Source organism: Neorhizobium sp. NPDC001467, from assembly GCF_050275975.1.
In the GTDB taxonomy this organism is placed as follows: Bacteria; Pseudomonadota; Alphaproteobacteria; order Rhizobiales; family Rhizobiaceae; genus Neorhizobium.
The window spans coordinates 287,335-345,005 of sequence record NZ_JBNNPS010000002.1 but is presented as its reverse complement, the minus strand read 5'-3'; the positions used below and the strand labels follow the sequence as shown (position 1 = coordinate 345,005).

At 62.4% G+C, this 57,671-nt stretch carries 33 protein-coding genes and 1 pseudogene (2 of these 34 only partly in view); 17 read left to right on the top strand and 17 right to left on the bottom strand.

Features of this window, described 5'->3' with window-relative positions; genetic code table 11:
* Nucleotides 1-22,177, bottom strand: partial view of an Ig-like domain-containing protein gene (locus tag ACQKKX_RS06390; RefSeq protein WP_427569655.1) — the 5' portion only. It extends 6,056 nt beyond the left edge of the window; the window shows 22,177 of its 28,233 coding nt (coding positions 1-22,177); its start codon is at nucleotides 22,175-22,177; its stop codon lies beyond the left edge, outside the window.
* Nucleotides 22,178-22,614: 437 nt separating this feature from the next.
* On the opposite strand from ACQKKX_RS06390, the gene ACQKKX_RS06385 reads away from it, so the two are divergent.
* The 4 genes from ACQKKX_RS06385 to ACQKKX_RS06370 are packed head-to-tail and all read left to right on the top strand — an operon-like array spanning nucleotide 22,615 to nucleotide 28,510.
* Entirely contained in the window at nucleotides 22,615-24,093 is a 1,479-nt protein-coding gene (locus tag ACQKKX_RS06385) for a TolC family protein (RefSeq protein WP_427569654.1), read from the top strand.
* 19 nt (nucleotides 24,094-24,112) lie between these two features.
* On the top strand, nucleotides 24,113-24,907 hold the full coding sequence (locus ACQKKX_RS06380) for an efflux RND transporter periplasmic adaptor subunit (RefSeq protein WP_427569653.1): 795 nt from the start codon (nucleotides 24,113-24,115) through the stop codon (nucleotides 24,905-24,907).
* A 4-nt stretch (nucleotides 24,908-24,911) separates the two neighbouring features.
* Nucleotides 24,912-26,309 (top strand): efflux RND transporter periplasmic adaptor subunit, encoded by a 1,398-nt coding sequence (locus ACQKKX_RS06375; RefSeq protein ID WP_427569651.1) that lies wholly within the window; start codon nucleotides 24,912-24,914, stop codon nucleotides 26,307-26,309.
* On the top strand, nucleotides 26,306-28,510 hold the full coding sequence (locus ACQKKX_RS06370; RefSeq protein ID WP_427569649.1) for a biotin/lipoyl-binding protein: 2,205 nt from the start codon (nucleotides 26,306-26,308) through the stop codon (nucleotides 28,508-28,510). The genes ACQKKX_RS06375 and ACQKKX_RS06370 overlap by 4 nt, the downstream gene beginning before the upstream one ends.
* A 46-nt stretch (nucleotides 28,511-28,556) precedes the next feature.
* Here ACQKKX_RS06370 and ACQKKX_RS06365 read toward each other — a convergent pair whose 3' ends face one another.
* The 3 genes from ACQKKX_RS06365 to ACQKKX_RS06355 form a co-directional block, all read right to left on the bottom strand.
* Nucleotides 28,557-29,246 carry a response regulator transcription factor gene (locus ACQKKX_RS06365; protein WP_427570104.1) on the bottom strand — a complete coding sequence of 230 codons (690 nt, stop codon included), beginning with the start codon at nucleotides 29,244-29,246 and terminating at the stop codon, nucleotides 28,557-28,559.
* Nucleotides 29,246-31,942 carry a DUF4118 domain-containing protein gene (locus tag ACQKKX_RS06360; RefSeq protein WP_427569648.1) on the bottom strand — a complete coding sequence of 899 codons (2,697 nt, stop codon included), beginning with the start codon at nucleotides 31,940-31,942 and terminating at the stop codon, nucleotides 29,246-29,248. Before ACQKKX_RS06360 ends, ACQKKX_RS06365 begins: the two co-directional genes overlap by 1 nt.
* A 146-nt stretch (nucleotides 31,943-32,088) precedes the next feature.
* Complete coding sequence (locus tag ACQKKX_RS06355; protein WP_427569647.1) at nucleotides 32,089-33,249, bottom strand: amidohydrolase; 1,161 nt, start codon at nucleotides 33,247-33,249, stop codon at nucleotides 32,089-32,091.
* A gap of 168 nt (nucleotides 33,250-33,417) precedes the next feature.
* Here ACQKKX_RS06355 and ACQKKX_RS06350 point away from each other — a divergent pair, with 168 nt between their 5' ends.
* The 3 genes from ACQKKX_RS06350 to ACQKKX_RS06340 all read left to right on the top strand — a co-directional run bounded on the left by ACQKKX_RS06350 (nucleotide 33,418) and on the right by ACQKKX_RS06340 (nucleotide 37,038).
* Nucleotides 33,418-34,953: a S10 family peptidase gene (locus ACQKKX_RS06350; protein ID WP_427569646.1), complete on the top strand. Its 1,536-nt coding sequence runs from the start codon at nucleotides 33,418-33,420 to the stop codon at nucleotides 34,951-34,953.
* A gap of 363 nt (nucleotides 34,954-35,316) precedes the next feature.
* Nucleotides 35,317-36,375: an Ldh family oxidoreductase gene (locus tag ACQKKX_RS06345; protein WP_427569644.1), complete on the top strand. Its 1,059-nt coding sequence runs from the start codon at nucleotides 35,317-35,319 to the stop codon at nucleotides 36,373-36,375.
* A gap of 141 nt (nucleotides 36,376-36,516) precedes the next feature.
* Nucleotides 36,517-37,038 carry a 2'-5' RNA ligase family protein gene (locus ACQKKX_RS06340; RefSeq protein ID WP_427569643.1) on the top strand — a complete coding sequence of 174 codons (522 nt, stop codon included), beginning with the start codon at nucleotides 36,517-36,519 and terminating at the stop codon, nucleotides 37,036-37,038.
* Between the two features lie 46 nt (nucleotides 37,039-37,084).
* Here ACQKKX_RS06340 and ACQKKX_RS06335 read toward each other — a convergent pair whose 3' ends face one another.
* Entirely contained in the window at nucleotides 37,085-37,849 is a 765-nt protein-coding gene (locus ACQKKX_RS06335; protein WP_427569642.1) for an EAL domain-containing protein, read from the bottom strand.
* 246 nt (nucleotides 37,850-38,095) lie between these two features.
* Here ACQKKX_RS06335 and ACQKKX_RS06330 point away from each other — a divergent pair, with 246 nt between their 5' ends.
* Together ACQKKX_RS06330 and ACQKKX_RS06325 are read left to right on the top strand one after the other, a co-directional pair.
* Complete coding sequence (locus ACQKKX_RS06330) at nucleotides 38,096-38,563, top strand: pyridoxamine 5'-phosphate oxidase family protein (RefSeq protein WP_427569640.1); 468 nt, start codon at nucleotides 38,096-38,098, stop codon at nucleotides 38,561-38,563.
* Nucleotides 38,560-38,901, top strand: coding sequence for a DUF3140 domain-containing protein (locus ACQKKX_RS06325; protein ID WP_427569638.1), 342 nt, complete (start codon nucleotides 38,560-38,562; stop codon nucleotides 38,899-38,901). The genes ACQKKX_RS06330 and ACQKKX_RS06325 overlap by 4 nt, the downstream gene beginning before the upstream one ends.
* Before the next feature lie 296 nt (nucleotides 38,902-39,197).
* Here the strand turns inward: ACQKKX_RS06325 and xth are convergent, their stop codons facing one another.
* Both xth and ACQKKX_RS06315 read right to left on the bottom strand, forming a co-directional pair.
* Nucleotides 39,198-40,001 (bottom strand): exodeoxyribonuclease III, encoded by an 804-nt coding sequence (gene xth, locus ACQKKX_RS06320; protein ID WP_427569637.1) that lies wholly within the window; start codon nucleotides 39,999-40,001, stop codon nucleotides 39,198-39,200.
* Nucleotides 40,002-40,003: 2 nt separating this feature from the next.
* Nucleotides 40,004-40,165 carry a hypothetical protein gene (locus tag ACQKKX_RS06315; protein ID WP_427570133.1) on the bottom strand — a complete coding sequence of 54 codons (162 nt, stop codon included), beginning with the start codon at nucleotides 40,163-40,165 and terminating at the stop codon, nucleotides 40,004-40,006.
* On the opposite strand from ACQKKX_RS06315, the gene ACQKKX_RS06310 reads away from it, so the two are divergent.
* On the top strand, nucleotides 40,143-40,568 hold the full coding sequence (locus tag ACQKKX_RS06310; RefSeq protein WP_427569636.1) for a hypothetical protein: 426 nt from the start codon (nucleotides 40,143-40,145) through the stop codon (nucleotides 40,566-40,568). The genes ACQKKX_RS06315 and ACQKKX_RS06310 overlap by 23 nt on opposite strands.
* 95 nt (nucleotides 40,569-40,663) lie before the next feature.
* Here the strand turns inward: ACQKKX_RS06310 and ACQKKX_RS06305 are convergent, their stop codons facing one another.
* Together ACQKKX_RS06305 and ACQKKX_RS06300 are read right to left on the bottom strand one after the other, a co-directional pair.
* Nucleotides 40,664-41,827, bottom strand: a complete 1,164-nt coding sequence (locus ACQKKX_RS06305) for a zinc-dependent alcohol dehydrogenase (RefSeq protein ID WP_427569634.1) — start codon at nucleotides 41,825-41,827, stop codon at nucleotides 40,664-40,666.
* A 69-nt stretch (nucleotides 41,828-41,896) separates the two neighbouring features.
* On the bottom strand, nucleotides 41,897-42,040 hold the full coding sequence (locus tag ACQKKX_RS06300; protein WP_427569633.1) for a hypothetical protein: 144 nt from the start codon (nucleotides 42,038-42,040) through the stop codon (nucleotides 41,897-41,899).
* A gap of 229 nt (nucleotides 42,041-42,269) precedes the next feature.
* On the opposite strand from ACQKKX_RS06300, the gene ACQKKX_RS06295 reads away from it, so the two are divergent.
* Nucleotides 42,270-43,127, top strand: a complete 858-nt coding sequence (locus ACQKKX_RS06295; RefSeq protein WP_427569632.1) for a manganese catalase family protein — start codon at nucleotides 42,270-42,272, stop codon at nucleotides 43,125-43,127.
* Nucleotides 43,128-43,415: 288 nt separating this feature from the next.
* The gene (locus ACQKKX_RS06290; protein ID WP_427569631.1) at nucleotides 43,416-46,595 is read left to right on the top strand and encodes a DEAD/DEAH box helicase; all 3,180 of its coding nucleotides are present in this window, start codon (nucleotides 43,416-43,418) and stop codon (nucleotides 46,593-46,595) included.
* Nucleotides 46,596-46,642: 47 nt separating this feature from the next.
* Here the strand turns inward: ACQKKX_RS06290 and ACQKKX_RS06285 are convergent, their stop codons facing one another.
* Both ACQKKX_RS06285 and ACQKKX_RS06280 read right to left on the bottom strand, forming a co-directional pair.
* The gene (locus ACQKKX_RS06285) at nucleotides 46,643-46,780 is read right to left on the bottom strand and encodes a hypothetical protein (protein WP_427569630.1); all 138 of its coding nucleotides are present in this window, start codon (nucleotides 46,778-46,780) and stop codon (nucleotides 46,643-46,645) included.
* A 78-nt stretch (nucleotides 46,781-46,858) separates the two neighbouring features.
* Nucleotides 46,859-47,254 carry a PRC-barrel domain-containing protein gene (locus ACQKKX_RS06280; protein ID WP_427569628.1) on the bottom strand — a complete coding sequence of 132 codons (396 nt, stop codon included), beginning with the start codon at nucleotides 47,252-47,254 and terminating at the stop codon, nucleotides 46,859-46,861.
* Between the two features lie 215 nt (nucleotides 47,255-47,469).
* Here ACQKKX_RS06280 and ACQKKX_RS06275 point away from each other — a divergent pair, with 215 nt between their 5' ends.
* Entirely contained in the window at nucleotides 47,470-47,976 is a 507-nt protein-coding gene (locus ACQKKX_RS06275; protein ID WP_427569626.1) for a ferritin-like domain-containing protein, read from the top strand.
* Between the two features lie 76 nt (nucleotides 47,977-48,052).
* Nucleotides 48,053-48,572 (top strand): annotated as a pseudogene (locus ACQKKX_RS06270) (catalase HPII); the annotation flags it as partial.
* A 95-nt stretch (nucleotides 48,573-48,667) separates the two neighbouring features.
* Here the strand turns inward: ACQKKX_RS06270 and ACQKKX_RS06265 are convergent.
* From ACQKKX_RS06265 to kdpF, 5 genes are all read right to left on the bottom strand, one after another.
* Nucleotides 48,668-49,228, bottom strand: a complete 561-nt coding sequence (locus ACQKKX_RS06265) for a potassium-transporting ATPase subunit C (protein WP_427569624.1) — start codon at nucleotides 49,226-49,228, stop codon at nucleotides 48,668-48,670.
* A gap of 12 nt (nucleotides 49,229-49,240) precedes the next feature.
* On the bottom strand, nucleotides 49,241-50,941 hold the full coding sequence (gene kdpA / locus ACQKKX_RS06260; RefSeq protein WP_427569622.1) for a potassium-transporting ATPase subunit KdpA: 1,701 nt from the start codon (nucleotides 50,939-50,941) through the stop codon (nucleotides 49,241-49,243).
* A 109-nt stretch (nucleotides 50,942-51,050) separates the two neighbouring features.
* Entirely contained in the window at nucleotides 51,051-53,120 is a 2,070-nt protein-coding gene (gene kdpB / locus ACQKKX_RS06255; protein ID WP_427569620.1) for a potassium-transporting ATPase subunit KdpB, read from the bottom strand.
* Nucleotides 53,121-53,157: 37 nt separating this feature from the next.
* A complete protein-coding gene (locus ACQKKX_RS06250) occupies nucleotides 53,158-53,304 on the bottom strand; it encodes a hypothetical protein (RefSeq protein WP_427569619.1) in 147 nt (48 codons plus the stop codon).
* Nucleotides 53,305-53,314: 10 nt separating this feature from the next.
* Nucleotides 53,315-53,404, bottom strand: coding sequence for a K(+)-transporting ATPase subunit F (kdpF, locus tag ACQKKX_RS06245; protein WP_427569618.1), 90 nt, complete (start codon nucleotides 53,402-53,404; stop codon nucleotides 53,315-53,317).
* Between the two features lie 243 nt (nucleotides 53,405-53,647).
* On the opposite strand from kdpF, the gene ACQKKX_RS06240 reads away from it, so the two are divergent.
* Nucleotides 53,648-53,794, top strand: a complete 147-nt coding sequence (locus ACQKKX_RS06240; RefSeq protein WP_427569617.1) for a hypothetical protein — start codon at nucleotides 53,648-53,650, stop codon at nucleotides 53,792-53,794.
* Between the two features lie 146 nt (nucleotides 53,795-53,940).
* On the opposite strand, the gene ACQKKX_RS06235 is transcribed toward ACQKKX_RS06240, so the two are convergent.
* Nucleotides 53,941-54,975 (bottom strand): dipeptidase, encoded by a 1,035-nt coding sequence (locus ACQKKX_RS06235; RefSeq protein WP_427569616.1) that lies wholly within the window; start codon nucleotides 54,973-54,975, stop codon nucleotides 53,941-53,943.
* 204 nt (nucleotides 54,976-55,179) lie between these two features.
* On the opposite strand from ACQKKX_RS06235, the gene ACQKKX_RS06230 reads away from it, so the two are divergent.
* Both ACQKKX_RS06230 and ACQKKX_RS06225 read left to right on the top strand, forming a co-directional pair.
* Nucleotides 55,180-56,778 (top strand): ABC transporter substrate-binding protein, encoded by a 1,599-nt coding sequence (locus ACQKKX_RS06230; protein ID WP_427569615.1) that lies wholly within the window; start codon nucleotides 55,180-55,182, stop codon nucleotides 56,776-56,778.
* Nucleotides 56,775-57,671, top strand: the 5' portion of a protein-coding gene (locus tag ACQKKX_RS06225) for an ABC transporter permease (protein WP_427569614.1). 117 nt of this gene lie beyond the right edge of the window; 897 of the gene's 1,014 nt are visible here — the first part of the coding sequence; it begins with the start codon at nucleotides 56,775-56,777; its stop codon lies beyond the right edge, outside the window. Before ACQKKX_RS06230 ends, ACQKKX_RS06225 begins: the two co-directional genes overlap by 4 nt.

The following is a 57,671-nucleotide window of genomic DNA, read 5'->3' as shown; positions in this document are numbered from 1 at the left end:
CGGCGCCGAAATAGTTCGCAGCCGGCGTGTAAAGGTAATCACCATTGGCGGCGACCGTAACCGTGCCATGCGCGGGACCGCTGCCAAGCGCGTAGGTGATGACAGGATTGTCGCCGTCGGGGTCGAGAGCCGAGGGCAAGGTTCCGGCTCGGGCGGTATCCTCGGCCGTGGTGATCGCCAGATTGCTGGCACGCGGCGCGTCGTTGACGCCAAGGACGTTGACGGTGACCGTATAGGTATTGCTCTCCTCGCCGTCACTGATCGTATAGGTAAAACTGTCCTGCCCGTAGAAATCGGCATCCGGAATGTAGGTGTAGGTGCCGCTCGGCGCGATCGTCACCTGTCCCCGCGCCGGTGCCAGCGCGCCGAGCGCATAGGTAACGGGAGAATTTTCCGCATCCGTGGCGCGGGGCAGCGTGCCGTTGGCCGTCATGTCTTCGGTGACGGAAATTGTCGTATCCGTGCCGACGGGTGCATCATTGATCGGGTCGATGACGATGGCGACCGTGCGGATGACACTCGTCTGGCCGTCGGAAACGCGGTAGGTGAACTGGTCTGCACCGGAGAAATTGCCAACCGGCGTATAGGTGAAGATGCCGTCCACGCCCATGCTGACCGTGCCGTGTGTCGGGCCGGTCGCTATCGAAAAGGTCAGCCTGTCGCCGGCATTGGGGTCGGTTGCCGCAACACGCGCATCAAGGACGGTATCCTCGTCGATCGTGAAACTGTAATCGCCGGCCTGCGGAGGCGCGTTGTCGAAACCGACATCGACGGTGACCGTGCGGGTGATGGTGACCGTGCCGTCGGTGACGGTATAGGTGAACGTGTCGCGTCCGAAGGCTTCCGGATTGGGCGTATAGGTATAGTTGCCGAGCGCATCGACAGTAGCGACGCCGAATGTCGCCTGCGAGCCAAGCGCAAAGAGGAGTGGATCGCTATCGATATCGATGGCTGTCAGCCGGCCACCGACCGGCTGGTTGCGCGGCGTCGTCACATCGAGATCGGCCGCCACCGGTGCGTCGTTGACAGGACGCACGGTCACGGTGACCGTATAGGTCGAACTCGCCTGGCCATCGCTGACGGTGTAGGTGAACGTATCGATCCCGTTGAAATCGGCGCGCGGAGAATAGGCATAGGCGCCGGTCGGGCTGACCGATACGGTGCCGTTGGCCGGCGGACTGCCGAGTTGATAGACGACCGTCGCGCCTTCTCGATCGGTCGCCGCCGGCAGGTTGCCGCTCAGCGTTCCGCCGTCCTCGTCCATGGCAAGCGCGGCATCGGCCGCCGTTGGGGCATCGTTGACCGGTGCGATGGCGACCACGACGGTGACGACGCGCGTACCGCCCTGTCCGTCAGCCACCTCAATGCGGAAACTGTCGTTGCCATTGTAATCGAGCGCCGGCGTATAAACATAACGGCCAGCGGCGTCGATCGTCACCGTTCCGTTACGCGGCGCCGTAACGACGGTGAAGGTCAGAGGGTCGTCATCGGCATCCGATGCAGCGATGGTGCCGGCCACCGGCGTATCCTCAGCGGTAACGATCGACTGGTCATCGGCGACCGGATCGTCGTTCACCGGTGCGACGAAGATCGTCGACACGGAAGTGGCAACCAGCACCTCGCCCGCGCCGCTATTTCCGCCATCGCTTGTGTTCATGGTCAGGCTGACGGCACCGCTGCTGTTGGCGACCGGCCGGAAGATCGGGGCGACGGCACTTGCCAGGTAAGCGTTGATATCGGCCAGTGTTCCCGTCAGCACGATAGCGCCCGTACCGCCGCCCGTGACCGATACGTTGCCACCCGAAAACGCTAGCAGACTGCCGTTGCTAACGCTCAGCGTCACGGTGATCGGACCGTTGCCGGCATCGACATCGGCTACCGACAGGCCCGACAGCACAAGGTCACTGTCCTCCAGCATCGCATAGCTGATGGGCAGCGTATTTACCGGCGCGTCATTGACGGCACGGACGATCCCGGTGACGGTGGCCTGGGCTGTGAGAGCCCCATCGGAGAGCGTGTAGGTAAAGGATGGCGCACCGGAATAATCGGGCGCCGCCGTGAAGGTGATCGTGCCGTTGGCGTTGAGCGACACGGTGCCGCCGGCGACCGCGACCGGACTGCCGATCGCAATCGACTGGCCGTCGATCTGCGTGACCACCAACGCGTCGCGGTCGATATCACTGTCATTGGCAAGCACGTCGATGACGACGGACCCGTCCTCAAGGATATCGAAACCGTCGTTTTGTCCGATGGGCGCATCGTTGACGGGGGTGACGATGACGGTCACCGTTGCTGCGCTCACGCCGCCATTGCCGTCGCTGATCTGGTAGACGAACGTGTCGGTGCCATTGAAGAACGGTACCGGCACATAGGCGAACGTGCCATCGGTGTTGAGCGTAAGCGCCCCATGGGCCGGCGCTGAAACGAGCGAAACGGTCAGTGGATCGCCATCGGGATCGCTGTCGGGACCGTTGCCGCTGCCGGTCAGCACATTGCCGCCGAGAATGCCGCCTTCTGCAACCGCGAAATTGTCGGCAACGGCGACCGGGGCTGGATTGACGATCGTCAGAACGAAGCTTTGCGAGGCCGTCGCCCCGCTGCCGTCGGTGGCGCTGACGATGACCGTGTAATCCTGTCGCCCGGCCGCACCGGAAGCCGACCGATCGATCGTGCCACGGATTTCACCGGTCGCCGGGTCGATCTCGAGACCGGGCGGTTGGCCGGCAATCGAGAAGGTGAGCGGATCCTCGTCCGGATCCGAGAACTGGCCCGCCACGTCATAGGACACCGCCTGGCCGTCGGTCCAGGTCTTATCGGGCAGGGGCGTGCCGACCGGTGCGTCATTGGTTCCAGTAACCGTGACGGTCAGAGTCGCGATCGAGGTCAGTCCGGACGGATCGGAGATCTGATAGGTGACGGCGGTCGCACGGATCTGGCCGGCCGGAAGGTCGTCGAAATCGCCGCCGGGATCGAACGTGTAGGAGCCATTGGCCTGGATGACGAACGTGCCGCCATTCGTGCCCGCCACCGGCACGCCAACCGAGGCGGTGCCGCCGACCGTCATTACGAGGATGGCATCGCCATCGGGATCGCTGTCGCTGCCGACGATGACATTGCCGGCGATGGCGATGTCCTGCGTCGTCGAAGCGGTATCGTTGACCGCAATCGGCGCATCGTTGACCGGATTGACGGTGATCCTGACGGTGGCGATATCGGTAAGACCGCCAGGATCGGTGACGATAACCTGGAAACTGTCGGTGCCGTTGAAATTGCCGGCCGGTGTATAGGTATAGCTGCCGTTCGCATTGACCGTAACGCTTCCGTGCGCAGGCGACGTGTAGGCGGCGTAAACCAGCGTTGCCGGTCCATTGTCGATATCGACGGCGGCGATCTGGCCGGTATAGGCGGTATCTTCGCTGGTCGATACCGAAACGTCCTGCAGAACGGGTGCGTCATTAACGGGCGTGACGGTAATCGTCATGGCGTAGATCACGGTATCGGTGCCATCACTGACGGCGTAGCTGAACCTGTCGGTACCGTTGAAGTCCGGATTGGGCGTGTAGGTATAGGTGCCGTCCTGACGGATGACCACCGCGCCATTGCCGGGAGGCGCCACCACCGCATAGTTCAGCGCATCGCCTTCCGCATCGAAGACCGGCGGCAGCGACGCGAAGAGCACGCCATCCTCTGCAACCGTGCCAGTGCCGCCAGAACCGATCGGCGCATCGTTGCGACCGTTGACGATGACGGTCAATGTCGCCGTCGAGACCCCGCCCTGCCCGTCCGAAAGCGTGTAGGTGACCGACGTGGCCCGGGTTTCGCCGATCCGCAGAGCGTCGAATGCCGTTCCGGGCACGAACTCGTAGTCGCCATTGGCATTTACGCGGAACGTACCGCCGGCCGAACCGGTGACAATCGCACCCACGCCTGCGGCTGTACCGTTGACGGCGGACACGACGAGCGCATCGCCATCCGGATCGATATCGGCGCCGGCACCGTTATCCGCAAGCACTGAGCCGGTGCGGGTTTCGTTCTCGCCGGCATTGACGATGTCGTCATGGGCAACCGGGGCCGGGTTGGCGAGTGCAATCAGGAAGCTTCGGGCAACGCTGTTTCCGGCCGGATCGCGCGCCGTGATCGTCACCGTATAGGGTGCAGCGATCGACGCATTGCTCAAAAGCCTGCCGGTGATCAGCCCTTCGGCGCTCATGGCGAGGCCGGCGGGCAGACCGGCCTGACTGAAGGTGAGCGTATCGCCGTCGGCGTCGGAGAAATAGCCGGCGACGTTCAAAGAGACGGCGTCCCCGTCACTATAGGCCTGGTTCGGAATGAGTGCGGCGATCGGCGCGTCCGGCTCGGCGACGATATCGACATTAACTGTGAAAGTAACCGTCGTGCGGCCGTCACTGACCGTATAGCTGAAACTGTCCGGACCGTTGACATTGGCGGCCGGCGTGTAGGTATACGCACCGTCCGGGCTGACCGTCACAGTGCCGCGGGCGGGTTGGGTGGCAACAGCAAATTCGAGCCGGTCGCCATCGGTATCGAAAGCGGACAGCGTGCCGGTCGCGATCTGGTCCTCGATGACGGTCAGGGCATTGGTGCCGCCGGTCGGCGCATCGTTCTCGCCGCTGACGGTGATGGTAAGTGTCGCGGTGCTTTCGGCGCCATCCGTATCGCGGGTCGTATAGGTGACGGACGTCGTGCGGGTTTCGCCGACTTGCAGGTCATCGAACGAGAGGTCCGGATCGAACGTGTAAGTACCATCGGGATTAAGGACGAACGAACCGCCATTGCTGCCGGCAACCGGCGTTCCGATACCGCCGGCTGCGCCAACGCGGACGATGGCAAAGGACTGGCCCTCGGGATCGCGATCATTGGCAAGCACGGAGGGACCGGTCAGGATGGCGTTTTCCGTGGTCGCGCCGACATCCGCCGTTGCAACAGGCGCGTCGTTGACCGGGATGACATTGATGCGCGTGACGGCGGCTGCCGATACCGCTCCGGCCGCATCCGTCACCGTAAAGGCGAGGGTCCGGATTCCGGGCGTCGGGTTGTCGCTGCGGTTCTCATACTGGATGGCGCGCAGGAGCGCACTCAGATCCGCGTCCGGCACGATGACATTGGGGCCGGCTGCGTTTTCGATATGCAGGCTCGTGCCGCTAAAGCTGAAGCGGAACGTCGTTCCGCCGAAGGCAAGCGTACCGGTCGACGAGGTTCCATAGGAGATGTCCACCACGCCGTTGAGATGGAAGATTTCGAGCGTGCCGCCGCCGGTAAAGCCGCCGAGCGCGATATCCATGGCGACGATGCTGCCTTCCACGTCGAAGACGGAGGCATCGGGGGCCGCCACCGCAACAGACGGTCCGCCCTCGGTATAATCGACTGCGCGATCGGTGCCGGCCGCACTGCCGTTCAAGTCGATGATGGCCGGGTCGTTGACCGCGGTAACGGCGATGGCGATGAGACCGTCGTCGAAGCCGCCATTACCGTCGCTCAGACGGTAAGAGATCGCGACACTGCCGTTGAAATTGGCTGCCGGCGTGAAGGTGAGATTGCCCAGCCCATCCATCGAGATGACGCCGTTGGCGACGGTAACGCTGCCGCCGGCGGCAATCGCCTTTCCGTCGATCGCGACCAGCGTCAGCGGATCGCCATCGGGATCGCTGTCCCTGCCGCCGGCATCGGTCACGGGGTTGAAGGTGATCGGCGTGTCCTCCGTCGTCGTGTAGCTGTCATCGACGGCAACCGGCGGGGGGTTGGTCACGGTAAAGCGGAAGCTGGTGGATGCCGACAGGCCGGGTCCGTCCGGGATTGGCTGCCCGTAGCGGTCGTAGGCGGTGATCGTGACGATATAGGGGCTTGCCGCCGATGCATTCGGCGCCAGTATGCCGCTGATGATGCCGGTCTCGGCATCGTAAGACAGACCAGGTGGCAGATTGGAGACCACATAGCCGAGGTCGTCGCCGTCGATATCGCTGAAATAGCTTGAGACATCCAGGCTGAAGGCTGAACCGTCAGCCTGTGTCTGGTTCGGCACTGGCGAAGCGGTGGGCGCGTCATTGACCGGATTGACGACGATGGTGACGCTCGCCGTGTCGCTGCCGCCATTGCCATCGCTGATCGTGTAGGTGAACGATTCGGTGCCGTTGAAATTCGGGGTTGGCGTGAACCGCAGAACCGCGTCGTCCCGATCGTTGAGAACCAGTTGGACGGAACCGTTGGTGGTGGCAACGGATGGACCACCGACCGTGAGGTTGACACCGTTCACGAATATGACAGTGCGCACGTCGCGGTCGAGATCGACATCATTGTCGAGAATGTCGATCTCGACCGGCGTATCCTCGTTGGTCGTAGCGGTATCGTCGACAGCGTCGGGCGCGACATTGTTGATGATGTAAACGAACTGTATCGTGCTGCTGAGGCCGGCCGGGTCGGTCGCTGTGACCGATACGACATAGCTGCGGCTGCCCATCGGGCCCGAAGCATCGCTGGCGATTCGGCCGGAAATGACCCCCGTCACGGCACTGTAGGTCAGGCCTGGCGGCAGGCCGGTCATTTCATAGGTAAGCGTATCGCCCTCGGGATCGGCGAAATGCGACGACGTGTCGAAGCTCACGAGCTCGTAGTCGTTACGCTGCATGTCGGCGATCGGCGAGGTGATCGGCGCATCATTGCTGGCGTTGACGCTGACCGTCACCAGGCCGGTGGACACGCCACCCTGCCCGTCCGTGACGCGGTAGACGATCGTATCCGTGCCACTGAAGTTTCGGTTCGGCTCGTAGCGCAGCGTGCCGTCGGAATTGATGGAAACGACGCCATTAGCGGCGATCGGCGGAAAACTCGGATCGAGCGAAAGGGTATCCCCGTCGGCATCGTCGTCGTTCAAAAGAACGTCGATACTCTCGATCGCCGTGTCTTCCGCCGTCGCGACGCTGTCATTGATCGCCGTCGGCGCCGGATTGGTGACAGTGAAGGAGAACGTGCGGGAAACGGCGAGCCCGCCAGCCAGACGGTCGGCGGCCGTTACCGTGACAGTGTAGGTCCGCGTGCCCGAGGGCCCGGCCGCGTCGTTGTCGATCTCTCCGGTAATGGTGCCGTCGGCGTTCATCGCCAGCCCCGGCGGCAGGCCGATGGCGGAAAATTGGAGCGTGTCGCCAAGATCGGGATCCGCGAAGAAGGCACCGTAGGCCAGTTGCGTGCCGGACACGGACTGGCCTTCCGCCATAGTGACGGGCGGCAGCGTTACCAGCAGCTCCGGCGCCGTGTTGACACCGGTCACGGTGACGGCGATCGTTGCCGTGCTCGAAGCGCCATCCACATCGGTAATGGTGTAGTGAACCACGGTCGTGCGGGTCTGCCCAGCGCCAAGATCCTCAAAGTCGGTATCGGCGTTGAACGAATAGGTGCCATCGGCATTGACGATGAACCTGCCACCCTGCGATCCGGCAACGGCCACGCCGATATTGCCGAACGAGCCGTTGACCGCGCTCAATCCGAAAACATCGTCGTCGGAATCGTTGTCCAGCCAGGTACCGGAACCCGACCCGCCTTCCGTGACGCCCAGTGCATCGTTGATCGCGTAGGGCGGCTGGTTGAGAACGGTCCAGACGATGGTCTGCGTAGCGGCGCCACCCGCACCGTCGCGCGCCGTAACGGTTACCTCATAGCGGCCGTTCGGAACGTTGGTGGAGGCGCTGCTGTCCAGCGTGCCGAAAATGCGTCCGTCGGTTGAGAATGTCAGGCCTGTCGGCAGACCCGTGACCTCGAAGGTCAGGACGGTTGAATCGATGTCGCTGAAATAGGAGGCGATGTTGAAATCGACGGGCTGGGTGTCGCCGTCCGTGCGCGTGGGAATGGGTGCGGCGACCGGAGCGTCGTTAACGGCGGTGACGGTGACGCGCACGGTTGCGGTTGACAGGCCGCCATTGCCGTCGGAGATGGTGTAAACGATGGTATCGACACCGTTGAAGTTCGCGTTCGGTGCATAGGTGACCGTGACGCCATCGGCAGCGACGGAGACCGCCCCACGTCCCGCCGATACGGCCGTGACCGTCAGCGGATCACCGTCCGGATCGAGATCGATGCCGGCAACGGCATTCAGATCGGTCAGGCCCTCACCGGTGATCGGGTTGAAGCTCACGATCCCGTCTTCCGCCACGGTCACCGCGTCATTGACCGCGGTTGGTCCCGGATTGGTAACCCGCAGGGTAAAAGCCTGGGCAATGCTGTTGCCTGTCCCGTTTGGTCCGTCATAAGCAGTAATGGTGATGACATAGACGCCGCCGTTGATCTGGCTCGCATTTCTGTCGATCGTGCCAAGGATGGTCCCAGTGGCGGCATCGATGGTCAGACCGGCAGGCAATCCGGCGGCCGCGAAATTGAGATCGTCCCCATCCGGGTCGGCAAAGAAATCGCCCGTATCCAGCGCAAGCGCCTGCCCATCGGCCCGCACGATGGAAGGAAGCGGCCGGGTGACGACCGGAGCATCGCCTACGGCTGTGATGTTTATGGTGACCGTGGCGGTGGCCACGCCGCCATTGTCGTCAACGACGGAATAGGTGAAGGTTTCCGTGCCGTTGTAATTGGCATTGGGGGTAAAGCGCAGATAGCGTGTGCCGTCCGGCTGCTGCAGAAGCACCACCGAGCCGTTTGCCGTCGCAAGCGGCGTGTTCAGGGTCAATTCGCGATTGTCGACCCGGACGATCGACAGCGGGTCGCGGTCGGGATCGCGATCGTTGGCCAGCACGAAAATATCGACCGGGGTGTCTTCCGCGGTCGTGACGACGTCGTCGACCGCTACGGGCGGCAGGTTGAGCACCGTATAGCGGAAGCTGACTGGGGTGGCGCCGCCGCGGCCATCACTGGCGGTGACCGTCACAGTGTAGACCGCCTCGCCGGTCGGGCCGGATGCGGCCTTGTCTATGGTGCCGCTGATGACCGAACCGTTGAAGGTAAGCCCCGGCGGCAGGCCGGCGACGGAATAGGTGAGCGTGTCACCATCGGGATCGGTGAAAAAGCCACGCACGTCGAGCGTGTCGGTATCGCCGTCATTGCGGATGCGGTCTGCGATAACGCCCCCGACCGGGGCGTCGTTGACAGGCGTGACCGTGACCGCGACGGTCGCCGTGGCCAAGCCGCCATTGCCGTCCGAGACCGTGTAGACAATCGTATCGGCGCCATTGAAATTTGTGTTTGGCCGATAGGTGATCTGACCGTTCGCACCGATCGTGACCGTGCCGTTGCTGGCGGTCGCGCTAATGACGATGAGCGGATCGCCGTCGGGATCGCTGTCATTGGCGAGAACATTGATCGTAGCAACCGTGTCTTCGGGCGTCGTCAGGCTGTCGCTGACGGCGACCGGGGCCGGGTTGGTGACGGTGTAGGTGAAACTGCGGCTTACCGCGGCGCTGCCGTCGCTGGCAGTCACGGTGACCGCATAGACGCCATCGCCGGTCGGTCCGCCGATGCTTGCCTGCCGGTCAATCGTGCCGGTGATGACGCCGGCGGGCGTGATCGTCAAACCGGCCGGTAGGCCGGTCTGGCTGTAGCTCAAACCGTCGCCATCGGGATCGCTGAAGAAGCCGGAGATATCGATGGTGATGCCGGCGCTGTCGGATGCGGCGCGGTCGGGCAGGGTGCCAGCGGCCGGAGCGTCGTTCACCGGCGCGACATCGACATTGACAGTATATTCGCCGAAGCCCCCCTTGCCGTCGGAGACGATGAAGCTGAACGCATCGCGACCGTTGAAATTGGCCCGCGGCGTGTAGGTATAGGACCCGTCGGCATTGATGAGAACCGCGCCGTTTGCAGGCGCCGTGGCGCCCGCGGCATAGATGACCGTATCGCCGATATCGACATCGGTTGCCGGCGGGAGCCTGCCTGAAAGGACGGTATCCTCGTTGACACCCACCGTGACATCCGAGGAAACCGGCGCGTCGTTGACCGGCGTGACGGTACCGCTGATCGTTCCCGTCGCAGTCAGCAATCCGTCGGAAACGGTATAGGTGAAGGTGACCGGGCCATTGTAATTGGCGCCGGGCGCAAAGCTCAGCCGGCCATCGGCATCGAGCGTCACGCGGCCACCGACTATATCGACCGAACCGTTGATGGCGATCGCCGTGCCGTTGATCGCGGTGATCGTCAGGGTATCGCCGTCGACATCGGTATCGTTGCCGCGCGGATCAATGGTGATTGCCGTATCTTCGGGCGTCGTGAACGCGTCATCAATCACGATCGGTGCGTCATTGACCGGCGTGACCGTACCGGACACGGTGGCGGTCGCCGTGCCGCCATTGCCGTCGGAAACAGTATAGGTGAACGAAACCGCCCCGTTGTAATTCGCGGTCGGCGTGAAGGTCAGCGAGCGGTCCGCATTCAGCCGGACGCTGCCATTGGCAACAGTTACTGACGAGCCCGCCGAGATTGCGATGCCATTGACCTGAGTGACGACAAGTGTATCGCCGTCGATATCGGTGTCATTGGCGACAACCGCGATGGTGGCGGCATTGTCCTCGGTCGTAATGAACGTATCGGCTGCCGCTGTCGGCGTATCATTGACCGGCGTTACCGTGCCGGTAACGGTCGCGGTTGCGGTATTTCCCTGACCGTCGGAGACCGTATAGGTGAAAGACGGGTTGCCAAAATAATTGGCGTTGGGGGAGAAGGTCAGCGTGCCATTGGCGTTGAGCGTGACCCGGCCGCCGGCGACCGTCACGCTATTGCCCGGGGTGATGGGCAGGCCGTCGATCTGAACCACCGTGAGTGGATCGTTATCCGGATCGCTGTCATTGCCGCGCACGTCGAAGGTGACCGCGCTGTCTTCCGTCGTCGTAAATGTATCGGCGACCGCGACCGGCGGATCCTGAACCGGCGTGACCGTGCCGTTGACCGTTGCCGTGGCGTTGTTCCCGTTGCCGTCGGAGAGTGTATAGGTGAAGGACGGGCTGCCGTTGTAATTGGCGGTTGGGGTATAGGTAAGCGTGCCATCGGCATTGAGCGTCACGCGGCCACCGTCGATGGTGACGCTGCCGCCGATCGCGATGGCGCTGCCGTTAATCTGCGTGATGGTCAGCAGATCGCCATCCGGGTCGCTGTCGTTGAGGCGCACATCGAAGGTGACGGCAACGTCCTCGACGGTGGTGAATGTGTCGTTGGCTGCGACAGGCGGGTCCTGGACCGGCAAGATCGTGCCTGCCACCGTGCCGGATGCGAGCCCGCCCTGACCATCCGACAGCGTGTATGTGAAGTTGACCGGACCATTGGCGTTGGCGTTGGGCGTGAAGGTCAGCGTGCCATTGGCATTGAGCGTGATGGTGCCGTTGGCAAGGGCGACACTGTTGCCGCTCGTAATGGCCACGCCGTTGATTTGAGTGACGGAAAGCGCACCGCCATCGACGTCGCTGTCATTGGCCCGGACATCGAAGGTAACCGGTTGATCCTCGTTGGTGGTGAACGCATCGGCGACCGCGACCGGCGCATCGTTGGTGCCGGTGACCGTCACACTCAGCGTAGCCGTTGCGATGCCGCCCTGGCCGTCGGAAATCGCATAGCTGACGGAGGTGACACGGCTCTGGCCGGCAGCCAGATTGTCGAAGGCCGTGCCTGGACTGAAGACGTAGGTGCCATTGGCGCTCAGCGTGAACGTGCCGCCGTTCGAACCGGAGACGGGACTGCCGATGCCCGCCGCCGAGCCGCCGACCGCAGAGACGACGATCGGATCGCCATCCGGGTCGCCGTCGGCGCCTGCGCCGCTTCCGTCGCCGGTGATGACATTGCCGGTGACAGAAGCATTTTCCGTCGTCGTGGCGGCATCGTTTACGGCAACCGGAGCCGGGTTGGCGACCGTCCACACGAAGGTGCGGCTGGTCTGGGCACCGGTGCCATCGGTGGCGGTTATTGTGACCGAATAGGGACTGCCGACGCTGGCGCTGCGGTCGATGGTGCCGGAAATGACCCCGGCCGTGCTGATGGTGAGGCCGGGCGGAAGCCCCGTCTGGCTGAACGTGAGGCTGTCGCCGCTATCGGGATCGGAGAAATTACCGGCGACCGGCAGGGTGACGAACTGCGCATCGATACCCGACTGGTTGGCGATCGGCGTGGAGACCGGCGCATCGTTGACACCTGTCACCGTCACCGTGAAGGTGGCGAAGGATGCGCCGCCATGGCTATCCGAGACCTGGTAGCTGACCGATGACGTGCGGACCTGGCCGGCCGCGAGATCGGTGAAAGCCCCACCTGCATCGAAGACAGCCTGCCCGTTCGCGCCGATGGTGAACGTGCCGCCGCCGCTGCCGGCAACCGCCATGCCGACGCCGCCGGCCGAGCCGTTGACCTGAGATACAGTCAAGGGGTCGCCATCGACATCGGTATCGTTGGCCAGAACGTTGATCGAAGCCGCGCCCGTGGCGAGAATGCCAGCCGCATCATTAGCGGCGACGGGCGCGTCGTTGACAGGAACGATGCCGACGGTAACGGCATATTCAACAGCGACCTTTCCGTCGCTGACGCGGTAGGTAAAGGTATCGGACCCGTTATAATTGGCGGCGGGGGTATAGATGAAGGTACCATTGGCATTGACGACGACCGTGCCGTGAGACGGCGCCGTCGTGCCCAAGGCATAGGTCAGCTCATCGCCATCGACATCGGTCGCAACCGGCAAGGTGCCGTTGAGCACGCTGTCTTCGTTGGTCGAATAGCTGGCGGGCGCGCCGACCGGCGCGTCGTTGACCGAATTGACGGTGATGATGGCTGTATCGGTATCGACAAGCGCGCCTCCGGCTCCGGCATTGCCGCCATCGTTGCTGATCATCGTCAGGATGACGCTGCCGTTGGCATTGGCTGTCGGGGAGAAAAGGGGACGGTTGGCCGAAGCGAGATAGGCATTGATGTCGGCGATCGTGCCCGTCAGCGTCAGGGCAGCCGTGCCGGATCCGGTCACGGTGACGCCGCCGGCCGTGGCCGCCGAGAGGAGGCCGGAATTGACGCTGAGCACGACGGTGATCGTGCCATTGCCGACATCGACATCGGTGAGCGAAATCCCGCTTAGCGCCAGGGATACATCCTCATCGGTGACGAATGTACCCGGCAGAGTGTTGACCGGCGCATCGTTGACGGGTGTGACGTCGAAGGTAATGGTGTTGGGGGTCGGATCGGTATCAATGCCGCCATTTGTAGTGCCGCCATTATCGCGGACCTGGAAGGTGAATGCGGCCAGCGCGGTGCCGTTAGCATTGGCGGCCGGCGCGAAGACGAGATTGCCCAGGCTACCGGCCGGAATGACCTGACCGACCGCCACGGCGACGCCGCCCAATCGCAGCGTGCCGTTGCCGGGCAGCGTCGTGACGACGATTGCCGACAGCGCGTTGGCAGGACTGTCATTCGGGTCGGAAAAGCCGAAATCGGCCGCCGTGAACGTATAGCTCGCGTCCTCGGCAATCGTCACCGTCCTGTCGGTGCCGGAAGGCGCATCGTTGATCGCGGTAATGGTGATGGTGGCCGTAACGATATCCGTCAGGGCCGGACCGCCGGTATTGCCATTGTCGTTGGCGGTCATCGTGAGCGTGACGCTGGCGACCGAATTGGCGACCGGAGTGAAGATCGGGCGGTTCGCGCTGGCAAGATAGGCGTTGATCGCCGACAGCGTGCCGCTCAGCGCAATCGTGCCGGTGGCGCTGCCATCAACGGTGACGCCGTCGCTCGAAAAGCCCGTAAGGATGCCGGAGCCGACGGACAGGGTCACCGTGACGGTTCCCGTTCCGGCGTCGGGATCGGCGACTGACAGGCCAGAGAGTGAAAGCGAGCCGTCTTCCAGCATGGTGAATGTCGGCGGCAGCGTGTTGACCGGCGGCCGGTTGAGCGCTGCGACGGCCACCGTGACAGTCGCTGTTTCCGTCGCGCCGCCCGAGGTCACCGTGTAGGTAAAGCTGGTGACGCCGGCATAGGCGGTGGCCGGCGTGAAGATCAGCTGGCCGCCGGCCGTCAGCTGGACCTGGCCGTTTGCGACCGCAACCGGCGCGCCGCCTGCGTTGATCGCCAGCCCATTGACGGCGGTGATGCTGCGGCCTGGATTTTCAAAACTGTCATTGCCGAGGACGGAAATGGCCACCGCGGTGTCTTCGGCGGTCGAGGCCGTGTCATCCACGATATCGGCGACGCTTGCCACGGAAATGGGGATGCTGGACACGGTTGGCGATGCCACCTTACCGTCGCTGGTCGCGATCGTCACGCGGCCGCCGCTACCATAATAATCGGCGGTCGACGCATAGCTTGCTCCGGCCAGTGCGGCGTTGATCGCCGCCTTGGTGCCGGAAAAGGTCATGGTCCCGTTGGCGGTGCCGGTGCCGCTTGTGAAGGTCAGGCCGGCGGTGCCGGACAGGGTGAAGGTGCCGTTGGCGGCGGTGATCGTGACCGTCAGGTTGGCATCGTCGACATCGCTGACAACGATCGCGTTGTCGCCTCCGGGCGAAAAGACCAGTGTCCCGTCCTCCGCCATGGTCTGGGTGCCCGGGACGGTGTTGACTGGCGCGTCGTTGACCGGCGCGACGTTGATGGTGACCGTCGCCGTCTCGGCAACCCCGCCGGAGGTGACGGTATAGGTGAAAGTCGTCTGGCCGTTGAAATTCGCAGCGGGCGTGTAGGTGATCGTTCCGTCAGCGAAGAAGGTGACGGTGCCCTGCCCTGCCGGCGGCTGCGTCACACCCGTCATCACCGGCGCACCTTCGAAATTGTCGGCCGAGCCCCCGCCCGCGCCGGTGATGACGTTGAAGGTGATCGGCTGGTCTTCCGGGGTCGTCAGCGTATCGGCAACGATATCGGCCACCGGCGACACCGTCACGGAGACCGTGTCGGTGTCGCTGAGCGTGCCGTCTGAAGTGACGACGGTAATGGTGTCGGCGCCGTTGTAATCGGCCCCCGGATTGTAGCGCAGGCTTGCGAGCACGGCATTGACGGCGCTAGCGCTGCCGCTGATCGTCACCGTGCCCGTATTGTTATTGGCGATCGTCGCGCTGCCCGTGGCCGTCACGGAAATCGAGCCGTGGGCGACGCTGACCGTAGTGGTAAGCGCATCGCCGTCGAGATCGGCCACGGATATGCCGCCGACGGCAAGCGGCGTGTCTTCGGCGGTGGTCTGGGCGCTGGGGACGGTGTTGACCGGGGCATCGTTGACGGGCGTAACGGTCACGGACACCGTGCCCGTTTCCGTGACGCCGCCGGAGGTGACCGCATAGGTGAAGCTGATCGGACCGTTGTAATCGGCGGCAGGCGTGAAGGTCAACGTGCCATTGGCGTTGAGACGAACCATGCCATTGGTGACTGCAACCGCGCCATTGACAGCAACCGGCGTGCCGTTGATTGCGGTGATCGTGCGTCCGGAATTGCTGAACGTGTCATTGGCCGTCACGTCGATCGTGACCGCCGCGTCTTCCGCCGAGGTCGCAGTGTCCGCAACGATATCGGTGACCGCATTGACCGTGATCGTCGTGGTATCCACATCCGTCAGGGCGCCGTCGCTGCTGGTCATGGATAACGTGACCGCGCCGTTGTAATCGGCCACCGGAACGTATTGCGGCGCTGCCGCGGACCCCAGGAAAGCGTTGATATTGGCGAGCGTGCCGTTGAGGGTCAGCGCTCCTGTCCCGGAGCCGGAAACGGTTACGCCATTGCCACCCGTTGCCGTGATCCGACCGGCATTGACCGCGAACGTCACGGTCATGGGGCCGGTGCCGATATCCGCGTCGGCGAGTGCGATGCCGGACAGCGTCAGTAGCCCGTCCTCGTCGACGCTAAAGCCTGCCGGCAAGGCGTTGACCGGCGCATCGTTGACCGGCGTCACGGAGACGGTGGTCAACGCGGTGTTGGAAGTCAGCGCGCCGTCGCTGACGGTGATTGCAATGCTGCGCGGCGTCGATCCCGGATCGCTGGAAGTGGAGCGGTAAAGAACCTGCTGCAGCGCCGCCTGATAGTCCGCCTTGCTGGCGGCGCCGCTGAGCGTCAGGCGGAAATTCGCAGGATCGTAGCTGGCGGTCATTGCGCCAGGCAGCGCGCCGGAAACGATCAGGACATCGCCGGCTACCCCATTGGTGATGGTGATCACGGCACCGGCCATGTCCGCACTGTCGATATCCAGGATCGACACATCGGTATCGACCACGGCGATGCCCGCGCCTTTTTCGGTGTAAGCCGTCGCATAACCGGTGCCGGTACCCGATGCATCGAGATCGAGAACCGGCGCGTCATTGACCGGCGTCACCGTGATGATGCTGGTATCGACATCGGTGAGCGTACCGCCGGAACCGGTATTGCCGCCGTCGCTGGTCGTCATGGTGAGCGTGACCGCGCCGTTGAAATCGGCCGCGGGCGTGAAGACCGGGCGCGATGCACCGGCGAGAAAGGCATTGAGGTTGGCGAGCGCCCCCGTCAGCGTCAGCGTCGCCGTAGCCGACCCGACAACCGTCACGCCGCCGCCGGCGGCTGCCGAGAGCGCGCCGGATCCGACATTGAGGACGATCGTCACCGTGCCGCTGGCGGCATCGACATCCGCGACGGAAAGGCCCGCCAGCGCGAGAGGCGTATCTTCCGTGACCGAAAAGGCGGGGGGTAGCGCGTTGACGGGCGCATCGTTGACCGCGGCGATGGTGATGGTGCGGGTATCGGTATCGACCAACGGCCCGCCGGTGCCGGTATTGCCACCATCGCTGGTGGTCATGGTCAGCACGACCGCGCCGTTGACATTGGCGGCCGGCGTGTAAAGCGGCACGGCGCCGGAGGCCAGATAGGCGTTGAGATCGGCAAGCGTGCCTGTCAGCACCAGCGTGCCCGTGCCAGATCCGGAAACAGCGACATTGCCGACCGCATTCGCGGTGATCGTGCCGGAAGGGACCGACAGCGTGATCGTCATGGTGCCAGCGCCGGCATCGATATCCGTGATCGCGAGGCCGCTCAGCGCCACCGCAACGTCTTCGTTGGTATTCCATCCAGCGCCCGGCAGCGTATTCACCGGGGCATCGTTGACCGGCGCGACATTGACGATGACCGTGGCGGTTTCGAAGACGCCGCCCGAATTGACGGTGTAGCTGAAACTCGTCTGGCCATTGAAATTCGCCGTTGGCGAGTAGGTGATCGTGCCGTCGGCGTTGAAGGCGACAGTCCCCTGCCCGACCGGCGGCTGCGTCACCGCGCTGACGAAACGACCCGGATTCGAGAAGGTGTCGGCGGTCGCACCGGCGGTGCCGGTGAGCACGTTGAAGGAGATCGGCGTATCTTCGGTGGCGGCGATCGTGTCACTTGTGGCATCAGCGACCGCGGCCACGGTGATCGCCACGGTATCGCTGTCCGACAATGCACCATCCGAGGTGAGGATCGTCAGCGTATCGGTGCCGTTGAAATCGGCGTTGCCGCGGTAGCGCAGCGAGGCTAGCACGGCATTAACCTGAGACAGCGTGCCGGAGACCGTAACGGTCGTAGTGCCGACACCTGTGATCGTTGCCGGCGCCGTGACGCTCGGTGACAGGATGCCGTTGGCAACCGTCAGCGTAACGGTGACGTTTCCGCTATCGACATCCGTGACCGAAATGCCGGCAATCGGCGTCATCGTGTCCTCGACGACAGACTGCGCGCCGGGCACGGTATTCACGGGAGCGTCATTGACGGCGATAACGTTGACGGAGGCAAGCGCCGTATTGGAATTCAATGCGCCATCGCTGGTGACGACGCTGATCGAGCGGGTGACCGTTAAGGGATTTTCCGAGGTCGACGCGTAGCGGATCTGCCGCAAGGCCGTCTGATAGGCGTCCTTCGTGGCAGAGCCGGACAGGGTAAGGGTCCAGGTCGCAGGATCGTAACTCTGGATGACAATTCCGCTCGGAAGCGTGCCGGCAACGGACAGCACATCGCCTGCCTGGCCATTGACGATGCGCACGGTCAACGACGTCATGTTGGCATTGTCGACATCCGTGATTACCGCATCGGCGGCGGCGATCGCGATACCGCTGCCGTTTTCGGTGTAGCTTGTCGCATAACCCGTGCCGCTGCCGGCGAAGCTGAGATCCAGGGTCGGCGCATCATTAACCGCATTGATGGTGATCGTCGCTGTATCGGTATCAGAAAGCGCGCCGCCGCCGGTATTGCCCGCGTCATCGGTCACCATGGTCAGGACGACGCTGCCACTGGCATCGGCAACCGGCACATAGACCGGCGCGGAGGCGCTGGCTAGGTAGGCGTTGATGTTGGCGAGCGTACCCGTCAGCAGCAGCGTACCGGTACCCGAACCGCTGACGGCGACATTGCCGCCGGCCGTGGCCGTGATCCGACCCGCTGGCACGGACAGGCGTACCGTGATCGTGCCGGATGCCGCATCGAGATCGGCAACGGAGAGACCGGTCAGCGCGACGCTGACATCCTCATTGGTGGTCCATCCCGCGGGTATCGTGTTGACCGGCGCATCGTTGACGGCAGTGACCGCTATCGTGGCAACCGCCGTGTTGGACGAAAGTGCGCCGTCGCTGACGGTCACGTTGATGCTGCGGCTGGCTGCCGTACCGCCGCTCGTCGGGTTGTCGGAGGTGCTGGAATATCGGACCTGCGCCAGATAGTTCTGATAGTTGGCCTTGGTATCCACCCCGTTGAGCGTCAGCGTGTAGGTGGCGGCGTTGTAGCTGACCGCGATTGTCCCCGGCAATGACGAGGCCATCGCCAACACGTCGCCCGCCTGACCGTTGGTGATGACCACGGTGGCCGAGGCGACCGTTGTATTGTCGATGTCGATAACGCTGGTATTGCCGGCAGAGACAATGGCGATGCCCGCGCCGTTTTCCGTATAGGCCGTGCTGAAGCCCGATCCGGCCGCGGCGGTGTCGAGATCCAGAACCGGAGCGTCATTGACCGGATTGACGGTGATGGTGCGGGTATCGGTGTCGCTCCTGGGGCCGCCGATGCCGGAATTGCCGCCGTCATTGCTGACCATGGTCAGCGTGACCGCACCACTGGCATCCGCGAGCGGAACATATACCGGTGCGGAGGCGCCGGCCAGATAGGCGTTGATGGCGGCCAGCGTACCGGTCAGGGTGATGCTGGCGCTTCCCGAACCCGACACACCGACGCCGCCTGCAGCCGTTGCCGTGATCGTACCGCTCGCCACCGAAAGCGTGACCGTCATGACGCCGCTGCCGGCGTCGGGATCAGCGGCCGAAAGGCCGGTCAGCGCGATGCTGGTATCTTCACTGGTCGTCCACCCTCCGGCCGGCAGCGTGTTGACCGGATCGTCGTTGACGGCGACGACACTGATGGACGAAGTCGCCACCGGCGAGGAAAAGACGCCGTCATTGACGGTAACGTTGATGATACGCGTCGTGGTGCCCGGGTTGTCGCCGGAATTGGCGAAGGTGATGTTACGGATCGCCGTAGCATAGGCCGCCTTGCTGGCCGTGCCGGTAAGATTGATGGTGATCTGGCCCGGCACCGACGTGTCGATACTACCGCTAATGCCGGCGGGCAGCGTGCCGAGCGCCAGCAGATCACCGGCCTGCGCATTGGTGAGCACGATCGCCGCCGCCCGCATCGTGGCGCTGTCGAGATCACGCACGCTTGCCGCGGCCGCCGCAATGTTCACGGCCGCGCCGTTTTCGGTATAGGTGGCCGAGTAGCCGACGCCGGAGACGGCATCGACATTGGTCAGGACGCTGACATTGTCGATGAAAATATCGTCGGTGCTGGGTGCAAGACCGAGAAGACCGCCGACAGCGGAATAGCTGAAGACCAGGGATCCCGACGCGGCCACCGTCGAGGGAAGGTTGATGGTGATCGGCGTGCGGGTCCAGGCTGTCGTATTGACGGACGAGGCGGCGACCGTCGCCGGCGAGCCGCTTGCGCCGTTGAGATAGGTGATGGTCGCCGTATTCGGATTACCACCCACGACGCCCGTGGAAATGCGGGCATAGACGACGTTGCCAATGGAAATGTCGAGCGTGGCGGGCGTGCCGTTATCGGTCGTGATGCCGAGCGCGCCGGCATTGTTGCTCCAGCCGAACTCGAAGGTGAGCTGAGCCGCGCCCGATGGGGCCAAACCGTCGTTCCAGCCAGAAATGCCGGTTTGCGTAACGGTGCCGGTCGCGCCCGTATCGACCCAGGCGTAACCGCCCGAGATCGCGCCGCCGCTTCCGGTCACGGTCCAGCCGGTTCCGCCAGGTGCCCCGCCATTGGTGATGAGCTGCGAGGTCGTCGTGCCCGAATTCAGATCAACGATCGGCCCGACGCCGTTATAGCCGAAATCGGCCGTCACCACGCTCGTACCGATCGCACCGACACCGACCGCCTGGCTGGTCGCAACGGTTGCCGGCGCGTTGCCAAGAACGCCGTTGGCGTCGGTGACGCGCACGACATACTGGCCGGGCAGAACGCCCGTGAAGAGATAAGCGCCGTTGATATTGGTCGTGTCGGTCGCCAGAACGCGCTCGCCGGCATCGGCCACGCCATTGTTGTTGAGATCGTCGACGAGCTGGACGGTGACGCCGGATATGCCGCCGTCGATACCGGCATCGAAGGTTCCGTTGCCGTTATTGTCGTCAAAGACGGTATCGCCGATCGCCGATGTCGGCGGCGTCCATGCGGCCGCATCGGCGACGAGGCCAAGCGCCGTCGTGCCGTTGGTGGTAATTGCGATCGCCGAGCCGACTGCAGCGCCGGTGACCGGGTCGAAGCGTTGCAGGACCGGCGCGTTGCCGGTCGTCAACGAACCGATCACATAGGCATTGCCGGCTGCATCGTTGCCGCCCTGCGCCGCACCGGGATTGGCGGTCGTTGCGCCGATGGCGGTGCCGGTCGCCAGACTGTAGCGGGTGATGCCGCCTGCGGTGATGCTGAGCAGGTTGCCATTCGCGGGATCGACGGCAAAATCGCCCCAGTCGGTGCCGCTCAGCGTCGATCCGAACGGGGTGGCCCCGGCGATGACGCGGCCATTGCCCGAGAAGGTCAATCTCCAGATCTGCGAATTGCTGTTGGCGTCTCCGGATTCGACGCCGATAAAGAGCGACCCGTTGTAGAAGGCAGCAGCGCCGCTGCCGACACCGCGACTGCCGACCGTGATACTCAGATTGGCGCCGTTGTCGGTCAGGTCGGAATCGATGACGAGATGGCTGTTGCTGATGAAGTCGTAGGCGAACAGTGCCCTGTTGGCGTTGTTTGTCGCTGAGTCCATGTAGTAGATGAGGCCATTGGCCTGATCCACAGCCAGCGAGTTGATGATGCCCGACATGGTGATGCCGCCGACCGTCGCCGGTACGACGGTGACGGCCGTTGCCTTGCCCGTTTGAAGATCCACGCTGTAGATCGTCCGCTCTGAGGAGACCAGAACGGCGCCGTTGCCAATCGAAGCAGAGACATTGAGCAGTTCGGCATAATGGTCCTGCGCGTCCACCGACACGACGGACCGGGTTGTGACCTCGCCATAGCGATATTCAAGCGTCCAGTCGCCGCCCTTGACCGCAGCTCCCGTCGGATCGGTCGACGCCGCGATATCAGCCCCGGTCTGGTAGGCCATCATGCGCGCGGCGCTATCTCCAAGTTCCCCTTGTGCAAAATCGCAGCCATAGATCAGAATATCGGCATCCGGCGCCAACACCGAGCGCAGGCTCTGAAGTGCCTCGGCATAGTCCTCCGCCATCGACTCGACGGTCAGCGTCGCAGTGCCAAGGTAAAGGCGCCCCTCATCGCCATGGGAAATGATATGGACGGACTGGACGTCGGTCATGCCGCGCAGAGCCTGCGCCAATCGTTCGACACCGTCGCGGCCGTCTTCGAGAACGATCAGATCGAAATCACCGGGGATGCCTTCCAGTAGCGAGCCGTAATCCGGAACCGAACTGTCAACCACGACGACCTGGCGACCCGCTGCAGTCGTGGGTTGCGCGTCTATCGGCGCGGCGTCGCTCGCGGCGGCGAGCGCGCGCGTAAGCGCATCGCTCCGATCGATGTCCGGGGCAGGCCTCTCCTCGCCTGCCAGGGTCGCGGACTGTTCCTTTTCCTGGGAATGGTCGACGGTCGCGGCCAGCGCCGCATCGAAGGCGATACGCTGTTCAAGCTCCATCAGCATGGAGCCGAAGCGATCCTTGCTCCTGGCCTGACCGTCCTTCGCCCTTTTGCGGGAATGCGGTTTTTCCGGACGCGTGAAATGCTCGTTCATCACATACCTTCCCGCGCAAAAACGATCGGACACAATGGCCGGGTTTCGCGCCGGCGGGCCTTGGCAACCCACGCGACATCACCGATCGAATTTAATCGGATCCTAATATTAGGATTCAGTTGTTTACCAAAATACAAACAGCTAATGTTAATTTTAGCAATACATGATGTTTTGATAGGGCCCAAATTCTCAGGGCATCGGATGAAATGACACCGGCCTTGCCTCAGCCTGAACGGGAGGATAACGCACGCCCACACGTTCCATATTTCTAATATGTTAGGCGGATATTAATCATATTCGCAAATCTTAAATCAGCCGTGGGCTTTCTACCTTCCCGATCGCCCCTTCCTGGGTTGACGTGAATGGGCGCGGGAGCCGGGTGTCCGCCAGCGGATTTTGAGAGGCATTTTCATGCGCATGGTGATTGAGGTGAAACGGTGAAATTTCCTTATCTGTGGATTATTCCTGTAAGCGCGATCGCCGTCGGCTGCGCGGTGAAGACGGATCCTCTGAAAGCGGAAGCGAATGTTTCTTTCGCCCAGGATAAACTGGTCAGGGCAACGGCCAATCAGGAACCCATCACCGGCCCGATTGACCTTTACGAAGCCATGGCGCGGGCGCTGAAATACAACCTGGATACGAAAGTCGAAATCATGGAGGCGTCGCTCAAACTGCGCGAAGCCGATCTCGTAAGCTACAGCGCCCTGCCGAAACTGGTGAGCGGCGCGGGCTATTCCGGCCGTGATGAGAGCGACCCCTCGACCCCATCGACCCGCGACCCGAATGTCCGCACGACGGATCTGACCTTTTCATGGAACATCCTCGATTTCGGCCTTTCCTATGTGCGCGCGAGGCAGGCGGCCGATCAGGCCCTTATTCAGGAAGAAATGAAACGCCGCATCGTCAACAAGGTCATCGAGGACGTGCGCACTGCCTATTGGCGCGCGGCCAGCTATCAGCGGCTTGTCGGCCGCATGCGGGCGCTCGAAGGACGGGTGGCGCGCGCTTTGCGGGAAACCCGCGGCCTTTCGGGTAGCGGTGAAGCATCGCCGCTCGTCGCACTGACCTACGAGCGCGAACTGATCGAGGTGAAGCGTGAGGTCGAGCAGCTGGAGGGCGAACTGAAGGTTGCCAGAAGCCAGCTTGCGGCACTGATGAACGTGGCGCCCGGCACCGAATTCACGCTTTCGCTTCCGCGGCGTAGCAATCCGAAACTCAGCGTCCCGAACGACCTTTCGCAGATGTATCGGATCGCTGCCGCCAACCGCCCCGAAATGCGCGAAGTCGCCTATCGCATGCGCATCAATGAGCAGGAGGTCAATGCGGCGCTGCTCGACATCCTGCCCGGCTTCAACGTCTATGCCGGCCGCAACTACGATAGCAACGAATTCATCACCGATCCCAACTGGACGTCCTGGGGTGCGAAGGTCAGCTTCAACGCGATGAAACTTGTGTCCCTGCCTGCCACCAACCGGCGGATCGAGGCGGAAAAGGATGTTCTGGATGCGCGCGCGCTTTCCGTTGCCATGGCGGTGATGACGCAGGTCCATATCAGCCGGGCCCGCTTCACGCATCTCAACAAATCCTATGCGACGGCGGCTGCCCTGTCGAATGTCTCGCACCGCATTCTCAACCAGGTTCGTGCCGAAACGAGCGCGCAAAAGACGAGCGAACAGATCCTCATTCGCGAAGAGATGAACGCGCTGGTGGCCGATGCCAAGCTGGATATAGCCTATGCCGACATGCAGAACGCTTATGCAAATGTCTACGCCTCGCTCGGCGTCGATCCCTTTCCGCGCGGGATGACGACGACGGAAAGCGTGGCGGCCATTTCCGCCCGCATGAAAGCGTTGTGGAACGAGGGAGGCGGCGCGGCCGTCATCCATGTCAATGCCGAAACGGCAGGACTGCAGTAACAGAGTAGCGAGGTCGATCATGACCGATCGAACGCATGAGCCAGTCATCAGATCACGCCGCCGCCGGCTTTCGGCCGCACTTCTCGCCGCCTGCCTTCTTGGATCCTTCCTGCCGGCGAACCGCGTCCCGGCACAGAGGATCAACGAAACCCTGCGCGGCATCGTCAAGCCGGTCGACGAGGCGATGATCGCGTCCGACCTGACCTTCCCCATCCGCTCCCTGCCGTTTCGCGAGGGGCAAAGCTTTTCCAAGGGCGACATCCTCGTCGAATTCGAATGCGGCGATCTCGCCGCCCAGGTGAAATCGGCCGAAGCGATGCTGCGGGCCGAAAAGATCACGCTCGAAAACAACCAGCGTCTGGCAAAATCCCGTGCCGTCGGCAATTTCGAGGTCGAGCTGTCGCATGCCAAGGCGGATCAGGCGGCCGCCGAACTGGAAGGTTTTCGCTCGAAAATGTCGCGATGCGTGATCCGCGCGCCGTATGACGGACGCGTGGCGGTCATGCGCGCGCATGCGCATGAGATCCCTGAACCGAACCAGCCGATGATGCAGATCGTCAACCAGTCGGATCTGGAAATCGAGATCCTGTTGCCATCGGACTGGCTGCGCTGGCTCAGGCCCCGCAGCCGCTTCACCATCCGCATCGATGAGACGGGCAGGAGCCTCGGTGCCGAGATCGTGCGCATCGCAGCCGTCGTCGATCCCGTCAGCCAGACCGTGAAGGTGACCGGCCGCTTCCGGAACGGCGCGGAAGGGGTGCTTCCGGGCATGAGCGGACCGACGACATTCGAAGACCGGCCAGCGGACGATTAGGCCCATGGAGTTCAAGATCACCCCGAAATCCACCCAGGCCGCCGCTGCAAAGCCTTTGCCGCAGCCGACACCCGTCGGCGATGGCGGCGCGAAAGCACTCGACCTGCTGCTGAAGGTGGAGGCGGAGGCGCGGCAGGTGGCAACGGTGGATGAACTGGCCTTCCTGATCGCCAACGAGACGATGCGGCTAACGCGTTGCCGACAGGTTTTCGTGTTGCAGGGTCGCTCCGAGACTTTCACCGTACGGGCGGCGAGCTCGATCGGGACGGTCGACCGCAATTCACCGCGCATTCGCTGGGTCGAGGCGATCATCGCCGATCTCAAGGTGAACAGCGGACTGAAATCTCCCGACGCCTTCACGCTGCCGGCGCATTGCCCGCCCGGCGATACCGAACACACGCGCTTTCCCTACCGTTTCATCAACTGGCAGCCGTACACACTGCGCGACGGCAAGGTGTTCGGCGGCATGCTGCTTGCGCGCGAAACGGCATGGAACGAGGCCGACACACTGATTGCGCGGCGGCTGGCCGATACCTATCAACATGCCTGGGCAGCACTGACGGGCGAGCGCAGGCTGCGGCGGCGGCTGAAGATCCGACCGCTCCTGGCGGCCGCGGCACTCGCCACCGTGGCGCTTGCCTTCGTGCCGGTGCCGATGACGGTGCTTGCGCCCGCAGCCGTCGCGCCCATCGCGCCGGCGGTGATCGCGGCGCCGCTCGACGGCGTGATCGATGCCATTCTCGTCAATCCCGACCAGCGGGTGGTACGCGGCGAGCGGCTTGTGCAGATGTCCGACGTGGTGCTGCGCAACGAACTGGCGGTCGCCGAACAGGATGTGCGGGTGGCCCAAGCCAAACTGATGCAGGTGACGCAAGGAGCGGTCTCCGACCCTCGGCTGCGCGCCGAACTGGCGGTGACACGCAGCGAACTTGCCGTCGCCTCGGCAAAACGCGACTACGCCCGCGACATGCTGGAACGCTCAGACATCCGCGCCCCGATGGACGGCGTGGCGATCTATACCGACAAGCGCGACTGGATCGGCCGACCGGTCACGACCGGCGAGCGCATCATGGAAGTGGCGGATCCCTCGCAGATGCAATTGCGCATAGACGTGCCGGTGGCCGACGCGATTGCGGTCGTACCGGGGGCAAGCGTGCGAGCCTTTCTCGATTCCGATCCTCTGCGACCGGTCAAGGCGACGGTGGTCTCGGCATCGTTCGAAGCGCGCATGGTGGAAGGCGACAAGCTGGCTTACCGAATCTATGCGCAGATGGAGAGACGGCCACAGGGCATGCGCCTCGGCATTCGCGGCACGGCACAGGTCTATGGCGAGCGCGTGTTTCTCGGCTACTACCTGTTTCGCAAGCCGATCGCCCTGATGCGGCAGAAGTTCGGGCTATGACGGGCGCGGCACAAACGCTGGTGCTGCCTGGCGGTACCCGGAAGGCAGCAAGCGACACGGTACTGGCTGGCACCGACGGTCCGAGGGACATCCCCCTGCCCCCGCTTCGCGAGGATCTGCAGATCAGCCGCGGCGGCATCAGCTATTCCGGCGCTCCGACCTGGGTCGTGCTCGATCCGCTGCGCAACAGGTTCTTCCGCATCACCTACGACATGTTCCAGATCCTGTCGCTCTGGAACGCAACACCCACCGCTGGTCGACTGATCGAGGCGGTGGCGGCGCGCTTCGGCAACACGCTGTCCGGCGAGGATATCGTTTCAATCATCCGCATGCTCGAGCACAACATGTTGCTGTCGCAGCCGGCGACCGGCACATGGCGTGCCCTGCATGCGCGCTCCACCCAAAAACATTCGTGGTTCATGCGGCTGATCCACAATTATCTGTTCTTCAAGATCCCGCTGGTGCGGCCCGAGCGGTTCATCCGCGCGACCTGGCCCGCCGTGTCGTTGCTGTTCAGCCGCGGCTTCGGCATGCTGACGCTTGCCGCGGCTTCTATCGGCCTGTATCTGGTTTCCCGACAGTGGGAAGCCTTCGCCGGCACATTCCCCTATGTCTTTTCGTTCGAAGGGGCGGCGGTCTCGCTGGTCTCGGTCATCCTGATCAAGTGCCTGCATGAATTGGGGCATGCCTATGTCGCGCATCGTTACGGCTGTCGGGTGCCGAGCATGGGCATCGCCTTCATGGTCATGGTGCCGCTTCTTTACACCGATGTCAGCGACGCCTGGAAGCTGACTTCGCGGCGGGCCCGGCTGCGCATAGATTCCGCCGGTATAATGGTGGAACTGGCAGTTGCCTCCTATGCCGTGCTGCTGTGGGCTTTTCTACCGGATGGCGTTCTGCGCAGCGCCGTTTTCGTGCTGGCCGCCGCGGGCTGGATCATGAGCCTGATCGTCAATCTCAATCCGTTCATGCGGTTCGACGGCTATTACATGTTCGCCGACCTTCTCGGCATCGAAAACCTGCAGCCCCGCGCCTTTCGCCACATGCGATGGCGGCTGCGCGAAACGCTGTTTCGCCTTGGGGACGATCCGCCCGAGGCTTTTCCGCCGCGGCTCGACGCGATCCTGACGATCTATGCGGTGGCGACCGCCATCTACCGGATCGTGCTCTATCTCGGCATTGCCCTTCTCGTGTACCACTTCGCGGTCAAAATCGTGGGTATCATGCTGTTTGCCGTCGAGATCGGCTTTTTCATCATCCGGCCGGTGTGGATGGAAATGAAGGAATGGTGGTCCATGCGCAAAGACATCCTGGCATCGCGACGAACTTATTGGAGCGCCGGCGTTTTCGTCACGCTGATCGTGCTTGCCTTCCTGCCGCTATCGACCCAGGTCAGTGCGCCGGCCATGGTTCTGCCGCGGGAATTCGTGCGGCTCTATCCGCAAGAACCGGGCAGGCTGCAAAAGATTGTCGTGACCAGAGGGCAGACGGTAAAAGCCGGCGACATTCTGTTCGTGATCGATGCTCCCGCCGTCGAACAGGAAATGCGGATCGTTGCCGAGGAGATAAGGCTCGCACAGCGCCGCCTGGCGCGGGTTGGCGCCAATGCCGAGGATCTCGCCGCCCGCAGTGTTCTGGAAAGCGAACTTGCCGGCCTTTCCGCCCGGGCCAGGGGGCTTGAGGAGCGCGACGGCCAGCTGACGGTGCGCGCGCCATTCGATGGCAGGATCCGCGATCTCAGCCCTGATATTCACGAGGGCCAGTGGCTGTCGCGCGCCGACCAGCTTGCCTTTCTGTCTTCCACGGCAGGCACCGTGGTACGCGGCTATGTGGGTGGCGACGAGGGCCGGCGGCTGGTGCGGAAGGCAGGCGGCTGGTTCGTGCCGGACGATGTAAGCATGCCGCGTCTACCGATCACGCTGACCGCGCTTGCGCAATCGGGCGCCCGCGAGATCGACATTCCGCAACTGACCTCGCATTTCGGCGGTGCCATTGCTGTTCACCCGCCCGGCGGTGGCCGACGCCAGACGCTGGTGCCGGTGACCGCCGAATACGGCGTCACTGCCGATGTCCTCGGGACCGCTGAGCTGCCGGGCCGTTCGCTGCAGGGCGTGATGGTACTCGACGCGACGGGCGAAAGCCTGGCCGCAGCCGCCTGGCGACGGGTCGTGACGGTGGTGCTGCGCGAGGCGGGGCTGTGAACCGGTCGCGCAGCGCGCACAAACTGTTGTGGCCTCGGCAGAAACATCAAAGCCCTTCCTGCAAGCGATAGCCGACGCCGGTTTCGGTCAGGATATAGCGCGGCTGGTCCGGCATGGCCTCGATCTTCTGACGAAGCTGGCGCACATAGACGCGCAGATACTGCACGTCCGTCGGCTCACCCCAGACATGGTCCAGCAGGAAACGATGGGTCAGCACCTTGCCGGCATGCTGCACCAGAACGCGCAGGATATCGTATTCCTTGGGCGACAGCTTGACCTCCCTGCCGCCGACCCTGACGATGCGCTTGACCAGATCGACGACCAGTTCGCCCGTCTGGAAGACCGGCTTTTCCCCCTGCGTCTGAAGCCGGTGGCGCAGCGCCACACGGATGCGCGCGACAAGCTCGTTCATGCCGAACGGCTTGGTGACATAGTCGTCGGCTCCGAGATCCAGCGCCCTGACGATGCCCGCCTCGTCGGTGCGGCTGGACAGGATGACGATCGGCAAATCCATGCCTTCCGCCCGCCATCTTGCCAAAAGATCATGGCCCGACATGTCCGGCAGCCCCAGATCGAGCAGGATCAGGTCGGGCTTGTCGCTTTTCGCAAGCTCGATCGCGACCTTGGCATTCATCGCTTCGCTGATGGCGTAATCCTGCGTGGACAGGCCGACGCGCAGAAGTTTGCGGATCGGCGGTTCGTCATCGACGACGAGGATGCGCACGGCTGGCTGCATCACGGATTCTCCTCGGACATTTTCGGCTGGGCCGCGATCGGCAGACCGATGGTAAAGACTGCGCCGGAGCGATCAGGACGGTTCGAGGCCTTTATCCATCCGCCCATCGCCTCCACGAACCCGCGGCAGATGGAGAGGCCAAGCCCCGTGCCGGCCTGCACGAAATCGCCTTTCTCCACACGGTAGAAACTGTCGAAGATACGCTCGACATCGTCGGCGGGGATGCCCGGCCCTTCGTCGGTGATGGCGAGCCTGATGGCGTTTCCATCCACCCAGCCCCGGATATCGATGCGCGTGCCGGGCGGTGCATATTTGGCGGCATTGTCGAGGAGGTTGAACAGGACCTGTTCGAAAAGGACGGCATCCACCTTCACCATCGGGAGGTCCGGCGAAACGGAAACCTGCACGGTATGGGCGGCGGTGATCTTCGAAGCCCGACCCAGCGCCGTCCCGATGATGTCTCCGACGAAATGAAGCGCGCAGTTCGGCGCCATCGTACCGGAGCCGAGACGGGTCATGTCGAGCAGGTTGGCGATGAAGCGGTTCAGCCGTTCGGATTCGTCGATCACGGTCGACAACAGTTCGAGCCGCGCCGTGTCGTCGAGCTGAGCCTGAAAATCCTTGAGCGTTCCGGCGGCCCCCATGATCGAGGCAAGCGGCGTTTTGAGGTCATGGGAGATGGAGCTTAGCAGCGCGCCGCGCAGACGATCGGTTTCGGCGGCCAGGCGGGCGCGATCGACATCGGAAACAAGCTGCACCCGTTCGATGGCCAGCGCTGCCTGATCGGCAAGCGCATCGAAAAGGCGCTGCTGTTCCGGCGTCAGAAGCGGCCCCTGCCGGTCATTGTCGAGCCCTATGACGCCGACGGCGCCACGGCCCGTGCTTAACGGCAGATAAAGCCGTTTTGCGCCGGGCAGCGTATCGGCGGCACGGCCAGCCGGGCGATCATGTTCCCATGCCCATTTGGCGGCAGCAATATCCGCATCCACCAGCGTATCATCCGGCGGATACCCGGCCTTGACGACGATGTCGCCGGCTTCGGGCAAAAGGATGACCACGCGTACCTTGAGCATGGAAGCGACCTGGAAGGCGGTGGCCCACAGAACGTCGTCAAGCGTGCCGGTGCCGGCCAGCTTGCGCGAGAAGAGATAAAGATCCTCAGTCGTCTTCGCCCTTTGTCGCGCGGCGCGGGCCTGGCGCTGCACGGCGGCAGCAAGGTTGCTGGCCACGAGCGCGACGCCAAGGAAGAAGATCAGCGCGACGACGCTTTCGGGATCGCGAACGGTGAAATCGTAGCGCGGTTCGAGAAAGAAGAAGTTGAAGCTGAGCGCTGCCACAACAGAGGCATAGATGCCGCTTGCCAGGCCGCCACGCACCGCCGCTGCCAGAACGGCCATCAGAAAGACAAGCGCCAGGTTCTGCACCCCGAGCGTCTGGTCGAGCAGCGTCCCGACACCCACCGCCAGCGCCACGAAAGCGGTACTCGTGACATAGGGCAGCGAGCGGAACGGTTTGGGTGGCACGGCAGGGCGCACGCCGTTTGCCGCAAGTTCCGCCTGCCCTCCCGACATCACGTGCAGACTGATCGGCCCGGCGTAGCGGACAAGGTCCTGCGTGACCGAGCCCTGCCACAATTCCATCAGGCGCGACTTGCCCGAACGCCCGGTTACGATATGGGTGAAATTGTTGGCGCCGGCATAGGCGATGATTTCCGCAGCCACGCGCGACCCGGGCAGCGTGACGGTTTCCGCCCCCAGCTGTTCGGCCAAACGCATGGTTGCCGCCAGCCGGCTTTTGTCGGCCTCGCTGCGCAAGGCGTCGCGCGGCGTTTCCAGATGCAACGCAGCCCAGGGTGCGCGCAGTCGGTCGGCCTGCCGGCGGGCATAACGCACCAGGCCGGGACCGTCGCTGCCGTAGTCGAGACACACAAGAACCCGCTCGCCCGCAGCCCAGGGACCGGAAATGGCATGCGCGCGCATGTGGTTCAGCAACTGGTCATCGACGCGCTGGGCGGTACGCCGAAGCGCCAGTTCCCGAAGCGCCGTCAGATTGCCGGGCGAAAAATAGTTCTCCGTCGCCCGTCTTGCGGTCTTGGGCATATAGACCTTGCCGTCCGCCAGACGCTTGATCAGATCGTCGGGGGTGATATCGATCATTTCGATGTCGTCGGCGCGGTCGATGACCGAGTCCGGCACGGTTTCGCGCACGCGGATACGGGTGATCTGCGCCACCACGTCATTCAGGCTTTCGATATGCTGGACGTTGAGCGTGGTATAGACGTCGATACCGCGCGCAAGCAGTTCAAGAACATCGAGATAGCGTTTCGGATGGCGGCTGTCGGGCGCGTTGGTATGGGCCAGTTCATCGACCAGGACCAGCGCCGGACGCCGGGTGAGCACCGCGTCCAGGTCCATCTCGTCCAGCGTCTGGCCGCGATAGGCGATGATCCGGCGCGGCAGGACCTCGAACCCCTCAACCAGGGCCTCGGTTTCCTGCCGACCGTGGGTTTCGACGAGGCCGATGACCACATCAACGCCATCCGCCTGCCGCGCCCGGCCCGACATCAGCATCTCATAGGTCTTGCCCACGCCGGGGGCAGCGCCCAGAAAAATCTTCAGCCGGCCACGGCCCTCCTGTTGGGCGCGTTCGAGAAGCGCTTCCGGGGACGGGCGGCGGTCGCCGTCATCGAATGCCATGGACATCTCCGGCAACGCGGCCGCCATTCGTCGCCGTGTGCAAATGCTGTTTCAACAGGCATAGATGGCTTGCCGCCGATAGGAAAGCGAGACGGTTGGCGCGGCAAAGATATAGGAATTTCATATATGCCGCGTCCGCCTGTCGCTCACCCGAGCAGGGTGCGAATGGTGCGAAGGAAGATACGCGAGCCAATATCGATCAGTTCGTCGGGAAAATCGTAATCCGGGTTGTGCAGGCGGGGATGGTTTTCGCCGGCGCCGAGGAAGAACATCGCCGATTGCGAAACATGACCGAACAGACCAAAATCTTCCGAGCCTTTCATCGGCAGGAAGCCGTCACCATCGTCACGGGCAATGCCTTCCGCGTCAATGGCTGCCTTAAGATGGGTGACGGCGGTTTCATCGTTTTCGCAATGGCGAAAAACGTCATGATAGGTGATGGCAAGGTCCAGACCGGCCGACCGGGCAATGCTCCGCGCCCGGTCTTCGGCCTCATGAACCAGTGCCGCCATGCGATCATCTTGCAGGGTGCGCAAGGTCGCCCAGATCTCCGCGTGGCCAGGCGCGATGCCGAAGGCGGGTTCGCCGATACGGGCATGGGTCAGCGTTACCAGCGAAAAGTCCGGACCGACATGGCTGCCGCGGTCATCGGTCAGGCTCGGCAGTTCGGCAATCAGCCTTGCCGCGGCCGGCGCCGGCGAAAGCCCGTCTTCCGGGCTGGACGCATGTGCCGTCTTGCCGGTGAGTTCGATGCGCATGCCGCGCGAGGCGCAGTTGACAGGACCGGCGATGAGCGCAACATAACCGAGGGGAAGGCCGGGCATATTGTGCAGCGAAAACGAGAAATCCGGTTTCAGTGCCGCGAATTTCTGGTCGGCGATAACGGCGGCGGCCCCAGCGCCGTTTTCCTCGGCAGGCTGGAACATGAGCACGACACGGCCCTTTTGCGGGCGTTGGCGGCCCAGCGCGCGCGCAACCGCGGCAAGCGTTGTCATATGGCCGTCGTGGCCACACAGATGACCTTTGCCATCGATTTCCGATGCATACGGCAGGTCGGTCAGTTCCTTGATCGGCAGCGCATCGAGCTCGCAGCGCAAGAGAACGGTCGGACCGGCATCCCGCCCGACGTAGACGGCGGCGACACCATGACCGCCGATACCCGTGACGATCTCGTCCGGTCCGGTCAGCGACAGCGCCTCGACGATCGTTTCGGCAGTTTCGACTTCCTCGCCAGATAGTTCGGGCCGGCGGTGGAGGCGATGGCGAAACTCCCGTAGATCCTCGAATTTCGCTTGCGTCAGGTCCATTTTCCCGCGTCCCTTTTCGATCCCTTGTGACGAGTATACCGCGATCTTGCCGTGTTCAATGTGCTTTTTGGGGAAGCCGGCTGCGGCGCGATCAAGCCAAGTTGAGTTTTCCTCGCGTGTCAGCGACCTACATTGTGCGGCATCGAGACAAAATGCTGGAGAATACCCGTGCCCATTACGCCTGTCCCCGGTCTGGCCGCCTGCGCCTTTGCCGCGCTCCTCGCCCTTGCCTCGCCGGCGTGGTCGCAGATGCAGTCTCCCGAACCGGATACCAAAACCGGAGGGCAAGAAGAACGGTCATCGGCCGGTATTTTCGGCCTGATCCCGGCCGACAAGACAACCGACCATGCACTGAAACTGGAAGGCGGCGATCTGCCATACACCGCCACTGCCGGCACGCTGGACATGCTCGGTCAGGATGGTACCCGCACCGCAAAGATCTACTATACCGCTTACGTGGCAAAGGACCGAAAGCCCGGTCGGCCGTTGACCTTTGCCTTCAATGGCGGACCGGGTGCGGCGTCAGCCTATCTGCATATGGGCCTCGTCGGGCCGAAAGTGCTCGAGTTCGGGGTGACGGGCGACAACGGAACGACGCCCATGCTCAAGGACAATCCTGACAGCTGGCTCGCCTTTACCGATCTGGTGCTGATCGACCCCGTCGGTACCGGCTGGAGCCGGGCGGCAAGCGACGAGGCGGCCGGCAATTTCTACAAGGTACGTCAGGATGCCGAAAGCCTGGCCAAGGCCATCGCGCTCTATGTCCAGCGCAACGATCGGCTGGAGGCGCCAAAATATCTGCTGGGCGAAAGCTACGGTGGTTTCCGTGCGGCAAAGGTGGCCGCGGCGTTGAAGGACAGTCAGAGCATGCTGGTCTCCGGCATCGTGATGCTCTCGCCGCTGCTGGAGGGGCGTTTTCTCGGCAATGCTTCCGATCCGCTGACGGCCGCACTGCAATTGCCTTCGCTTGCAGCCGCAGAAATGGAACGGCGCGGCACATTCACCCCAGCCGGCATGAACGAGGCGGAACGGTTTGCCATGGGCCCGTATCTGACCTCGCTTGCCGGCCCGGCCCCGGACGACAAGGCAGGCGACGGGCTTTACAGCAGGCTGGCCGGCATGACTGGCCTGCCAAAGGATGCGATCGCCCGCAGCCGCGGGTTTTTGGGCGACATCTATGCCAAGCACATGGCCGGCAGAGGCAGGGTGGTGAGCCCCTATGACGCCGCCTATGCCGTGCCGGACGCCTACCCGGAAGCGCCCTACGGCCAGAACGACGATCCGATTCTCGACGGCTATACGCGCGCCTACGGTTCGGCATTCGCGGCCTATGCCCGCAACACGCTCGGGTTCAGCACCGAGATGACCTATACGCTGCTCAACACCGAGGTGAACCGGCGCTGGGAATGGAATGGCAATCGTGGCGGCGATGCACGCGCGCTTGCCAGCGTATCTGACGATCTGCGTGATCTCTTCTCCGTCATCCCGACCTTCCGGCTGATGATCGCGCATGGCTATAGCGATGCCCTGACACCCTACGGCGTGAGCAGATATGTGATCGATCACATGCCGCCGGATCTGGTTGGCGACCGCGCGTCGCTCAAGGTGTATCGCGGCGGCCACATGTTCTACACACAGCTGCCCTCGCGCCAGGCAATGGCGGCCGACGCCCGCGCTTTCTACACGCCGCAAGCGTCGGAATGACTGTCGGCAAACGGTCTCTCGCCTTGGTGACGGCAGCAGGATATGTCATCAGCGCGCGCGAACTTGGGGCGGCCGCACATGGCCGCCCGCAAAAGCGACCGCCTGAACAGGAGTCCGATCCGGCCTGTGCGGATCTCGGCGCGATCGTTGGCATTCCCGAACCGGCATCAACCGCCGCTCGCCGGTTCGATCGCGAGCCACGGTGACCATGCCTGATCGTTGGAAGACGGTTGAAAGCGCGGCGGTTGACGTTATCCTCGGCGACCGAGAAACAGCACGCCCATACTATTGGATGCCAAGCGGACCAGACCGTGACCAAGTGCGCATCCGACAGTTAGCAGCCGCCAGTCACGAGAAAAACCCATGACCGACACCGCCGCCGCGATCCATCTTTCCTATATCGAACTCGTTGCGCTGCTGGAGCGGATCTTCGTCCGTCACCGCGTCTCGCAGGAAAACGCGGCCATTCTTGCGCAAAACTGCGCGGGCTGCGAACGCGACGGTGCGCTCAGCCACGGCATCTTTCGCATGGCAGGCTATGTATCCTCGCTTGAAAGCGGCTGGGTTGACGGCAAGGCCATCCCGCAGGTCGAGGATGTCGGCCCAGCCTTCGTTCGCGTGGATGCGAAAGGCGGCTTTGCGCAGCCGGCGCTTTCCGCGGCGCGGCCGTTGCTGATCGAGAAAATCAAAGAAAACGGCGTTGCCGTGCTCGCCATCCGTCGCTCCCATCATTTCAGCGCCTTATGGCCGGATGTCGAACCCTTTGCAGAGGCGGGCTATGTGGCCCTGAGCGTCGTCAACAGCATGGCTTGCGTCGTCCCGCATGGGGGCCGAAAGGCGGTCTTCGGGACCAACCCGATGGCCTTTGCTTCCCCGCGCGCGGGCGCTGCCCCCTTCGTCTTCGATCAGGCATCCTCGGCGATCGCGCATGGTGACGTGCAGATTGCCGCACGGGCCGGCCACGAACTGCGGCCCGGCACGGGTGTCGATCGTGACGGTCAGGCGACCACCGACCCGCGCCATGTTCTCGCGGGCGGCGCGCTTTTGCCTTTTGGCGGGCACAAGGGCAATTCGATTGCGCTGATGGTGGAAATCCTGAGCGCGGCGCTCACCGGCGGCTATTTTTCCGGCGAGTTCGACTGGAGCGGTCATAAGGGTGCGCAGACGCCGTTCACCGGTCAGTTTTTCATCGTCATCGATCCGACCCGCGGCGGCAACGCGGTCTTTGCCGAACGTGTGGCCGGGATATGCGATCTGGTACTGGATGCGGGCCAGGAACGGTTGCCGGGCGACCGCCGGCATGCGACACGCGCGCAAAACGAGAAGACCGGCATCCCGCTTTCGGCACAGGATCACGCGAAGCTGCTGGCTCTTGCGGGGGACGAAGATTTCGCGCTCGACCCCGTGTCACACCCTCGATGAACCCATCCGGCGGGATGCGATGACGCCTGGTCCGAGACGCTGGCCAGCTGCGTTGAGCTCGCCAAGGAACATCCCCGAGGATCCGCGGTTGCCCCCTTTCGAAGCTTACGCCTGACGAAGACCGCAAGGACAGCATCCCTCGTGAAGACCGACCAGCCCCTCATTCTGACAGCCTCGATAAGCGATGACGACCTCGAACCATTCGACAGGCTGCGCCGCGAGCATTTCCCGCCGGCACGCAATTTCCTCAAGGCCCATGTGACGATGTTCCATCGGCTCGCGGGCGAACGTCTCGACGAAATCGTCCACGCGCTCGAGGAGGAGGCCGCCGAAAGTTCGGCAATGACGGTAAGGCTCAGCGGCATCCGTCATCTCGGCGCCGGCGTTGCGTTCGCGATCGACAGCGCAGAACTGGAAGACATGCATGCGCGGCTCAAATCACGTTTCCGGCCGTTTCTGGGCGGCCAGGACATGCAGAAGTGGCGGCCGCATATCACCGTCCAGAACAAGGTGACGCGTCAGCAGGCGGATGATCTGTATCAAAGCCTGTCGGACGGCTTTACTCCGACCACGATCGCTGTGGCAGGCATCGACCTGTGGCGGTATCTCGGTGGACCGTGGCAGCACGAAAGATCGACGCCGTTCGAGCGCCCCGCGAGGTAAGCCGAGCATCCGAAACTGCCGTGGACGACCGGGCAAGGGCGGCGAGCTATGCCGCCTGCCCGGTCCGGTGATAAGGTTGCGGACGCGTCATGGCCTCGAAACTGGGCTTTGCCAGATGATAGCCCTGAACCAGCACAACCCCGAGATCCTCAAGAACCGCCAGTTCCTGCGCCGTTTCGACACCCTCGCAAAGCGGCGTCACGCCAAGCTCGTCCAACATGCGCAGCGTGTGTTTGACGATCGTGCGCTTGACCGGATCGACATCGATATGGCGGATAAGGTCCATATCCAGCTTGACCAGATCCGGCTGAAACTTGGCGAGAAGACCGAGGCCGGCATGCCCGGCACCGAAATCGTCGATCGCCGTCTTGAAGCCGATCTCGCGATAGGTTTCGAGAATCCTGAGGACGTGCCGGGTATCGAGCTGTTCGTTTTCAGTGAACTCGAAAATGATCCGGTCGAGCGGCAGACCGACCCGTTCGGCAGTCGCCAGGGTCAAGCGGATGCAGGCTCTCGGCTCGTAAACCGCGTTCGGCATGAAATTGATCGACAGCTTCGCCTCGTCCTCCGGCGTTAACAGCGCGGCTGCCAGTTCGATCGCCTTGACGCGGCATTGCTGGTCGAAGGCATAGCGATTGAGAGGGTCGACCCTTTCCAGGACGGCGCCGGCGCCTTCCCCGTTCACACCCCGAACAAGGGCTTCATGCGCGAAGACCGTATTGTCACGTAGATTGACGATAGGCTGAAAGGCCATCGAAAACGGCAGATCGAACGGCTCCCCGCGCCGACAGCCTTCACAACCAGTACCCATGTTGCCCTCCAAGCTTTTCGCCAGCATGAGAAGGCGGAGCTAACAGACGATGAACGGAGCCGACAAAAAATCACATACCCGCCGACCGTCCACTATCGTACAGACGGGCTTTAGTATTGTGGAGGGATGAATGCGACATCTGATCCTGGCATACGCCACGCTCAAACATCCAGTGGGTGGACCATGAAGTTGGAACCTAGCGCGCTTCAGGCTGTTGTCGAACCATAGCGCCTTCAGGAGAGACCAATGACCACGATGACGATGGAAGAGCTGTCGAAGAAGCTCGCCAAGATAGACTTCTGCATGTTCGACACCCTGGGCGGACCCCAGGGTCTTAAGAGCCGTCCCATGAGCAATAACGGCGATGTCGAATATGACGGCGACAGCTGGTTTTTCTCCTACGAAGACACGCGGAAAGTCAAAGAGATCGATCAAGACAACCGGGTCGGCTTGACTTTCACCGCCCCACCCAGCATTCTCGGCAAGCCCGGCATCTTCATCGCGATCGAAGGCGAAGCAAGCCTGATCCGCGACAAGGCGCAGTTCGAGAAACACTGGGTCAAGGATCTCGATCGGTGGTTCCCGCAGGGCATCGATACGCCCGGCATCCTGCTGATCAAGGTTTCCGCAAAAGCGATCGAATATTGGGATGGCGAGGAAAACAGCCGTATCGACGTTTCGTCCACCAGCGCCGTTGCACGGGGTGCCGTATGACCGCACTCGATCGGGAAAAGGTTTGGGACGAGTTCCGCCAAGCCGTGAACATGACGCCATCGGCGCTGGAAAAGTGGCTGGAGACGGATGACAGCAAGGCCGCCGGCTGGTCCGGCGATGGCGGCGGTGAGACCGTCGGGCATCATTCCGGCCGGCGGATTGTCGAGATCAAGCACAAATCCCAGTCGGATCTGACCGACGACGATTACAGTCACATGAGAAAAGTCGTGGGATATGTCCATCGGCATCTGGCGCAGGGCGGTCCGAAAAATGACGTAGAGCACTCGACCTGGCGGCATTCTCTCATGAACTGGGGACATGACCCCCTGAAAGACTGACCGAACGGCACGCCACAGGCCTGACTGTAAAGACGTCGTCCGCGTTCGCCGGCATTGCCCACTCGCAACGCGGACGTCTGACGTGCGGTCTTCAGCGTAACGCGCCGGGCCAATCGTTTGCCGGCTCGTCGGCAGGCGTCTGAGGGCGCGTGCTGGATGGGACTGGATCGGGCGCGGCGTTACCACGTCGTCCAATCAATGTGGAGAGCTCTGTCAGAACCTCTGCCTGCCCCGCGCCCGATTGAACAGCCCGATCGATCAGGCCGTTCAGCCCGACAGCGATATCTTTGCGCCAATTATCCATTTCCTTTCCTCCTCCTTGACGGCTTGTCCGAGAGTTCGATCCATACCGGCGCATGATCGCTCGTGTGATCCCATCCACGCACATGGCTGTCGACATCGCCACGCTTCAGCCGGGCAGCGACGCCGGGGCTCAAAAGAAAGTGGTCTATCCTCAGCCCCGCATTGCGGGCGTAGGCATTGCGCATGTAATCCCAGAACGTGTAGATGCGCTCCTGCGGGTGAAGAGATCGCAGCGCATCCGTCCATCCTTGCTGCAACAGCCGCTGATAGGCATCCCTGACCTCGACCCGAAACAGCGCGTCGTCCACCCAGCGCTCCGGCTTGTAGACGTCCAGTTCGCTCGGCATGACGTTGAAATCGCCGGCCAGAATGACGGGCACGTCCAGTTCCAGAAGTTCCTCGGCATAGGCGATCAACCGCTCGAACCAGCGCAGCTTGTAATCGAATTTCGGTCCCGGACAGGGATTGCCGTTCGGAAGGTACAGGCAACCGACGACCATACCTTCCACTACCGCTTCGATATACCGGCTGGCAGGATCGTCGCTCTCATCGGGAAGCCCGCGCCGGCTTTCCAGCGGGTCGCTGCCCCTGGCCAGGATGGCGACACCGTTCCACGATTTCTGGCCGTGCCAGATCGCGCCGTAGCCAGCCGCTTCCACGGCCCTCCACGGGAACCGGTCGTCGGACGCTTTCAGCTCCTGCAGACAAACGATCTGCGGAGCAGCCTCCTCCAGCCAGCGGATCAGAACGTCCAGCCGCCCGTTTACGCCGTTGACATTATAGGTGGCGATCCGCACGTCTATTTCTTGTGATCGCCCTTGTCGCCCTCGCCGGGCTTCGCCACGTTTTTGGCGTCATGCCGCTTGTCGGCGGACAGAGACCTGCCGACATCGACCGACTCCTTGAACCTGCCTTCCGCGTCGCGGCGCACATAGCGCTTGTCGCTGCCGGTATCGATCAACTCTCGCTTTGACATCCGATCCTCCTATCTGTTCCTGGTAAAACGCGCCACCGCGCAAAAGGTTACAATGTCGAGAAAGCCACGATCGCATCCCACTACACCCGACGGCCGCTATTTCGTTGTGCGCGGCAAGCTCTGGCGGCTGAGCAACCCGGAGCTGGACGAAGCGACAAGAACCGACCTCGTTGCAGAACTCATGTCGGCCCGGCGCGCGGTCCGGGACGCCAAGGGTGATGCCGACGCAATGAAAAAGGCAAGGCGGCGCGTCGACGATGCCAAGACAAAGCTCGGTGAGCGCGGTCCGGTCTGGTGGGATGACGGCGCACCCGATTTCAATCGCCACATGGCGAAAAATACGCCCTATGCCGGCTGGTTCAGCGCTTTGCTAGATCGCGATTTATAACCGGCGACTGCCGTGTGGCACGTCTATTACTCTAAGCGGGCTCAAGGGGGGACCCGGCATGGCGATAGGCGTCTGCCATGCCGGCGCCAGTGCTGTCAGCCGTTCGGGTAGATGACCACCTTAACGCAACCATCCGCCTTGTCCCGGAAGGTCCTGTAGGCTTCCGGGCCATCCTCCAGCCCGATACGATGGGTGATGAGGAAGGAGGGATCGATCTTTCCTTCGACGATCAGGTCCATCAGCGGCTGAAGATAGCGCTGAACATGGGTCTGCCCGGTTTTAAGCGTCAACGCCTTTCCGACAAATGCCCCGAACGGTGCAGGCACCATCGGCCCGATAAAGACGCCGGGGAGCGAAACCGTACCGCCCGGCCGGCAAGCCAGAATGGCCTGGCTGAGCGCATAGGGCCGCTCGGTCGCGGAAAGCTTGCTTTGCATCGTCTCCATCAGCCCTCCCGCACCGTGGCTTTCCATGCCGACGGCCTCGATGACGGCGTCCGGCCCAAGACCGCCGGTCATATCGACAATCTTCTGCTGTAGTTCGTCATCGGCATAGTCAAGCGTCTCGGCGCCTGCCTGGCGTGCGAGCGCGAGCCGTTCCGGCACGGTATCGATGGCGATCACCCGTTCGGCGCCGAGCAGGAAGGCGGATTTTATCGCGAAGAGACCGACGGGGCCGCAGCCGAAGACAGCGACGGTCTGGCCCGGCTTGATATCGCAGTTTTCGGCGGCCATGTAGCCTGTCGGAAAGATGTCCGAGAGAAAGAGAACCTGCTCGTCGGTCAGTCCGTCTGGCACCTTGATCGGTCCGACATCCGCGAAGGGAACGCGCAAATATTGCGCCTGGCCGCCGGGAAAGCGGCCATACATTTCCGAATATCCGAACAGTCCGGCGGTCGGGTAGCCGATCTGCTTGGCCTGCATCGCGCCATTCGGATTGGAGTTTTCGCACAGCGAGAATTGTCCCCAGCGGCACTGGCGGCATTCACCGCAGGAGATGGTGAACGGAACGACGACGCGATCTCCGACCTTCAGCTTGGTCACCGCGCGCCCGACCTCGACCACCTCGCCCATGGTTTCGTGGCCGAGGACGTCGCCATGGTGCATGCCGGGGACGAACCCGCCATAAAGATGCAGATCGGAGCCGCAGATGGCGCAGCTCGTGACCTTGATGATCGCATCGCGATCGTCCTGAATTCTCGGATCATCGACTTCTTCGCAGCGAATGTCGCCGCTGCCGTGCCACGTCAACGCTTTCATGCTTATCCTCCTTGGAAGCAGCGACCGCCCGATCGCGGTTATGATTTTCGGTGATGCGATCGCTACGCTTCAGATTTCATCCTTTGGCAGCTTGCCGTCGGCATCCTTCAAGCCCTGTTCGGCCTTCTTCTTCAGTTCCTCGCGATCGCGATCCGCTTTCTCGCCGTCGCTGCGCGCCGCATCGCCTTCGGGGCTGGGTGTTGTCTTGTTCATGGTCGTCTCCTTGTCCGTTTGCCGCTTGCGCTTGCAAAGCCCAAGTCAGCCCAACGCGCGGGAGGCGAGGACGATCCATTGTGGGACAGGTTCGTCTGGTGGCGTCCGTTACCGTACCTGAAGTAGTTTCAGGGAACTTTGTGAGTGCGCCTCGGTTTCAGGGTCGGACGAGGTTGAGGCCCGTCCACCAATCACCTCTAATCTTCTCAAGCATTTGGAGAACACTCGAATGTTCAGCTTCGACAAACGCCTGCAGTATCCCGTCAAGGTCAGTTCACCCGACCCGATCTTCGCCCGCATGCTGCAGCAGGCGATCGGCGGCGTGGAGGGTGAAATCCGCGTCTGCATGCAATACTTCTTCCAGGCCTGGGGTGCCCGCGGCCCGACGACTAAATATCGCGACATGCTGCTGCACACGGCAACGGAAGAAATGGGCCACATCGAGATGCTGGCCACCGCGGTTGCTCTCAATCTCGAAAAAGCGCCTGCAAGCCTTGCGGAAGCCGGCGCGGCCGACGGCATTGTCGGCGCGGTGATGGGCGGTGAGAACCCGCGCCATGTGATCGAGGGCATGCTGCATCGACACATCCTCTCGACCGGCATGGCTGCCTTCCCAGCCAATGCGGAGGGCGTGCCCTTCGACATGTCGCATATCTATGCCAGCGGAAACCTCGCCGCCGACATGTATTGCAATGTCGCAGCCGAAAGTACCGGTCGCGTTCTTGCCACGCGGCTCTATAACGCGGCCCATGACGACGGCATGAAGGACATGCTGCATTTCATGATCGCCCGCGACACGATGCACCAGCAGCAATGGCTGGCAGTGATCGAGGAACTTGGCGGCACCGCAGGCGCTCTGCCGATCCCCAACAGCTTCCCGCAGGAAAAGGAAGACCAGAACCACAACTACGACTTCTTCGCGACGGCATCGGATGGCTCGGTTCCCCCTCCGGCGCGCTGGAACGAAGGGCCGTCCATCGACGGCAAGGGACAGTTCACGATCTTCCCGAACGAGCCCCTTGGTGAGGAGCCTGTTCTCGGTCCGGCCCGACCGGATAGCGGGGCGCAGAAAGAACAGATCGCCTGACCGATCAGCGGCCTGCGGAGGACGACGCATCGTCCTCCGCAGGCCGATTGCCGAGAAGACGGTCTCGGCTTCAGTGAGGCGCCACGACATTCGCGCAATCATCGCTCAGTGCGGATGGAACACGTGGAGGCATGCGGCGTTTTCGCAGCCTGGTAAATGCAGAGATTGGCGGTTGAAGTGCGTGTCAGTGAGTCCAGGGCAGAGAAATCCCCACCGCCAACATCGCCCGTCGAACCGGCCCGGCCTGTCAGGTTCCCCGCAGGCTTCGTCGCGACCCGGCTTGCCGCCTTGCTCCGTCAGTCTGAACACCCGCTCTGCTTCATTGCGTCGAGCGAAGGTGCGGCTGAAAAGATCGCGGAGGCCACCGGGGCCCTTTTTCCGGATATCGACATCCTGGTCCTGCCGCCTTGGGATTGCCTGCCCTACGATCGGGTAGCGCCGACGCGCCACTGCATGGGTCTGAGGATGGATGCGCTGCGGCTTTGGAACAGCCCGAGCGAGGCGCCGCGACTGCTGGTGACATCGCTCGACGCGATGCTTCAACGGGTTCCGCCGATCGCTGTCATTACCGAAAGCCGCCTCGACCTTGCTGTCGGCGCGCCCTTCGATCGCGACGCCTTTTTCGCCTTTGCTGCAAGGACAGGCTATGTGCAGGAAGCCGTGGCTGACGATCCGGGTGAAATGGCTGCGCGCGAAGGCGTGATCGATATCTACCCGGGCGGCGCTCCTGGGCCGATGCGGATCGTGCTCTCCGAGAAAGGCAGGGTCCTTGAACTGCGGGGTTTCGACCGGCTGACGCAACGCACGGAGAGCTATCTCGATAGCGTCACTATCGGCCCAGCGTCGGAAGCGATCCTCACCGAAAGCCCGACGAGCGATCAGGCCGTGCCACTGGACACGATGGAGCGCCTGTTGTTGCGCCTTTACGACGACATGCCCTCGGCTTTCGAGTGCCTGGGCGAGGCCGACCTGGTTCTTGCGCCCGGGACTGCCGATAGGGTCGAGCGCAGTCTGGAAATCATCGAGGATGCGCGCAGGGCCCGAGAGGATTTCGGCGATGCGAAGGCGACGACGTCACGTTCATTCTACCTCGATCGCGACGAATGGGACCGATATGCCGGCAAGTTCGCAGGCGACAGGCTTGACCTGACCGAGGGGGGCGACGTTCCAACGGATCCCTCGGATGCCAACGGACGCCGTGCGCTTCTCAACTTCATCGAAGAGCGAAACAGGGAAGGCCTGAAGATTCTCCTGTGTGGAACAGGCAGGCCGGCCGAGACCCTTGCCAGGCGGCTGGCGAAGATTACCGGGCTAGCGCCTGTCGCCATTGACGACTGGCGTGCAGCCCTAAAAGCCGCGCCCGGCACCCTGATGACATCGGCTTGCCAGCTGGCACAGGATTTTTACGACGCTCGGGCCAATATCGTGGTCATCGCCGTTACCGGCGATACCGGCATGGTCCGCGATCCCGGCGCATTTCTGAGTGAGCCGGAGCTGCGGATCGGCGATGTCGTCGTGCATGAAGATCACGGCATCGGGGTCCTCAAGGATTTGGAGGGCATTGCCGTGGAAGGGGTCGATCGCGATGCCGCGCGGCTGCAATATCGCGATGGGTCTTCCATTCTCGTGCCGATGGAAGAGTTTGGCAAGCTGTGGCGCTACGGCTCCGAACCCGAGGCAGTCACGCTCGACCGCCTCCACACCGACGCCTGGCAGAAGAAGCAGGACAAGATAGCGGGGGACATTCAATCGACCGCACGTCATCTCCTGAAAGTTGCCAAACGGAGGCAGACCTCGCAAGCGCCGACTTTCGTGCCGCCGCGCGCCGAATTCCTTGCCTTCATGCGCGGTTTTCCGTTTGCCGAGACGCCCGATCAGGCCGAGGCCATCAGGGCCGTGATGTCAGACCTTGCATCGGGGCGGCCGATGAACCGCCTGATTTGCGGCGATGTCGGCTTCGGCAAAACCGAGATCGCTTTGCGCGCCGCGGCGGCAGTCGCTCTGGCGGGCGGCCAGGTTGCCGTCATCGCCCCGACGACCGTTCTGGCGCGTCAGCACTTTGCCAGTTTTCAGCGGCGTTTTGCAAAAACCGGTATTGCCGTGGGCATGCTGTCGCGCCTGCTCAAGCCGCGTGAGGCAACGCAGGTCAAGATGGCACTGGCGAAGGGCGAGATCGGTGTCATCATTGCGACACAGGCGATCCTTGCAAAGGATGTCCGCTTTGCCGAGCTTGCGCTTCTGATCGTCGATGAAGAGCACCGTTTCGGGCTTAAGGAGAAAAGGGCGATGACTGCGCTCGCCCCGTCGCTCCACACACTTGTCATGTCGGCCACGCCGATCCCGAGAACCCTGCAGTCGGCCATGGTCGGCGTTCAGGATGTCAGTCTGCTGACCACGCCACCCTATAAGCGCCGGCCGGTACGAACCTCGCTGGCCGCATTCGACAATGCGTCCATGCGGACGGGACTGATGCGTGAATTTCGCCGTTCCGGGCAGAGTTTCGTTGTGGTGCCGCGCATCGAGGACATAGAAGCCGTCGAGGCTATTCTAAGCAAGATCGTTCCCGAACTCTCGGTCAAGGTCGCGCATGGCAAGATGCCGGCAGCTGCGATCGATAGCGCGATCGTGGGTTTTGCGGAAGGCGATGGTGACGTGCTGCTTGCCACCAACATCATCGAAAACGGCATCGACGTGCCGCGCGCCAACACCATTTTTGTGTGGCATGCCGAGCGGTTCGGCTTGGCACAGCTGCACCAGCTGCGCGGCCGGGTGGGACGAGCAGGCGCGCAGGGCATGGCCTATCTGCTGACCGAACCAGGAGCCGACCTGGCCGAGGAGACACGTCTGCGGCTCGAAAGCATCGTCGAAAACGATCGACTGGGCGCCGGGCTCAGCCTCAGCCTTCGCGATCTCGATCTGCGCGGCGGCGGCGACATTGCCGGCGAGGATCAGGCAGGGCATATGAAAGCGATCGGTGTTGGTCTCTATCAGAAGCTGCTGGCGGGTGCCGTTGCGAAGCTGCGCCGGCAACCATCGGCAACCGCAAGGCGCGCCGTGCTCAACCTCGGTCTTTCGGCGATAATCCCATCGGACTATGTGCCGGACGCCGCAGTCAGGCTCAATCTCTACGCCAAGCTCCTGCGGGCATCGACAAGAGGCGAGATGGACGATCTCGAGGAGGAATTCGAGGACAGGTTCGGCGAGCCGCCGCGTGAAGTGCTGTTGTTATTGCGGGCAACACGATTGCAGATCGCCGCGGGCCAGTTGGGCATTTCAAAACTCGAAGCCGGGCCAAAGGCGCTGGCCTTGACGCTCTCCGACATCACACCGGCAAAGCATGTCTCGGCATGGACAAAAAAGGCTAATGGGGCGCGGCGAGACGAGCGACTGATATTCGAGACCGCGGGCGAGACCAGCGAGGACTACCTGAAGTTCTTCGAGAGGATCGTTAGGCTTCGAGCCGGATGAAATTTCCATCTAGCTGATGGTCGGATGCCTTTCGAGAAGTTACGCGCTCAGCACCGCGGCACTTTGGGTATGCCGATCTCCACATCGTCATTGCAGGTTTTGACGACGATACGGACAAAGTCGTCGTCCCGTTTCAGATCGCCACCGACGATCAGAATGCCTGTATCGGGAATGGTCGCCGCCATGGCAAGACGTGCGTTGACAGCCCAAAAACGAGAAGAGGCCCCGCAGGGCGGAGCCTCAATCCCTTGATACGATGGCGATCACATCCGGGTCGGCGGGACGCCATAGTAATCATCGACACGGCGATCGTCTGCACGATACCAGGTGTCGTCGTCCAGATCAGCATAGCGCGGAGCGCCTGTGATCTGGTCCTTGGTCAGATCGATCCGGTAGCCATCCAGCCCTTCGTCATAGGCCAGTTTGTTCCACGGCAGCGGATAATAGTCATCACCGATGCCAAGGAAGCCACCGAAGCTTAGGACGGCGTAAGCCACTCGACCGGCGCGCTTTTCCAAAAGGATGCGCTGGATCGAGCCGATACGCTTTCCGTCGGCACCGTAGACCTTTGTGCCTTCGACCTTGTCGCTCGCGATCAACGAGTGGGTGTCCTTGACGTAAGGATCCTGACCGGTGGTGCGGTTTTCCTGATTCAGCATGTCTGCCTCCTCTTCGTTGGTTTCAGGTACGCTGGAAGAACCCATGCTGAATGGTTTTGTTCCAAAATTATCGTTGCCGGAAATGGATGTCAGTCCCGATGGTTCGTCCGTTAGCGTACCCACATACCTTATCGCCTGTTTGGCGATGCCGCGGAGGAACAAAGCCCAGGCGTGGGGAATTGTGAGTGACAACCATAAATTGGAGAACACCACCCATGGCAGCGACAAAAACGCTCGACGATCTGTTCCTGGACACACTCAAGGACATCTACTTCGCCGAAAAGCAAATCCTCAAGGCGCTTGCGAAAATGGCGCGCGCAGCCCAGTCCGAAGAAGGCAAGGCCGGCTTCCTTCAGCATCGCGACGAGACACAGGGGCAGATCGAACGCCTTGAGCAGATCTTCGAGCTTCTCGGCAAGCCCGCCCGCGGCAAGACCTGCGAAGCCATTCAGGGCATCATCGCCGAGGGCGAGGAGATCATCGAGGAATTCAAGGATTCGCCCGCGCTCGATGCAGGTCTGATTTCCTCGGCCCAGGCAGTCGAACATTACGAGATCGCCCGTTACGGGACGCTGGTCGAGTGGGCCAAGCAGCTCGGCATGACAGAGGCCGTTTCTCTCCTCGAGGCTAATTTGAAGGAAGAGGAAGCGACGGACCAGAAGCTCACGCAGCTTGCCAAGGCTTCGGCCAACGACAAGGCGAAGACGAAGAAGTCCGCTTGATCTTCAGGCGTGAGGAAAAAGGCCGCTGACGAAAGCGGCCTTTTTTCGCGTTTTTGCCGCTTGAGGAGAGTATGGACGGATGGTCTCCCACCCTCTCAATATCGACGAGACGCCGGCGGCCACCGTGGCGCAGAAGCTCGGTATCCAGACCATGCCGGAGCCGGCCGATGCCGCCGTCCCGACCCGCCACGATCTGGAACCTTCGCCCGCACTCGGCATCGTCAAGCGCGGCCCCCAGGCGTTTTGAAGGCCGCAAGCTCGGAATGCTCGTGACTTACGGAGTCGATGCCAAACTGCTGGACAAAAGGAAAGCGGCGATCGGTGAGGAAAAGGGCGTGATCGAACTGGTCGCATCCAAGGTGGTGGTGTTGCCGCGTCCGACGGAAGTCTAATCGTAGCGCATCACATGATCGATAGTGGTCCCTCGTCCTGTTTGACGCGATCGCCCCCAGAGAGCCGGGATTGCCGATGCTTTGGACGAGGACGCGCTTTGCCTGTCGGACAAGAGCGGCATCTCGGCCTTCGTCGCCGAGCTTCGGGTCTGGGGCCGCGAGCCTTCCGTCGAGCTCGACAAGGCCTCCGTGCCGCGCGTATGATCGTATCCGGCGCGGCACATAGCGGCGCCCGCCTGATCGATCCGGCCGAAAACGATGCCGGCAGCGATAGAATCGCCGCTGGCATTTCTGCTATCTTAACGAACCTGGATGCCGTCCAGAGCAAGGTTCATTTCCAGAACATTGACCAACCGGTCCGGCGTGAAGACGCCACCCGGCGAGAACAGGCTCCGGTCGATAACCTGCTCGACCTCTTCTGCCGCAATGCCGCGGGCAGCGGCAATCCTCGCCACCTGATAGCGCGCGGCACGCCCGGTTATATGCGGGTCGAGACCGGCACCGGATGCGGCCGCCAGTTCGGCAGGCAACGGGTTCTGCCCCGTTGCGCCATAGGCAGCGACGGCCTGCGATGCGCGCGCGGTAAGGTCCTTGCTGGTGGGCGATTTGTTGGAGCCGCCGGCGCCCGCGCCGTTGTAATTTACCGCTGACGGACGCGGCCAGAAATACTGCGGTCGGGTGAAGGCCTGCGCAACCTGTCGGCTGCCAACGATCGTGCCGTCTGCCTTTGTGATGATCGAGGCCTCTGCCGTGTCGGGCGTCACCGCCTGACCTAGGGCCCAGACCGCTGCGGAGTAACCGCCGACGCAGATTGCCATGGTGGCAACAGTGATGCGCAGGCTGGAAAGGAGGGTTTGCATGACTGGAACCTCTTACTTCATGAACATAACGTGTTCGGCAATCGGGCCGAGGGCGGCGGCGGGGAAAAAAGTTAGGGCGCCGACGATGACGACCGTGACCGTCAACATGCTGGCGAAGGTTCCATCCTCCACCGACAGCGTACCGCTCGTTTCCGTGGCGCGGCGCTTTGCCGAGAGCGAACCGATGATGGCAAGCGGCAGGATGATCGGGATGAAGCGGGCAAGCAGCATGACGATGCCGGTTGCGATATTCCACGGCGTCGTTGCATCGCCCAGCCCCTCGAAACCGGACCCATTGTTTGCGGCGGCTGACGAGAATTCATAAAGGATCTCGCTGAAACCGTGCGGGCCGATATTGTTCAGCGTATCGACACCCCAGGGCGTGACCGCCAAGATCGCCGTTCCGACAAGGATGAGGAAGCCATGCGAAAGAAGCCCCATCATGGCGAACTTCACCTCCTTCGCCTCGACACGCCAGCCGAGATATTCCGGCGTGCGACCGATCATCATCCCGGCGATGAAGACGCCGACGATGATGTAGAGAAACATGTTGACCATGCCGACGCCGACGCCGCCGAAATCCTCGTTCAGCCACATGCCAACCATCGGCATCATGCCGGAAAGCGGGTTGAGGCTGTCATGCATGGCATTGACCGAGCCGTTGCTGGTCGAGGTGGTCACCACGGCCCATAGCGGACCGGCGGATGCGCCGAAACGAAGTTCCTTGCCTTCCAGATTGCCGACATCCTGCGTGATCGGCAGCGAAGCGAATGCCGAAGTCGGGACAGCCTCGAAGCCGACGGTTGCGGCGATGCGCGCACCCATCAGGATCAGCATGACAGCAAACAGCACGCCGGCATGTCTGAGGCGACCGATGATATGGCCGAACATCCAGACGCAGGCCATCGGGATGATGATAATGGCGACGGTTTCGACGGCGTTCGACCAGAAGCTCGGATTTTCCAGCGGGTGCGTGGAGTTTGGACCGAAAAATCCGCCGCCATTGGTGCCGACCTGCTTGATCGCCACGAAGGCCGCGACCGGACCGCGGGCAATCGTCTGCTGCACGCCTTCCAGCGTGGTGGCAACGACGGAGCCGTTGAAGGTCATCGGTACGCCGGTCAGCAGCAACAGGATGGCGAAGATGAAGGCGACCGGCAGGAGGACAAGGAAGGTTGCCCGCTGCACGTCGACGAAGAAATTGCCAAGCCTGCGGCCGGCTAGGCCTCGCGCGATGGCTGTCAGCACGGCCAGACCGATGGCGGCCGAGACGAATTGTAGCCACATCAGGCCGGCGAGCTGCGTCAGGTAGCTGAGCGACACTTCGCCGGAATAATGCTGCAGATTGGTGTTTGTGGTGAAGGAGGCAGCCGTGTTGAAAATCAGACTGGGGTCGAGCGCCTGCTTGGCATCGGGATTGAGCGGCAGATATTGCTGCAACGCCAGGACCGCAAACACCACGACAAACATCACGACGTTGAAGCCGAGAAGCGATAGCGCATAGCGCTTCCAGTTCTGGTCCTCGTGGGAAAGCCTGCCGCCAATGGCCTGAAAAAGGACGGTCGGGCGGTTCGGTCCGACGTGGCTGCCAACCTGCTCCCCGGCCCGGCCTTTGTCGGGATCCATGGCCCAGGTCATGTAGCGGCCGAGAGGCCAGGACAGTAGCGCGGTGCCGGCCAGGACGGCGAAGATGAAGAGAGTTGCCTGTGTCATTTCAAGGTCTCCGGCCTCACGCGCGATCGAGCGCGGAGACGAGGGCAAACAGCAGTGCGAAGACGGCCAGCCCGAGAATGAGATAAAAGAGGATCATGAGGATTTCCGATCAGGCGAGGTTGAGGGCTGCCACGGCCATGTCGATCAGCTTGATGCCGATGAAGGGTACGACGAGACCGCCGAGGCCATAGATGAGGAGGTTGCGACGCAGCAGCGGGCCGGCGCCGATCGGCTTGTAGGGGACGCCCTTCAAGGCCAGCGGGATGAGCGCGATGATGATCAGCGCGTTGAAGATGATGGCGGACAGGATGGCGCTCTGCGGTGAAGACAGATCCATGATATTGAGCGCGTCGAGCCCCGGATAGAGCGTGACGAACATGGCCGGGATGATGGCAAAATACTTTGCCACGTCATTGGCGATCGAAAACGTCGTCAGCGAACCGCGCGTCATCAGGAGCTGCTTGCCGATCTCGACAATCTCGATGAGCTTCGTCGGGTCGCTGTCGAGATCGACCATGTTGCCGGCCTCGCGAGCGGCAACCGTGCCGGTGTTCATGGCGACGCCGACATCGGCCTGGGCAAGCGCCGGCGCATCATTGGTGCCGTCGCCGCACATGGCAACGAGCTTGCCCTTGGCCTGTTCGTCCCGGATCAGCTGTAGCTTGTTTTCCGGCGTTGCCTGAGCCAGGAAATCGTCGACGCCGGCTTCGGCAGCGATGGCCGCCGCCGTCATCGGGTTGTCGCCGGTGATCATGACGGTGCGGATTCCCATCTTGCGCAGTTCCGCGAACCGCTCGCGGATCCCGCCCTTGACGATATCCTTCAGGTGAACGATGCCGAGCAATCGACCGTCACGGGCGACCGCGAGCGGCGTGCCTCCGGCGCTCGCGATTTCATCAGCAATGGACTGTCCTTGCGCGATCGCGGCCTCCGATGTGGCGGTGCCGCCGGCAGCAAACTGCAATCGCAGGTGTTTGATCACGGAATCGACCGCGCCCTTGCGGATCGAGGAACCGTCGACATCCACGCCGCTCATGCGGCTCTGGGCGGTAAACGGCACGAAACTGGCGTTGAGTTCCTTCATGTCGCGCGCCCGAAAGCCGTATTTTTCCTTGACGAGCACGACGATGGAGCGGCCCTCGGGCGTTTCGTCCGCCAGAGAGGAAAGCTGGGCGGCATCGGCAAGTTCCTGTTCGGACACACCTTTCACCGGACGCAATTCGGTGGCCTGGCGATTGCCGAGCGTGATCGTGCCGGTCTTGTCGAGCAGAAGGGTATCCACATCACCAGCCGCTTCGACCGCACGGCCGGACATGGCAAGCACATTGAAACGGACAAGACGGTCCATGCCGGCAATGCCGATAGCCGAGAGAAGCGCGCCGATCGTCGTCGGGATAAGCGTGACGAACAGGGCAACGAGCACGACGATCGGTATTGCGCCGCCCGCATAGGCGGCGAAGGCCGGGATGGTGGCCGTTGCCATCACGAAGATCAGCGTCATGGCGGCAAGCAGAATGTTGAGCGCGATCTCGTTGGGCGTCTTCTGCCGTTCGGCCCCTTCCACGAGCGCAATCATGCGGTCGATGAAGGTCGAGCCGGCCGCTGCCGTGATGCGCACCTTGATCCAGTCGGACAGAACCTGCGTGCCGCCGGTGACGGCCGAACGGTCGCCGCCGGATTCGCGGATGACAGGCGCGGATTCACCGGTGATGGCTGCCTCGTTGACCGACGCGATCCCCTCGATGATCTCGCCATCCGAAGGGATAATGTCGCCGGCCTCGACGAGCACGATATCGTTGACCTTCAGCGCGGTGCCGGCGACTTCCTTCCACGCCCGCCCCTCCGGCGAGATGAGGCGTTTGGCCTGGGTCTCTGTTCGGGTCCTGCGCAGACTTTCCGCCTGCGCCTTGCCGCGACCTTCCGCCACCGCTTCGGCAAAATTGGCGAAAAGAACCGTGAACCAGAGCCACAGGATGATCTGGAAGGAGAAGCCGAGACCTTCGGCGCCAGTCACCAGATCCTTGACGAACAGGATCGTGGTCAGCAGCGATACGGCAGCGACCACGAACATGACAGGGTTTCTGGCCATGGTTCGCGGATCGAGTTTCGTGAATGCGCCGCCGATGGCGGGCAGGAGTATGCGAGCATCGAACAGGCTCGTTGTCTTCGGTTGGCTCATGGGAGACCCCGGTGGCTATTGTTTATTGAATTCTGGATCAGCTTGCAGTCGACAGCTGAAGGATCAGCATGGGCACGAGTGCGACCAGCCCGATGACGAACGTCATCAGGAGAATGACGCTCGACGCCCGACACGTGGCGCGCGCATCGAAGCGCGAACGAAGGAAGCGGCCGAAACTGGACATGGGAAAGGCCTCAGAAGCGCTCTGGGCGCCAAAGGGCATAGGCAAGATAGATCGTGATGAGCAGGGTCACGGCTCCGCTCAGGATATAGTCGAATGTCATATGCACAGTCCTTCGAAAGCGCCGCAAAGGCCTGCGGCGCCTCCTATGTGCGACGCCAGGCCGTAGGATTTCGAGACGCCGGCAGATGCGAAGAAATATGAAAACCATAGGAATTCCGCAGACGATGCGCGCTGCCTGCGACGCTGTCGACGTTTGAGAAAATCCTATGAAAAAGGCCTGCGGCCCGAATGGAGATCCTATGCGGCGAGGCGTAGATCAGGCCAACCCATCGGAGCCATCATCATGTATCCCCACCCGATGATCGCGTTTGCGATTTCGACGGCAAGCGTCCTTGCCATCCTCGCCTTTACGGTTTACCGGGCGCGCCGTGAAAGACAGGCGCGCAAGCTGCGATCGCATCTGCGCCGGCCGCCAAGGCTTCTGCCCTGACTGGATGCCGCGATTGCTTTGCAGACGGCAGACTGGGCACCGAGTTCGGCTCCAAGCCGGCAATCCTCCGAGCTACGTTTCGCGCGTTACCGCCCCTGCGCTGGGGCGGCGATGATGCAACCGCGCTGCGCCTTGGCTGACACCGATCAGGCCCAGCTGCGTTCCAGAACGGAAATCCAGTTTTCGTGCGCGATCTTCTTCAGATCGGCGTCACTGAAATCGTGGCGACGCAGCGCTTCGATCAGGCGTGGCAGGCCGGTCGCGTCCTTCATTTCGGCAGGAATGGTTGTGCCATCGAAGTCGGACCCAAGCGCGACGCGATCGATGCCGATCCGCTCGGCGATGTAGGCGACGTGGCGCACCAGCAGATCCATGCTGGTATTGGCATCCTTGACGCCGTCGTCGCGCAGAAACAGCACGCCAAAATTGATGCCGACGAGGCCACCGGTATCGCGGATCGCGTCGAGCTGGCGATCGGTCAGGTTGCGGCTATGGTTGCACAGCGCATGCACGTTGGAATGCGAGGCAACGAGCGGCGCATCGGAGAGTCTGGCAATTTCCCAGAAACCGGCTTCGTTCATGTGCGACAGGTCGACCATGATCTTCAATTCGTTGCAGGCGCGGATCAGGTCACGGCCGGCTTCGGTCAGGCCCGGACCAATATCCGGCGTCGACGGGTAACGGAACGGCACCCCGTAGGCAAAGATGTTGGGGCGGCTCCAGACCGGACCGAGCGTACGCAGCCCCGCCTGATGGAGAACATGAAGCGCATCGAGATCGGCCGCGAGCGCTTCGGCACCCTCGATATGAAGGACGGCGGCAAAGCTTCCGGTTTCGATCGACCGGCGGATGTCGTCCGCCGTCCGGCACACCGTCACGCCACCATCGGAACGGGCCTCGATGTCGAACAGAAGCCGCGCCATGGCCAGCGTCTCATTGAGCGCCTCGGGCTGCGCCGGCGTTGGGTAGTCGCCATTGGCATCCTTCGTCATGCTCGGCGACGGAACGTAAATGGCGCAAAGACCGCCGGCGAGACCGCCTGCCTTTGCCCGTGGCAAGTCGATATGGCCCACATCCTCGCCTTCGAGAAACCGCTGGACCGGATCCGCACGACCATCCCGCCGCAGCCGCAGCAGAACATCGTTGTGACCATCGAAAACCGGGAGCAAAGTATTCAACATTTTGAAGTGTCCTGCCGGAGCTGTAAGATATCGGTTATCCGTAAGCAGGCGTGCTGGCCACCGCAAATGCATTCGGCGCATAACCTGTGCGAAAAATGGAATTGGCAGCCCCGTAAACGCACTGTTAAAACGCGGCGCAATTGCGGCAAAACTCGCTGACCCCTTAAATCCCGGGGGTACGGCCTAATGAAGGGGAATAAAGCAATGGTATCCAGACGCAACTTTCTGATCGGCGGCGCGGCCGTCCCGTTCCTTTCCTATCTCGAACTGGCCGAAACCGCCTTTGCGGCCACACCGAAGGACATTCTGGTCGTTGCACAGCAGCTCGACAACATGACCAGCCTCGACCCGCATGAGGGTTTTGAGGCTGTCGGTGGCGAGATGATCAGCAACATGTACCAGAAGCTGGTGCGCGCCAATAGCGACAACCCCGACACCGTGACCCCGGTCATCGCCGCTTCCTGGGAAGCCGATGCCGACAACAAGGTTTTTACCTTCAAGCTGTCCGACCAGAAGTTTGCGTCTGGCGCCGCCGTGACCGCCGAGGACGTTGCGTTCTCGTTGCAGCGCGCCGTCAAGATGAACAAGAGCCCGGCCTTCATCATCAACCAGTTCGGCTTCACGGCTGACAACGTTGAAGCGCGTATCGTGGCCAAGGACGAAAAGACCGTCACGCTCACGACGGAAAACCCGACCGCGATCTCCTTCCTCCTGTTCTGCCTGTCGGCAAACATCGGCGCCATCGTCGAAAAGAAGACCGTTCTTGAAAACGAAGTGAACGGCGACCTCGGCAATGCCTGGCTGCAGAAGAACAGCGCCGGCTCCGGCCCGTTCAAGCTGCAGGCCTGGAAGGCTTCCGAAAGCATCGCACTGACGCTGAACGAACACGGCCCCTACAAGGGCAATCTGAAGCGTGTCATCATCCGCCACGTTGTCGATCCGTCCTCGCAGATGCTGATGCTGCAGAAGGGCGACGTCGATATCGCACGCGACCTGACGTCGGAACAGCTGAAAGCCCTGCAATCCAACGATGACATCACACTGGTGCGCAAGCAGATCGCCTCGCTGGTGCTGATCTCGCTCAACCAGAACAATGCCAACCTTGCCAAGCCGCAGGTCTGGCAGGCGGTGAAATGGGCGCTCGACTACGAAGGCATGCAGAAGAACATCGTGCCTTTGACGCATGTCGTTCATCAGAGCATGGAACCGGCCGGCTTTCCGGGCACCGTTTCCGACACGCCGTTCAGCCAGAATGTTGAAAAGGCCAAGGCGCTGATGGCGGAAGCCGGCCTCGCAGACGGGTTCGACATCACGCTCGATCACTATTCGGCACAGCCCTACCCGGACCTCGCCCAGGCGATCCAGGCAAACCTCGGCGCCATCGGCATCCGCGTCAAGCTGCAGTCGGCCGAGAACCGCCAGGTGCTCACAAAGATGCGCGCCCGCGGCCACGAAATGGCGTTGTCTGCATGGGGCACGGACTATTTCGATCCGAATTCGAACGCCGAAGTGTTCTGCATCAACAAGGACAATTCGGACGACGCCAAGAAGAAGCCGTTCGCATGGCGTTCCAGCTTCAAGAATGACGACCTGACCGCCAAGGCAGAAGCTGCCCGCGACGAAAAGGACCCGGCAAAGCGTCTGGAGCTTTACGAAGCCCTGCAACGCGAGTTCATGGAAAACAGCCCCTTCGCCATCATGTTCCAGACGACGAAGACCGCAGCCTGCCGCAAGAACAACACCGGTTTTCAGCTTGGCGTTCTGTCTGAAGGCAATTCCTACCTCGAGACTTCCAAGTCGTGAACAAGCGTTTCAAAAGCCTTGCAGCAACACTGAGCAGCGTCCTCCTGACGCTGTTCGGTTTGACTGTGCTCACATTCCTCATCGGCCGGGTCATGCCGGTCGATCCGGTCATTGCCGCCGTTGGCGACAATGCGCCGGAGGATGTCATTCTTCGCGTACGCGCCGAGATGGGCCTTGATCAGCCCATTCCGGTGCAGTTCCTGCATTACCTTTCGCAGCTCGCGCATGGCGATTTCGGCATGTCGGTTCTGACCAAGAACCCGGTTGCCGAAGATATCGTCCGCTTTTTCCCGGCGACATTCGAGCTTGCGACCGCAGCTTTGCTGCTCGCCATGCTGGTCGGCATTCCGCTCGGCGTCTGGGCAGCCGTGCGTCAGGGTTCGTTCACCGACCAGACGATCCGCGTCGTCTGCCTTGCCGGCCATTCGGTGCCTGTCTTCATGCTGTCGCTGATCTCGCTCTTGATCTTCTATTCATGGCTCGATATTGCGCCCGGTCCCGGCCGTCAGGACATCATCTTTGACGGCATGATCGACACGGTGACAGGCATTCTGACGATCGACACACTGATCGCGGGCGATTTCGATGCCTTCTGGGATGCGCTTGCGCATATGGCCCAGCCGGTCATCATCCTTGCCTATTTCTCGATGGCCTATATCGCCCGCATGACACGCGCCTTCATGATCGACGCACTGAAGGGCGAATATGTCATCACCGCACGTGCAAAGGGTCTGTCGCTGACCACCGTCATCTGGGGCCACGCCTTCCCAACGGTTGCCGTCCAGCTCGTCACGGTCATCGCACTCACCTATGCCGGCCTTCTCGAAGGCGCCGTGGTGACCGAGACCGTGTTCTCTTGGCCGGGCATCGGCCAATATCTGACCGTCTCGCTT

What these genes read in the sequence shown, in the direction of transcription:
- ACQKKX_RS06235 (WP_427569616.1), bottom strand. Translation starts at nt 54,975, where the DNA reads ATGTTGAATACTTTGCTCCCGGTTTTCGATGGTCACAACGATGTTCTG.
- ACQKKX_RS06275 (WP_427569626.1), top strand. Translation starts at nt 47,470, where the DNA reads ATGGCAGCGACAAAAACGCTCGACGATCTGTTCCTGGACACACTCAAG.
- ACQKKX_RS06295 (WP_427569632.1), top strand. Translation starts at nt 42,270, where the DNA reads ATGTTCAGCTTCGACAAACGCCTGCAGTATCCCGTCAAGGTCAGTTCA.
- ACQKKX_RS06240 (WP_427569617.1), top strand. Translation starts at nt 53,648, where the DNA reads ATGTATCCCCACCCGATGATCGCGTTTGCGATTTCGACGGCAAGCGTC.
- ACQKKX_RS06370 (WP_427569649.1), top strand. Translation starts at nt 26,306, where the DNA reads ATGACGGGCGCGGCACAAACGCTGGTGCTGCCTGGCGGTACCCGGAAG.
- kdpA (WP_427569622.1), bottom strand. Translation starts at nt 50,941, where the DNA reads ATGACACAGGCAACTCTCTTCATCTTCGCCGTCCTGGCCGGCACCGCG.
- ACQKKX_RS06230 (WP_427569615.1), top strand. Translation starts at nt 55,180, where the DNA reads ATGGTATCCAGACGCAACTTTCTGATCGGCGGCGCGGCCGTCCCGTTC.
- ACQKKX_RS06365 (WP_427570104.1), bottom strand. Translation starts at nt 29,246, where the DNA reads ATGCAGCCAGCCGTGCGCATCCTCGTCGTCGATGACGAACCGCCGATC.
- ACQKKX_RS06360 (WP_427569648.1), bottom strand. Translation starts at nt 31,942, where the DNA reads ATGGCATTCGATGACGGCGACCGCCGCCCGTCCCCGGAAGCGCTTCTC.
- ACQKKX_RS06345 (WP_427569644.1), top strand. Translation starts at nt 35,317, where the DNA reads ATGACCGACACCGCCGCCGCGATCCATCTTTCCTATATCGAACTCGTT.
- kdpF (WP_427569618.1), bottom strand. Translation starts at nt 53,404, where the DNA reads ATGACATTCGACTATATCCTGAGCGGAGCCGTGACCCTGCTCATCACG.
- ACQKKX_RS06305 (WP_427569634.1), bottom strand. Translation starts at nt 41,827, where the DNA reads ATGAAAGCGTTGACGTGGCACGGCAGCGGCGACATTCGCTGCGAAGAA.
- ACQKKX_RS06380 (WP_427569653.1), top strand. Translation starts at nt 24,113, where the DNA reads ATGACCGATCGAACGCATGAGCCAGTCATCAGATCACGCCGCCGCCGG.
- ACQKKX_RS06335 (WP_427569642.1), bottom strand. Translation starts at nt 37,849, where the DNA reads ATGGGTACTGGTTGTGAAGGCTGTCGGCGCGGGGAGCCGTTCGATCTG.
- ACQKKX_RS06300 (WP_427569633.1), bottom strand. Translation starts at nt 42,040, where the DNA reads ATGAACAAGACAACACCCAGCCCCGAAGGCGATGCGGCGCGCAGCGAC.
- ACQKKX_RS06325 (WP_427569638.1), top strand. Translation starts at nt 38,560, where the DNA reads ATGACCGCACTCGATCGGGAAAAGGTTTGGGACGAGTTCCGCCAAGCC.
- ACQKKX_RS06265 (WP_427569624.1), bottom strand. Translation starts at nt 49,228, where the DNA reads ATGCAAACCCTCCTTTCCAGCCTGCGCATCACTGTTGCCACCATGGCA.
- ACQKKX_RS06355 (WP_427569647.1), bottom strand. Translation starts at nt 33,249, where the DNA reads ATGGACCTGACGCAAGCGAAATTCGAGGATCTACGGGAGTTTCGCCAT.
- ACQKKX_RS06285 (WP_427569630.1), bottom strand. Translation starts at nt 46,780, where the DNA reads ATGGCGGCGACCATTCCCGATACAGGCATTCTGATCGTCGGTGGCGAT.
- ACQKKX_RS06250 (WP_427569619.1), bottom strand. Translation starts at nt 53,304, where the DNA reads ATGTCCAGTTTCGGCCGCTTCCTTCGTTCGCGCTTCGATGCGCGCGCC.
- ACQKKX_RS06375 (WP_427569651.1), top strand. Translation starts at nt 24,912, where the DNA reads ATGGAGTTCAAGATCACCCCGAAATCCACCCAGGCCGCCGCTGCAAAG.
- kdpB (WP_427569620.1), bottom strand. Translation starts at nt 53,120, where the DNA reads ATGAGCCAACCGAAGACAACGAGCCTGTTCGATGCTCGCATACTCCTG.
- ACQKKX_RS06280 (WP_427569628.1), bottom strand. Translation starts at nt 47,254, where the DNA reads ATGCTGAATCAGGAAAACCGCACCACCGGTCAGGATCCTTACGTCAAG.
- ACQKKX_RS06330 (WP_427569640.1), top strand. Translation starts at nt 38,096, where the DNA reads ATGACCACGATGACGATGGAAGAGCTGTCGAAGAAGCTCGCCAAGATA.